The sequence below is a fragment of the Rhizobium sp. BK418 genome (assembly GCF_004341105.1).
Lineage (GTDB): Bacteria > Pseudomonadota > Alphaproteobacteria > Rhizobiales > Rhizobiaceae > Rhizobium.
Genome location: NZ_SLZK01000015.1, coordinates 1 through 52,070, shown reverse-complemented (window position 1 = coordinate 52,070; position 52,070 = coordinate 1). Strand labels below are relative to the sequence as shown.

Below are 52,070 nucleotides of genomic sequence, written 5' to 3'. Positions count from 1 at the left end.
ATCGATTTCAAGATCGGCCTTGGTCTTGCCTGGAACCGGGAGGATCCGACCGCAGGCCGTGATGACATCATCGATATTGCGCGGTCACTCGCGCGGCCGGGCAGGTGAGGGAGCAGGCTAGGCGGCGCGGCCGGTCGTGCGATGAGTGCGAAAGTGACGAGCCTGGCCGACAAGCGGAACGCAATGGCGGGGGTAGCTCATGCTGACGCTCCTGCGGCTGCCCTTCCTCGCGGCCTCGTATGACGCGCTTCCCACTCTCAAGCCTAAAAGCACTTCATTTGTTGCGCATGTTTTCGTGTAGTTTCACGTTGTTTCCAAACGCTTCGTGCAAATCTCGGCCGCGTTTGCTTCCACGCGCAATTCCGAATGCAACTGCTTGGGAAATTCTCACGGGTAGAGCTTGATGATCTTCGGCCCGTCCAGCACCGGCTGGCCGTAATCAGTGCTCGGCTTCTTGTTCTTCCCATGAACGAGGCTCATCCGGCTCTTGGAGATGCCGCCCATACCCATCGCCTTGACGGGACCGTCGACAGAATGCGTTAAGATCCTTGGATAAGAGCCGTCAGAACCTTCTCCGCCATGCGACGCGGCTCCAGAAAGCTCGGGAGATACCTCCCTTTGCGCAGCTTCGGGATTCGAAGCACGACCGTTCCAGCCCGAGTTTCCCAGTCCCGGTCACGGTAGCCGTTGCGTCGGACGCGCCGCATCGTGTTCTTCTCGCCGTAGCCGGCACCCGTCGCGCTGCCGATCTCGAGCTCCATCAGCCGCTCGGACGCAAAGGCGAGAACGAAACTGAAAGTCTTGACGCCACCGCGGTTTCATAATTGAAAGACGGTGACATGGTGCCCCGAGCGGCGAAACGAGTCAGGAAAATTCAATGTCGGGATTGCTTCAACCGTCGTCGAATATATGGCGGGCCGAGCGAGCCGATGAGTTTGCGATCATAATCGACGCAGACGACTATTTCTCCGCTGCCAGGGCTGCGATGCGATCGGCACGAAAGTCGATATTCCTCGTCGGTTGGGATTTCGATGCATCGATCACCCTTGGACGTCCAGGCGAACAGTATGAAGAGCCGAGCCGCGTCGGGGATTATCTACTATGGCTAGCGGAGGAAAACCCGAACCTCGAGATCCGGCTTCTCCTCTGGAATCCGGGCTTCCTGTCAAGCTGGACGAAACTGTCAAACCTTCCCTATCTCCTGCGGTGGAAACTCCATCCCCGGATTACCGTCCTTCTTGACGGCAACCATCCGGTCGGCAGTTCCCATCATCAAAAGATCCTGGTCATCGACGATGCGATCGCTTTCTGTGGCGGTATCGACGTCACGGCAGGGCGCTGGGATACGCGCAAGCACCTGGACAACGATCCGCTTCGCAGGCGGCCGAACGGGGCGCTCTACGGGCCCTGGCATGACGCTTCGAGTTTCTGCGCGGGGCCGGCTGCCAAAGCACTTGGCGACCTTTGCCGCTCGAGATGGAAATCGGCAGGCGGCGAGCAACTGGCGCCAACTGATTTTCCACATGTATCGCCCTCCATCAAGGGCGCCATTTCATTCGGGCGGGTCACGCTCGGAATTTCGCGCACCGTTCCTCTCTATGCAAACCAGGCAGGTGTCGCGGAAATTGAGCGGCTCTACGTCGACATGATCATGTCGGCCAAGCGTGTGATTTATGCCGAAAGCCAGTATTTCGCGTCACGGATTATCGCTCAGGCTCTCGCCAGGCGGCTTTCGGAAATCGACGGCCCGGAAGTCATTCTCATCAACCCGGTCAAAGCCGACAACTGGCTCGGCGAAATTGCGATGGACACAGCGCGGGCACGGCTGAGGGAAGCCCTGCGTTCGCACGATCCCCACGGCCGGTTTCGAATGTATCACCCGGTGACCGCTGGCGGCGTGCCGATTTACGTTCATTCGAAATTGATGATCGTCGACGATAAAGCCATACGGGTGGGCTCCTCGAACTTCAACAATCGATCGATGCGTTTCGATAACGAGTGCGATGTTGTCTTCGAAGCCGGACGAGACGATCAGCTCTCTCGTAAGCTCGTTCAACTCCGCGATAATCTTCTGGCCGAACACCTTGGCGTCGATACCGATAAAGTCACACGGACGATTGGCCGCACGAAATCGATCATTGCAGCGATCGAGGAACTGAGGGAAAAACGGACGGTTGATCAACCTGGAAACAGACCAACCCTTATCCCTTATCAAACACCGGCAATATCAGGCTTGGAGCAATGGCTTGCGGACAACGAGATTCTCGACCCGGAAGGCCCAGAGGCGGTGATGGAACCGATAGAACGGCGGGGGCTATTTCGAGGCCACCTGAAACTTCCATCGAAAAAGAAGCCCAGGTCGGCGATAAGAGGACCAAATTGAGGCGCACATGTAGGGCATGCTCAAGTCAAGTTCGTGCGCTATCTCAAACACCCTTGGAACCAGCGACGTCGCCGCGCCGCACTACAGGGCGATCTTGGCGCGAAAAAATCAGACGACACTGGCGGCCGAGTATTCGAGGAGCCTTGCAAACTGCATCTGATGCATACTGTGCCGTAGGTGATCGGGATATCACCTGCGCGACGGGTCACGAAAGACGGTGGCCGGTCGCATCAGTCCTTTGCGTGAAACCGATACTGACTGACTTTGCGTGAGGCCGGATCCGAAATTGGAGTTAGAACAAAGGGAAGCAGGTTTACGATCTATGTCTTGTTCATCGAAGGCATATCTCAGACCAGCAGCCTCGTTGGTGACCCGCCGACGTCTGATTGATCTACTGTCTCGGCTCCATCGACACCACCGTTAGGGCATTCCGCCACACTCATCCGGTATCGGCGTCTGCGTCGACGGTCAGTCGCAGGTGCGCTGGGACAACAGCAACCCGGGCTCCAACACGGTGAGCCGTAGCCTCGCAGACGGCAATGAGCGGACCGGCTAAATCCTGTCGCTGGAAGCTGGCAATTGCCTGATGATCGATCAGAAATGGTCGGTAACTCCGCAGGCGCTGTGTTCTGGTCGTCGGTGGATTTCGATCGATTCACCGACTCCGTCGATGCTCGGGTTAGCTCGGGCAGCGGCGACAGCCTTGTCGACCGGCTCGCCCTAGACTCTCGATCATCGAATTGCCAAGGCGTTAAAGGTCGGTTCCGTTTGATGGATGAGCGACGGTGGCGATTGGGGCGGCGGTCACCGGGGGAGCCACCGCGGCCAGGTTTCTGAACTCAGCACATTTCTCGAGGTATGCCCCGAATGCGGAGTGATAGGCCTCGGCCTTTTGTCTGGCACATGCGCGCACGGCGGCGCGCCGCGCCGCCTCATGTCTACTTGTCATCATGCCCCTAGAATGCGTCGCATTAACTTTGGTTCCAAAGGAGGACCGGATTGTATCTTGACCAGAGCGGGAGGCGAAGCGTCCGTCCTGGCCCAAGCGAATGCCTGAAAGTGATCAGCCTGAGCCGCACGCGTTGCCACGACCTCGGATCGGCATCAAGGCGAATAGAGTCAATCAGGGCCGTGCCGCTTTTCATTTGCCGCCGGTCTCGGCGTCGCGCGGACCCGAGGGATCCAACTCTCGCGTAACAACCCATCCCTATCGGCCGTCGACAGTGCGACGGGGGCAACTGGGGGAAGGAGGCCCGCCGTCGGTCGCGACGAGCGCGACGAATGGCGAACCCGGCGGATCAGCGGAACACTCGGGTCCGGGGCAGTCGGTCCCGCGCCGTCTGACGCCGACGCTCCTGCGGCTGCCCTTGATCGGGCCTCGTGTGACGCGAATTCCCGCTTTCCCGGACGGTCCCGTCCGGCCGCTATGCTGAAAGCTCCGATATGCTTCTTTGTTTGCTGGTCGATCCTGCCGGATCGAGCACCCGCCAGCCGCGCGGAACCCATTTCCGGTCGGAGGCGAAAGCGAGCGTTGGTGGGCGAATAAGAGTGAGAGGAGGGACGGGGAAGCTGTGACGGATTGGAAGGGTTGGAGAGAGGTTCCGCCCGGTCCGTCATGGAGAAACCGACATGACTGAGAAGACTGAGAAGATCACGCTCGCAACCGCCTGTGACATTCCCTTCAACAAGCTTGTGCTCAGCCAGGCAAACGTCCGCACGATCAAGGCGGGTGTGTCGATCGAGGAACTCGCTCAAGACATTGCGCGCCGCGGTCTGTTGACCAGCCTCAGCGTCCGTCCCGAACTCGACGACGACGGTAAGGAAACCGGCATGTACCGTATCCCGGCCGGTGGCCGTCGCTACCGGGCGCTGGCGCTGCTCGTGTCGCAGAAGCGTCTGTCGAAGACAGCGGGCATTCCTTGCGTCATCAGCCGCGGCAAGACACCGGACGCCGAGGATTCGCTTGCCGAGAACGTCCATCGCGAAAGCCTGCATCCGCTCGACCAGTTCCGGGCCTTCGAGACACTTCGCGGGCAGGGGATGGACGAGGAGGAAATTGCCGCCCGGTTTTTCGTGCCGGTGGCGACCGTCCGGCAGCGCCTGCGGCTGGCGTCCGTCTCGCCGAAGCTTCTCGACCTCTACGGCGAAGACAGCATGACGCTCGAGCAGCTGATGGCGTTTTCGATCAGCAAGGATCATGCCCGTCAGGAGCAGGTCTGGGAGGCGATCGCCCGCTCCTACAGCCGTGAGCCCTATTACATCAGGCGCCTTTTGACCGAGACCGCCGTCCGGGCGACCGACCGGCGCTCCGTCTATGTCGGCATCGATGTCTATGAAGCGGCCGGCGGTGTGGTCATGCGCGATCTCTTCGACGAGGACCGAGGCGGCTGGCTGCAGGATCCGGCTCTTCTGGATCAGCTCGTACTGGAAAAGCTGAAGACCGATGCCGCGGCCATCCAGGAGGAGGAGGGGTGGAAATGGGTCGAGGCCACCTTCGATTTTCCCTACGGCCACACGACAGGTCTTCGCCGCGTCTTTGGCCAGCAGGCGGAGTGGAGCGAAGAGGACCTCGCCCGTCACGATGCTCTCCAGGCGGAATACGACCGGCTCGATGCGGAATACGCATCCGCAAGCGACTATTCCGAGGAGACTGAGCAGAGGCTCGAAGAACTCGGCACGGAACTCGACCGGCTGAACGATCGGCCTTACGTCTACGATCCGGAGGATCTCGCCCGCTCCGGCGTCTTCGTGTCGCTCGAGGCAAATGGCACGCTCAGGATCGAGCGCGGCTACGTCAGGCCCGAAGACGAGCCGCAGGTGGAGATGACCTGCGCTGTCGAGCAGGAGGGCGATACCGTCTCGGAGATCGTTGCCTCATGCGATGAGCCGCGGGTTGGTGACGACGACGAAGAGACGCTCAAGCCGCTTGCCGATCGTCTCGTTCTCGACCTCACCGCAGCCCGCACCGTCGCACTGCGCAACGCGCTCGCCAAGGATCCGGTGATCGCCTTCGTCGCCGTGCTGCATGCCTTCGTGCTCAAGACCTTCTACCTCTACGGCGCGGACACGTGCCTGGAGCTCACCCTGCAAAGTGCCCGCTTCAGCGAGACACCGGGACTGGCCGACACGATCGCTGCGAAGGAGATCGCCGAGCGGCAGGAAGCCTGGGGGCAGGACCTCCCGAAGGATCCGACCAGCCTCTTCGCCTTCCTGGTCGCGCTCGACGACGTCAGCCGGCACGCGCTCTTTGCCCATTGTGCTTCTCTGTCGGTCAATGCGGTCATCGAACCCTGGAACAGGCGCCCCCGGGCCATCGCCCATGCCGACGAACTCGCCCGAGCGATCGGATTCGACATGGTCGAAGCGGGCTGGGCGCCGACGGTCGAGGGCTATCTCGGCCGTGTCACCAAGGCTCACATCCTGCAGGCGGTCACCGAGGCGAAAGGCAATCAGACGGCAGAAGCCATCGCCCATCTGAAGAAGGCCGACATGGCCCGCGAGGCCGAGCGGCTGATGGCGGGCACCGGCTGGTTGCCTGAACCGCTTCGCCTTGCAGCCGTCGAGGCTGACGACCCCACTGCGGTCACGCACGAGACCGGCACGGACGAGACAGGCAAGGATATCGCGGAATCCGGGGCGGTCTCAAAACCATCTTTCCCGGACGGCGAGCTCACCGAGCCTTTGGCGCCGGAGGATAAGGCCGACGTTTCGGACGAGATCGACGAGAAAGCCCCGATCCATCCGATCGCAGCCGAATAAGCGTCCTTTGCGTGAGGACGGCCCGGTTCCGCAAGGCGCCGGGCCACATGCGTTTCAATCTTTAACCTTCACCTCGAGCCCGGTCGCAAGCGCCGGGCCTTTTCGTTTCAGGAGACTTGCCATGACCAATTCCAGCTTCAACAGCCATTTGTCTTCCGCCGGCTTCAAGGTCGACATCTCGCGAGGGCAGCGCATCGGCCGCGTCTCGTCGGAGTGGTTTTCCCGGCCAGACGACGAACGCTTCCTGTCGCTCTCCGAACTCTACGACACGGTCCGCACCCGGGCGGATCGCGCGCATGCCCGCACCGTCGAGACGAGCGCCATCCGCGTCGAGGCATCGCGCGACAATGCCGAGCGTCTCGAGCTCATCGTGCCGGGCGAGCGAGGAAGCCGGTTCCTACGTGAGGAGCAGCCGATTGCCCCGACCCATTGGAGCTATGGCCAGCTCTGCAGCCTGGTCGGGGCGCCGGCAAACTACATGCGCCAGCTGCCGGCGCCGCTCGCCGCCATCAATCTGCAGCATGGGCTCCTCAGCCACCGGGCCGAACTGGTCAAGACACTGGAGATGGACGACGGGCGCCTCGAACTGCGCGCCGTCACCGGTCCCGACTATGGCCGCATCTGGGATCATGAACTGGTCGCAGCTGTCATGAAGATCGCCGGCAACGGCACCGGCGACACGATGTGGAAGGTTCCTGGTCAACTCGACTGGGCGAGCATGACCCACAATCCCTTTGTCGACATCACCAGGGATACAACGAGGCTCTATGCCAGCGACCGCGACGTCTTTCTGTTCCTCGTCGACGACACCCATCCGATCGAGGCCGGGCGACTTGCGAACGGCGAGCCCGATCTCTATTTCCGGGGCTTCTATGCCTGGAACTCCGAGGTCGGCTCCAAGACGCTCGGCATTGCCTCGTTCTATCTCCGTGCCGTCTGCGCCAACCGCAATCTCTGGGGCACGGAGCAGTTCGAGGAAATCACCATCCGCCACTCGAAATTCGCCAGCGAGCGCTTCGCCCATGAGGCAGCGCCCGCGCTGACGAGCTTTGCCAATTCGTCGCCCGCGCCCTTCGTTGCCGGCATCAAGGCGGCGCGCGAGACGATCGTTGCACGGCATGACGAGGATCGCGAGGCGTTCCTGCGGCGGCGCGGCTTCTCGAAGGCCGAAACCGGCAAGGTCATCGAAACGGTGCTGTCGGAAGAGGGCCGTCCGCCGGAAACGATCTTCGATTTCGTCCAGGGCATCACCGCACTGGCGCGCATCCGGACCAACCAGGACGTCCGCCTCGATCTTGAGGGCAAGGCCAGGAAACTGCTCGAGAGCGTGGGGCACTGATGCTGTCGGCGGCTGATCTTGCCGACCGTCTCGCGCGCCACGCCGAAGCGGTCTGCCGTCATTATCTCTCGGCCGGACGGCGATCCGGAAACTACTGGATCGTCGGCGATACGGCCAACAACAAGGGTCGGTCGCTCTACGTGCGCCTGACCGGTGCGCGGGCCGGCCGCTGGAGCGATGCGGCGACCGGGCAATATGGCGATCTCCTCGATCTCATCCGCGAAACCTGCGCTCTGTTGACCTTTGCCGATGTCGCGCAGGAGGCGCGCAGGTTTCTCGCCCTGCCGCGCCTGGAGCCGCTTGCGGCAGGGGGATCCAAGGTCAATCCACCTGGCAGTCGATTGGCAACGGAGCGGGCAGGGCTGCTCTTTGCAAGCGCCAGGCCGATTGCCGGCACATTGGCCGAGCGCTATTTCCAAAGCCGCGGCATCCTCGGCGCCGCCGGGCATCAGGCATTGCGGTTCCATCCATCCTGTTATTATCGCGATCTGACAACCGGCAACACCATGCGCCTGCCGGCGATGATCGCGGCGGTCATGGACGCTGAGGGCAGGCTCACCGGCGTCCACCGCACCTTTCTCCGTCCGGAAGGTGATGGCAAGGCGAAGGTCGAGGAACCCCGCCGGGCGCTCGGCCGCCTTCTCGGCAATGCCATTCGCTTCAACATGCAGCCGCATGCGCAGATCCCGATCCTGGCAGCAGGCGAGGGCATCGAGACCGTGCTGTCCCTGTCATGCGTCCTTCGCGGCATGCCGATGGTCGCCGCACTCTCTGCCCACCATCTCGCCGCCTTCCGTTTGCCCGCGACGTGCCAGCGCCTTTATATCGCTGCCGACGGCGATGCGGCGGGGCGACATGGGCTCGAAGGGTTGAGCCGGACGGCCAAGGCCCTCGGCGTGCTGCCGCTGGTGCTCTCTCCGGAGCTCGGCGATTTCAACGAGGATCTGCGTCGCCTCGGCGCTTCGCGCATGGCGGACAACCTGCGTCAGCAACTTCTCGCGGATGATGCGGCCACCTTCTTGTCCGATATCGTCACCCGCCGGTGAGGAGCAAGGCGCCGAGGCGCTGCGGTGATGCCGGCGGTGTCAGCGGGTCATGATGATCTCCGTAAAGACCGCGCCTGCGGGCCTGCCGGGAGGCGACCCGTACCATGCCGGTCCCGGCCTTCAGCGGGTCGGTCAGGTTTCTTCCCCGCGCGGTTCCCGCGCTCCTCGCGGATCAAGAAACCTGCCCTCAGCCGCCCGGCGCTTCGCTTGGCCGCGGCACGTCGCGCCGCGGTTCCGGCCGGGACCGGCATGGGAAGGGATCGCCGTCAGGCCGCGAGAGGCGGCTTCAACCACGGAGATCACCATGACCCGCTTGTCCTCCCTTCACGACACCGCAGGACACCACCGCCCATCCTCGCCCATGGATCGCGTCATCTATGAGATGCAGCTTCATGGCTATCGGCCCTTCGAGGACGAACCCGATCCTCGCCCCTTGCCCGAAGAGCATATCGCCCGAGCCTCGCTTACCACGATCTTCGATGCCCTCTCCGACATGCTCGGGGACACCAGGCTGGAGCCCGATCTCGAAGACCTCCTCTGGTCCACCGTCAACCTCTTTCACCGGAGCGCAGAGCGCATCCAGCGCGAGCTCGATCGCAACGAGGAGGCGCAGCGCAACGGCCAGCGCGAGCAGGATGGCTCGGAGGTCAAAAGCGTCGAGCTCGAGCGGCTCGTTGCCGAGGGGATCACGCTTCTCGAACGCCGCAACAGTTTCGAGTTCATGCGCGATTACGCAGCCGATCTCTTCGAGACTGAAACGGGTTCAGCCTGGCGGCCACGCTCCGGATCGAAGGTCAGTCACGCCAACATGACTGCGGCAATGATCGACTCGAAAGACTTCCTGGCTGCACGCCGCCATGCCGAGACCGAAGTCATGATCCCGAAAGGCACCAAGATCGCCTTTGCCGGCGGCATGGACTACAACGATCATGATCGCATCTGGAAAAAGCTCGATCAGGCTCGCGCCAAATATGCCGACATGGTGCTGTTGCACGGTGGCGCGCCGAAAGGGGCAGAACGCATCGCCGCCTGCTGGGCGCAAGCGCGCAAGGTGACGCAGATCGCCTTCAAGCCGAACTGGAACAAACATGCGAAGGCGGCGCCCTTCCGCCGGAACGACGACATGCTCTCCGTCATGCCGGCAGGATTGATCGTCTTTCCGGGCAATGGCATCACCGACAATCTCACGGACAAGGCGCGGCGGCTTGGCATTCCGGTCTGGCAGGCTTCAGGAGACGGCGCGTAAGCGCCGTTGCCCCCCTGGCTCCAATCATTGCGGTTGGAAACTTAGAACGTGGTCTTCTGGACCAACCACCAAACCGGCAGACTTCCCAGCGCAACAGCAGCCACCCATATGGTCGCAAACTTGATCAGGTACTGCCTGCGGGCCTTCGCCTCGTTCCACTCGTACATCATCGCGGCCTTCCCTCTCCCAACAGCAAAAATTGAACCACCGGGAATGACACGTGTCGAGTGCGGAATTGCAACACCGAACGAGCGAAGGATTCAGATGAGGGCTAGTGACGAGCGGGTCCGATCGACCAGTGCAAATGTGGTCCTGTGCACAGCCAAATTCGAAATTGCCACAGTCTTCGTGGCGGTCGACGCCGGAATCCGAGCCATTACGAGCCTTCGACGGGTCCATGGTCAGATGGCGCGAATTCAAGCTGGAGCATCCCTAGAGGCGCGCGAGCCGTTCGCTTACATGTCGCCCTCGTCCTGGTAATCAGGTAGGCCGGACATTCTCGGCCCTGGATTTTCCAGTCTTGCGATCCTGACCGAGGTCATAGCTGACGGCCTGGCCATCGCGCAGCGAGCCGCCGCCTTGGACTGCGGAGATATGAACGAAGACATCAGGGCCGCCATTATCCGGAGCGATGAAGCCGAAACCCTTGTCCTGATTGAAAAACTTCACTGTGCCATTCGCCACGAAACTCTCCACGATTTGGATTTTCAGGAGCGACTCATAGACCGACCGTTGATGGCAGGCAAGCAAAGCCCGTGACTGTGTCGTCTACGCCAGGCAGCTGGCAGGCGAGGGCGCAGAGCGTCGTCACCTGCATTTCCGTCTGACGGGCGCAATCTCGAAGGTTCGACAGCCGCCCTGTGTTTCCTGACGATCCATTTCAGACGATAAGCTAGCCGACCGATTGCGTCTTCTGCCGATTCCGCAATCTCCGACTCGACTCGTTCGACCGGTGACCCATGTGACTCTGTCGAGATATCGAGAGGGACCGCGTCATGGACGATCTTCAGAGCTCAACACCGATCCGCCCGCTTCACGTCGAGATCGACGGCATGGCGAAGTATCGGCAGGCGTCCAGCGTCGAGGACCTTGCCGGTTTCCTTCTAAGTGAGCGATGGCCGCATCTGGAAAATGATACTGAAACATTTCACCGCGCATTGGCGACCGCGATGGAGGCCATGCAGCTTTATCTCGATCCTGAAATCGCTCGTAAAGCCTTCGTCGAGGCAGCTCATGCATCGAAGATGCACATCCTGCCCGATGACATGGATGAGACGAAGGCGGGCAACCGGTCAATGACCGAAGCGGGGCAGTTGGAGGTCGTCACACAGGAGGAAATGCACCCGGTAAGGTGACAGTTACCGATGCTACCATGCTTCCGACCTGAAATACTATTTCTTTAGAATTCGCTGATATAATCCGCGGATGATCCCCGTCCCTATTCGATGCTGATTGCCACCGACAAAGTGGCAACTTCTGCCTCGGTTGTTGCAGCAGGACTATGTGGTTGAATCTGGTTGATCCGTAAGCACCACGGGCGGCGCTGCTTAATGGCGCTACCGTGTAGCTTATATATGATCGCGATCATCGTATAAGATTGCCGGATGACGGTGCCGGCTCCATCCGGCTCTATTGCCCGCAGCTGAGTCCCCGGCTTGAAATCCGTTTCGCGATTGGCATATTATGCCATCGCAGAGGCAGTCTGAGATCGCGACAGCCAATTGGGGAATTCAAGATGTCGACACGCAATGTCGTCCTCACCGAACATCACGAAGCGGTTATCGACCGGCTGGTGAAATCCGGACGCTACCAGAACGCAAGTGAAGTCATGCGCGAAGGCTTGCGCTTGATTGAACAGCGTGAGGCCTACGACGCAGCAAAATTGGAGGCTTTGCGGGAGGCGGCGCGCATCGGCTTTACCGATCTCGATGAGGGGCGGTTTGCCGACGTGCCCGCCGACCGGGTTCGAAGCTTCATCAGCGGGCTTGGGTGCGAAGCTGAAAAACAGACACGCAAGGCCGGCATTTAGAAGCAATGGCCGATTTTCGTCTTCTGCGGCAGCACAAGCCGATATCATTGAGCTTCTCGCCCACACTCATGAACGCCTCGGTGAACTGGCGCGGTTACGCTATGAACATTTGCTCGTCCCCGCATTAGGCGATCTGGCGGTTGATCCTGATCGGATCACCGCGTCCAGGGGTATCGCGCCTAACAGAAGCCGTTTAGCTTCAGGATTTTATGGGCGTCGATCGTCGCCCGAAGAGCTTCCTCGGCCGAGCGGTCCCCGTCGTTTGCGTCGGGGTGGTGCATCTTGAGCCTCTGCTTATAACGGCTTCTGATTTCATCCGGCGTAGCGTTCGGCGAAAGGCCGAGCGTTTCAAATGCTTTTGCTTCCAGTACTTTGAGTTTGCGAGATTGAAGGGCCGCCTTAGCTGCTTGGTTTTGTGCAGTGCTTTTTCGCGCATTAATGGTCTTCGCAGTTCCGGAGCGAACTGAGGAGGGGAGGGGAGTTTCAAAAGTGTGATTGATTCTGACGCCCCAACTGGGGCGGCTGCCACTGGCCGCTTCCCTCTGATAGCGGGCCGTCACAGGGTTCGACAGTTTGGTCACGTAATTGTAGCCTTCGCTATATTTTTTGGCGTGATTACGACAAAAAAGCAGGTATAGCCCCTCAGCGTCCGCTCCCACTGGGGCGCGAAAGTTGCCTTGTTTGTCGCATCCATCCCATTGGCATCCCGGGCCGATTGAGTCGCGATGTTCAGCCGGCTTTTTTCGGGTCGGTTTGAGGCCGACGAAAATCTTTGAATCATACGTCATCGCGCCTTATATGACCTTGCCCCTGGCCACGACAAGATCGCTCTGACAGACACGGATCCCATAAGGCACCGCAGCCCTGCACGATCGTATGACTGAGATTTTCCGCTTTGCTATATATTCGGCAGGCCGCGACGCTGAAAGCGCCCAGATAGTTTGTTTCCCCATTAGTCGAACCATTAGACTTATAAATAGCGCTCGCCGTTGTTTGCCAATGCCACGGCGCATTCCATCAAAGTCCACGGTTGGCCGTCAGGTTGTCGAGCTGATCGTAATGAAGTCTTCGAGGCATATCCTGCCCCGTAGCCTTGAGGTCGTGGCTCGAGTGCTTGGTCAGATTGTCCTTACGCTGGTAAGCTTTGCCACCTAAGACAAGAGGGCAAAGCCAGCGGATTTCATGTTGGCGGCTTCCGAGCGCGAGCCGAGGGAGGTGCTGCGCGACCGTACTATCTTCACAATAAGCCCGGAAATCCGTGCTGAATACCTTGCCCGACTCGATGCACCGACGCAGCCCCATGAGCGTTTAGCACGCATCAGGTCAACTAAAGCTGATTATCGGGACATATTTGCAGCTGCCGATTTTCCTGACTCTAGATTCCAATCCCATCAAACGCCAGGCTGGACCTCTCCCCACAATTCAACAGCATCGCGGGCTCGCTCAGTATCCGAGACTTCAAGGCGGCGCGCATTCGATCCGGCATGCAGAAGGCCGCCCAAATGATGAGCGGCCGGTGATTGACGTTCAACGACGTTCGAGATACTGGGCGCCGCCACGCTCACCCTGACGAGGTGGCAAAGGGGAGGCCCGGTCAGCACGAGGGACCGGGCCTCTGCCTTCAGCCAAAAATAATGGTGGCACCGGGAACTTTCGTAACGCCGCGACGTATGACACTTGGGTCGCACGACGAAGGTTAGTTCAGATCACCAGCCTTCACAGCAGTCGGGCGGCCCGTCCTAACTGCCCGAACTCGCCCGCTTCGGCGGGCTCCTTTTTCCCCTCGCATGTGAGGGTTAGACCTCCCGCCGGCACCGTGTTTTTCTGCTGGGACCAGGGGACAATCCATGAATCGGTTCCACACTGCAGCTCGACAGCGCGCATCGCTGCTACTTTTCATCCGCGCGAACGGCGCCGTTCACACGGTGAGGGACAGTTACGATTTCAGGGATTTGATCACCGACGAGGCGCAAGCGGTGATTGACAGACAAGGGGGCGGTCGGGGCTACGGACCGCTACGTTTGGCTACTGCAATGAGAGACTAATGTTCGGGAAAGTCGAATGCGTTATCAGTGCAGATCGATTATTCCCGATGGCGGTTACGTCCATTAGCGAACGCGTCTCTTTACGAGGCGGATCATGGCCAACTCCGAGTTTATTCAGATGATCAAGGCTGAAGCCGAGCGCAGCTGTAAGGCAGACACCTCATTAAAAACTTTAGTATTTACGAAAATAAAAAAATATTTTGCGCAAAACAATGGTACGGTACCATTGTAGAATAAATTTTTTACACGAGGCAAGATCATGCAGCAGTTTTTTCCCGGGCTGACAGGACGGCAAATCACAATCTTCTTGATCGAAACATCGGTGCTTACAGCTGCGCTAATCGGCATCCTTGTGGTGACGATCCCTATGATTTGACCGAGCCTTCGATGAAAATTAAATTCCCTCTTCATGACCAAGCCAGTGGATCATATGCCAGATCAAGAATTAGACCGGCTCCTCGTTGACCGGATCTGGGCTTTGGGCGCCAGGGCAGTGCAAGACGATCAGATTTCTGCGCTCGCCGATGCCACCCTCAGCACCCCTACCTTGGAAGAATACCAGAATAGCCGCGGTCAGCGGATGGCGGATTTGATCAAGGTCATCAAACTCGGGATCTCGCAACTCCGCTAACGCCAGTGCTGATCGTGGTGGCTTTAGCGATCAGCCGAGTTCGTTCGCCAATATTGCGGAACATGGTGCCCAATCCGTCTTGAGCGTCTTGACCGCCAGTTCACACCCTTAAAACAAAAGAGGAGGTCTTTCAGATGAACGACCGAAGCCAGATGGCTTTCTCGCCAATCAAGCAGATGAAAAATCATCGTTCCCAAAAGAAAAATCTAAAGTTCGCGGAAAACAGGGTCGACAAAGTAACTCGCCAGCTCGTCAGTCAGACGGCGATTGTCGAGGCGTATCGGGTCAACTGTTTCCTAGCGGAACCGGATAACGCGCTCCTCGCGAGGATTTATGACAGGAGACGTCGCGCTATGGATTACCTGTTGCGCGTTAAGGCTTGTCGCTAGGGAGCTCATCGGATCTACCTCCATGGCGCTGGAGCTGGGGATTTCCCTCGCTATTGGTTTGAATGTGTGCGCGGGGTGCCTTTTCGGGAGACATCATGTCGAAATCAATTCGAACACTGCTGTTTGCGCTGGTCGCCGCCCAGCCGATCAGCGCGCGTGCCGAACCGCTCGAAACCTTTCAACTCAAAGACCGCATCGATGTGGCCGGTCAGGCATTGGGGACCAGTCGCTTCTACAAGGTCACCACAAGCGCATCGAGGACAGTGCTGTTTTCGGAATAATCGACCCCTCCTGTCACTAACGCTCCAGAAGGGAGCAGTCAGAGACATCCAGCCCCATCCGGGAACGGTACCGATCGAATTTTCGGATGAAGCTTCGGTCGGTGACGTTTATATTTTCTCTTTTTCTCAGACTCGTTCCGCCTGGCAAGCGAGCAGACCGTGCGCGTATTCGTTCTCGCTCCAATGATGACGAGACAGATGCCGGAAATCATTTGACGATTGCGTCACGCCAACCCTGGCGGGAGCAATACCGTTCTGCAGCACGGATTGCAGTCTTTTTATCCGGGAAAGGCCCATCCAGATAGTGCGGCTTGCCCCGAAAGACCACCGCTACTCCTCGTGAGACCTGATCCCACACTATCACCATGTCTGCTTCATATGCCATTGCGACATCATTTGCGGGAGGGCGCCCGGTGTGCGGTGGTCTGCGCCGGTATTGAAAATATAGGGCCCGATGACCGGAAATCATGGCCTGCAAAAAATAAGCACGGGGAACGCGGGCAGGCGCTGACATGGCGCTGCCTCTCCGACCAAGGAGAGGCTCCTTGGTAGGCGGCATTTGATAATGGGCAGAGTTATACATATGGCTTTTTGTGGGGCGGGCCCGCACACTTTTCGAGAGAGACGAGATTGATCCTCCTTGAATTCACTTGCTATGATCCACGATTGAGCGCAGGTTGAAGTTCTCGGTAGTCATTTAGTGGGCGCTGCCGATTGAGGCCTATGCGCTTCGCCCTCACCGAAAGGAGGACTGACATGTCTTCCACTATTGATACGACTAATCTGAAAGCCAAAGACCTCAAAATGCTCGACGGCGTTCTCGCGGCCTGCGGCTATACAGGCACTATCTCGGGGAACCCGAAGGGTGAACTCAATGTTGCCGCCAAGCTTATAATCAGGCTCTTCCGTCAAGGCCTGCGGCAGCCGGCTCAACTTGCTGACGCTCTCTACCGGAACTTCAATAGGCCGGGTATGCAGCCGAACGTTATAAGTTTCCCTGGCCGGCATCGAGAAGCGGTGCAAGGCATAACACCGAAGAGTCGCGTTCACTGATCACGCCCTCTAGAGCGGCGGTGGTCTGGTAGCTTTGCCCCGGCTAAAGCTACCGAAGGCGATCGGCTTGTGCTCAACCACATGATGATGGGCGATGGTCTCAGCTCAGAAGCTGAGATCTGTCGACCAATTTGGTTGCCGTGTCCTTAAGAACGTCAACGGTGCTCAGGGGTGCCTTTCCGACAATGGCAGCATTCGCCAAAAGTGCCGCAATCTTCGCCGCGGCCGTGGCGTCGCCAGGGACAGGATAAACCCGCGCTGGATCACGCAGTTGATCTATCAGCTCTTTTATGTCGGTGACCATGTACGCGGGAACTCGGGAGTCCCGCGGATGTTCCCAAGCATATGTTGTCATATTGCCAATTTCGTCTTTTTGGACTGCGGCAGGTGCGGCATGAGCCAGTGGTCGATGTACCCGGGTTGCGAATGGATGCCTTCTTGGCTGATTCCCCCGATGGAATTTGCGTCCGCCTACCACGCCGTTATGTGTAAGGGGTGTTCTCAGACCACTGATTCGGTTTCTGGCTTATGGACGTAGGCCCAAGGCAACAGGTCGTCGAGCTGGCTGTTCATCTTCATGATGATCGTCGTCATCATCGAGCTTCATCGATGCTGGAAATCAGCGGTATGGCAGTATAGGCAGGTGCTGCCTGCGCCAGCGGTGGCAGGCCAGCCCATCCTGCCCATCTTTCTCGCCAGCCCCACGAAGCAGAAAACATGGGGTGAGCGGTTGTCGCGGCGATAATTGAGCGACAGCACTGTTCCCGGATGCTGCCAATATAGTCGCTATATCCGACGCCCGGCCTGTGGGTATGTGAGACCGAGTGCGGGACGAGACAGATTACGACTCAGACGGAAACAAGACTGATGGCCGTCAGATAGTCCTGTACCATGATCTGCGATGTCGGATGAAGCCGTCCATCCTGCAGACGTCCAGCACGAAAAAGGCAAAACTCGGCTCAGGCCGCCTGGAGAACAGGATGAAGGTCTCGGCCTCGAGATCCGGCAACCGCAAGTCGCGCTCGCGGAATGTGTCGGGCACTGCCAGTATCAGGGGTTCCTTGACCAGGATTTCGAACTTCAGTTCGTCGTCCTCGACACGCGGTTTGGCGATCGCTATGTCGATTCGCGCCGGATCAGGGCGCTTTCAGCTCGGCATTGTTCATCGAAGCGGGCTCGATATTGGGATGGCGGCGCGAAACCCCTGATGATGTTCGGCAGCAGCCCATAGGTCGCCTTGCGACGAACGCGATCCGAAGTCTTCCGGCGACGCCTTGCCCGATGCGCATCACTTCGCGTTCGGTCTGGTCGACGCGCTCGAGATTTCTCGGGCGCGCTCGAGCAGCAATTGGCAACCCACCGCTCCAACATCATTGGTGCCGGCTCCGCGTTCACCAGGAGCGATTGGAAGTAATCGCGGTGTTACCCTTGAGAGCGGAGCCGACCCGTGAAATATGAGCGAGATTCGGCTACTTGGACAAGTCGCCAATCAGGCTTGACCCCACCGCCCACTCATCAATCAGCACCGCGCCATTCTCGCGAGCTTCTTTGCGCGACGAAAGCCAATTGGCCTGCTGCCGGTTTTTCGGACACCGAGTTAGGCTAATCCCACCTTGTTTTCAAATTCCATGGGGCTGAGATAGCCCAGTGTCGAATGCCGACGCTTCGGATTGTAGAAGCGCTCGATGTAATCGAACACGTCCGCCTTTGCATCGTTTCTGGTTCTGTAGACCTTGCGAGCTGTCCTTTCGATACGGCTTCCTCACGGTTTAGTTTTCACAGACAAGACGAGGGTTTCATGGACCGTCAAGCCGCCAAAGAAGTACGCCGCGCCCCACTGTCAACGCCAAGTGGTCTTCCGGCTGATGCTATAAAAGATATCTCGGGGGCACTGACTTGCTTCTGGCCGATGTCTTTGCGCTTTATATCAAGACAAAGAACTTCCATTGGCACATGTCAGGACCGCACTTTCGTAACTATCATCATCTGCTTGATGAGCAGAGCGAAGAGTTGTTTGCTATGACTGACGCAGTAGCTGAACGGGCTCGCAAAGCGGGCGGAACGACCCTGCGCTCGGTAGGGCAAATTGCTCGACTGCAACGTCTTGTAGACAATGATGTGGAGTATGTTACGCCCGATGACATGCTCTCCGAGATGCGTGAAGATAACGCGCAACTTGTCTAATTTCTAAGGCAGTTACATGAGCTAACATCCGCGTATTCCGATTGCGCGACGACAAGCATGGTCGAAAATTGGATTGATGAGGCCGAGCGGCGGGTTTGGCTCCTCTTTGAGGCAACGCGTAAGCGGTGAGGCCAATTCTGGCGGCCGGATGATGAGGACAGACAATGACAGGCACGTCCGTTAGCGTGGGTGATATTCGATCAGCCGCTCCAGCACGGCTGATAGAGATGGCGGGAATCAATTCGATCGTGTTGCATTGGTATGACCTCACCTGCCCGTTCTGCTACCTTGGGCAGGCCCGAACGAATCTCTTGCAGGATCGGGGCATGACGGTCGTGGAGCTACCTTTCCAGGCGCATCCTGATATTCCCAAGGAGGGCGTCCACATCGGAGAGCGGATCGGCCTCATGTACGAGAGAATAGAAAGCGACGCCAAAACTCTTGGCATGCCGCTGCACTGGCCACCACGCCTACCGAATTCTCGCGTCGCGCTTTCCGCGGCCGAATGGGTCCGTCGCAACAAGATCTCCTCTTTCGCGTCCGTGCAGGAGCGCCTGTTTCGCGCTCATTTCGCTGATGGGCTGGATATCGGTGATCCAGGCATCGTGTTACAATGCATCAGTGAAGTGGTCGACGATGTGGACCGATTGCGTCAGAGCCTCCTCAGCGGGGAGGCAGGTGCCTGGCTCACTGAAAGCGAGCGCATGGGTCACCAAATCGGTGTGACTGCAACACCAACCTGGATAATCGCGGGCCGGGCAATACGGGGATTTGTCGCTCAAGATGATTTTGAAGCGCTGGTTCGCATCGCCAAAGGAGGGCAGGACCCTTCATCCCTTCAAGGAGAAGTGAATAATGCTTGACGAGATGACCGATCAGATGACCCGCGCTCCAGGCTTTGTTGCAGCGCTGGATCAAAGCGGAGGATCCACTCCGGAGGCGCTGCGCTTGTACGGCATTCCAGACAGCGCATACAGTAGCGAAACGGAAATGTTCAATCTCATCCACGAGATGAGACTGCGGATAATCACCTCCCCCGCCTTTTTCGGCAACAAGATCATAGCTGCCATACTGTTCGAAAAAACGATGGACAGTGACGTGGAAGGGGAATCGATCCCTTCTTACCTCTGGCGAGGCCGTCATGTTGTGCCCCTTCTCAAGGTCGATAGCGGGCGCGAGCACGAGCACGATGGTGTTCAAATGATGAAGCCCATGCCAGAACTTGACTCATTGCTTAAGCGTGCAGCCAGAAAAGGCATCTTCGGCACAAAAATGCGTTCGGTCGTGAGATTGCCATCTCGGAGCGGAATTGCTGCCGTCGTTGCACAGCAGTTCGACGTTGCCAAACACATTGCGAGTTATGGCCTAACGCCTATCATCGAGCCAGAGGTTCTAATTTCCAGCCCCGATAAAGAAGGCGCTGAAGCAATTTTGCGCGACGAGATCATTAAAGGCCTCGAATCTTTACCTGCTAACCTGAAGGTGATGCTTAAACTTACGATTCCGACGGTTCCTGACTTATACAAACCGTTCGTAGAAAGCCCGAATGTAATGCGCGTACTTGCCTTGTCCGGTGGCTATAGCCGCGGCGAAGCCTGTGCAGAACTTCGAAAGAATAAAGGCGTGATCGCAAGCTTTTCCCGGGCGCTTGTCGAAGACCTTCGTGTTCACATGACGGATGCACAGATGAATGATCATTTGGCTCGCAGCGCTGATGAAATCTTCCAAGCGAGCGTCAAAAAGCAGTGACCGCAAAGATGTGCGCCGCGGGGTCTCTAGCCGTCAACTGCACAAGCAGCATCATGTTCCTCGCATCATCGCGTCGACAAGCTTCATATCATCCTTATGCCTGGAAGCCTTATTTATCAGTCAACTGGTTTCCGGGATAAAGGTGTCGCAGTGCTCGCGGATCTTGCGCGCCGGCGCGGCGTGTCTTGTCTGCATCGCATGATCATGGCCTCGATCGGCTCGGCCAACTGGTTGGGCATAACGCACCGACCTTCGAGACCGGTCCGTCAGGGCCCTCCAGGCCGTCGTCCTTAATAGCGATTGAAAATCCAGTAGCCGGTCTTGCGCGAGATCCCGAACGACCGGCACCCCCCGAAGTCTCTCTCCACGGCATCAACACCTCCCGCAAAAGGCAAAAAGTGTCACCCATGTCTCCGGTAGAAATCGTCACCTTTCTCTCAGGACCGGCATTTCGGTGCCGCCGGAGCTTGTCTTGAAGCAACACAAGGTCAACATGGCTCGCACCTAGCCTTCCTAGAGCTCGACATGGTTGTTACTGTCCGGATTACGAAGGTCGCCGTCGTTCCGATAGACCGTTAATTCGAGCGTTCGAGGGGGCGTCCAAAATGGATAATCTACTCGTTCACATTTCTGATTTCCTCCTTACGATCGTCGCAGGCGTTAGTTATCGGGAGGAAAAAATCCATGTCAGACGGGAAACTAGCAATTCTAACCGGTGCGTCGGGCGAAGTCGGTCGTGCTACTGCGCGCCGATTTGCTGAAAGTGGTTGGTCTCTTCTGTTGTGCGATCGGGCTCCGCAGGTTGTTGACGTCGCGGAGGAGCTGTCTTCCGGCTCTGGACGGACCAGCATCGGAATGCAGATAGATCTCGAGCGTGACGTGGAGATCGATCGGGTGATCGAGCGGGCGGCGCAGACAGGCATTCCTCTGCGCTTCCTCGGATTGATTGCGGCAGTCAACCATCCGGCCGTCAGCATCGCAAACATCGACATGTCCCTCTGGGACAAGGTGCAAAACATCAATCTTCGGGCGAACGTGAAGTTCATCAGCGCAGCCGTTCCTTTGATGCGAGCGGCGGGCAATGCATCGATCGTCAACGTTGGCAGCTACTGGGGCCGCGAAGGGCATGCCTTCTTCAGCCCCTACTGCGCCTCCAAGGCGGCGCTGATTTCGCTGACGCAAAGCGTTGCCATCGAACTCGCCCCTGAAATCCGGGTGAATTGCGTTGCGCCTGGCAATATTGATACGCCCATGCATTACAATGCTCTAGCCGTCGAGGCGGAGAAGCGTGGCATTTCGGCAGAGGCGATGCGCGAGATCGAGTGGGCCAAGATACCGCTCGGCCGTCCGGCGGCAACGACGGAGATCGCCGCGGCGATCCATTTCCTGTCGACAGATGATGCTAGCTATTTCATCGGGGCCACCCTCGACGTAAACGGCGGATGCCGGCTGACCTGATCGGGAGCAGTTGCTGCGCGTTCGCTCGGTGGCGGCGCGCTTAGTCCACGGCGGAGGTATCGCCTTGCGCCTCAGCCTGGCTCGTTCGCGGCGATGCGGCGGGCGCCGGGCCCGTACTGCCTCTCAAGACGGGATGCGGCGTGAGCAGAATGCGCTTGCTGGGCTGCGATAGGTTCTTGATCAGGCTCATCAATAGATCAGCGCTCTCGAAGCCGAGGTCGCGGCCCGCGGTATGAAGGCTCGTGAGTGGAGGCGAAAGCAGGTTCATGAAGGGGAGATCGTTGACGCCGGTCAGGGATATCTCGCCCGGGCAAGCCACTCCGGCCGATTTCAATGCAACAAGACAGCCTACTGCCAGAAGGTCGTTGAATGCCATTACCGCGGTGCTGGACAGACCGGTGGCCAGCATCTGTTTCATGATACGTTCGCCCTCCGGCACGTCATAGGCGCGCGCCTCGACAACGTCGAACCGGCAACCGGCTGCTTTTGCAAGCCGGCCGGCAGCCTGAAAGCCTTCAAGCCGGTTTTGGGCCGTCGACGCAGCAAGCGGCGGGGTGACATAGGTGATGTCCTTGTGGCCGAGATCAAGAATATGCTCGACCATCGCCTTGACGCCGGCGGCGTCATCCATGCAGACAGAGGAGATGCGCGTGTCGCGGGGATCGCGAAGAACCGCCACGGTCGGAATACCGAGCTTGAGGCACATCTCAACGGCGGAGTCATTGAGTTCGAAGCTGGCGACAACCAGGCCGGCGACGAACTGGCTGCTCATCCTGTCGATGATGGAACGCAGCTTTGCCCCGCTATAATCGGAGTTGGCAACGAAGGTAATATAGCCTTCCGTGGCGACGCGCTCTTCGACTGCGGCAATGATCGGCGAGAACAGAGGGTCGCTGAGATTCGGAACTATCAGGCCGATCGTTCCCGTACGCTGGGTCCGCAGGCTGGAGGCGAGCGTGTTGCGCTTGTAGCCAAGTTCCTCGGCAACCTTCTCGATCTTGCGGACGACCTTGCTGGATATGCGGTGTGTCGCGCCAGGACTGAGCGCACGCGAGGCGGTCGAAACATGCACGCCAGCACCCTTGGCCACGTCAACGATTGTTGCGCGGGCTCGCTTGCCGTCTGGGCGTTTCGGGGTGTCGTTCATCGCTTCCAATTCGGAACAGTGTGTTTTACCTGGGCGGAAAATATTCGACCAAACCTTTGCGCACAAGATGCCTTGTCGTTCCTTCAGGTCGTGCTCCACTGCGAAAGCCGCAATTTATAGGCGCATTAATGCCTGGAAACTTCCTGTGCCGGCATCAGAAATAGCCTGAAACATGAACAAAATTGGCCTTCGAACCGAGGTATACACGCAGAGAAATCCCGAAAAAGGCCAAACGATTTCTCTTTTATCATTCGAGCAAACACCTGTAATTATTTATGTAAATGGAGACATCTCGGAACTCTTCAAGTTCCGTAGAGAATTTTGAGCAAACGTTTGTTCTTGACTTTGCTTGCGTTAACCTCTAACCGTGTCCCCCGATGGAGCGGCGCCTGATGGCGTCGAAGAGTGGAGAGGAGGCGTCATGTCCTGGGTGTCGCAGAGCGATTTGAATATTGCCTTTGTCGGTGCAGGCGCTCAGGGTGCTGCGATCGGTGCGGATTTCGTCAAGGCCGGACGGCACGTTACGTTCATCGAGCAGTGGCCGGACCACGTCGACGCCATGAACGCCGATGGCCTAAAGGTGAACTTTCCATCGCGCAGTATTCATGCAAACGTTTGCGCCAAACATCTCTGCCAAGTTGCAGAGATCCGTGAGCGCTTCGATCTGATTTTCGTCGTCGTCAAGGCATACGACACGTCCTGGACATGTCAGTTGATCGAGCCGGTCCTGGCGCCCGATGGGCTTGTCGTCGGCGTACAGAACGGCATGACGCAACATGCAATCGCGTCCGTCGTCGGCGCCGAGCGCACCGTCGGCGCCGTGTTCGACATGGCGTCCAACATGTTCGAGCCCGGCATTTCCAACCGTCAGAACGATCACGATACATCCTGGTTTGCCGTTGGCGCACTCCACCCTGCCAATCGTGAACGCGTCGAGACGATTGCTGAACTGCTGCGTGCCAGCGGCAGGGTGGAGATGTCGGATGAAATCCGGTCTGCCAAGTGGATGAAGCTGATCGTCAATGCGGCGCAACTCGTTCCTTCCGCAATCCTGGGTCTTCCCTTTGCCGAGGCCGTCAAGGTCGATGGGATGGCTGAAGTCATGCGGGCAGCCGGCTACGAGGCGATGCGCGCCGCGCAGGCGGATGGCGCAAGCATCGTGCCGATCCTGGGAATGCCTCCGACGACGACAAACGATCCAGAGCGATATGTCGACGAAATTTTCGACGAGGTTTGCAAGACCTTCATGATGCCTGACACGCTGACCACCGTCCTTCAGGACTGGCGCAAGGGGCGCCGCGGCGAGGTGCTGGATATCAACGGGCATGTTGTGAAGACGCTGGAGGCGGCTGGCCAGAGCGCACCGGTGAACCGACGGGTCGTCGAGCTCGCGCGGTCGATCGAACGCGGGATGCTTGCTGCACAGCCGTCGAACAGCGCGCTGTTTGCTGCTTGACGCGAGGCGAGGGCGGCCCGTCACGGGCAACGGATTTTGTAAGAAAGCGCAAGCTGCGCCACTGAAAAGGAGAAGTCTATGAGTTGGGATGATGCGCGCGGACCCAGGATCGCGTTTGTTGGCACCGGAGCGCAAGGTGCGTCCATCGGCGCAGATTTTGCGCTTGCCGGTCTGGATGTCACCTTTATCGAGCAGTGGCCTGATCACGTCAATGCGATCCGCGAGAACGGCATCACCGTCAATCTGCCGACGCGCACGATCAACGTGAAGGTGCCGGCCCTGCATGTCTGCCAGGTCGCCGAGATCAAGGAGCCGTTTGACGTCGTCTTCCTCGTCGTCAAAGCCTATGACACGAAATGGGCGTGCCAGCTGATCGAACCCTGCCTTGCCCAGGATGGCCTTGTCATTGGCCTCCAAAACGGCATGACGCACGAGGATATTGCTGCCGTGGTCGGGCGCGAGCGCACGATCGGTGCGGTCATCGAGATCGCCTCCAACATGTTCACGCCCGGCATCACGAACCGGCAGAACGACCACGACGAATCCTGGTTTGCTCTCGGCGCACTCGACCCGAAGACGCAGGAGCGCGTCGAAGACGTCGCCAATCTTCTCAGAAATTCCGGCACCGTCGAGGTGATGGAGGATATTCGTTCCGCCAAGTGGATGAAGCTCGTGGTGAATGCCGCCGAACTCGTCCCGTCGGCAATCATCAACCTGCCGCTGAACGACGCGGCGCGCGCGCCCGGCATGCTCGAAGTTATGCGTGCCGCCGGCTATGAGGCAATGCAGGCGGCACTCGCCGACGGCGCAAAGATCATTCCAATCATCGGCATGCCGTCGGTCACGAGCAATCATCCGGAGCGATATGTAGACCAAATCTTCGAGGAGGTCCTCAAGACCTTCTCCCGAGAAGATACTCTGACCACCTCACTGCAGGACTGGCGCAAGGGACGACGCGCCGAAGTGCAGGAGGTCAACGGCATCGTCGTCGATATCCTTCGCGCTCATGGCAAGGATGCTCCCGTGAACCAGCGGGTGATCGAACTTGCCTACGATATCGAGGCGGGCCGCCTTGAGGCGCGGCCGGAAAACTCTGCTTTGCTAATCGAGACATACAAGGCCGTTACGGATCTCCGTTAACGCTGTCGCAGCGGACGATGCATCGATTTAACTTGAGGAGGAAAATGGCATGAAATCGCGTTTGAAATTTGGGGCCATCGCACGGTGGCTTGTCACTTCCGTCGCAGTCTGCGCAAGCATTTCGCTTCCGGCCGTGCAAGCAAATGCCGATGAGGCTAAAGGCGGAAAGCTGATCGTCGGCATCGACGAGACCGCTTCGGAATACTGGTCCGAGTACTTGCAAGGCGTAAAGGATATCGGTGCCTCGCTCGGCAAGGAGCCCGTCGTGCTGACCAGCAATTACCAGGGCGACCAGCTTTTGGCTCAGCTTGGCGCGACCTATTCGGCCGGCTGCAATCAGTGCGCGCTTGCCACCGATCCGTCGTCCAACGCGTTCGTCAAGGCAGTGGTGAACCGCTCGGCCAAGTCCAAGGTGCATGTGGTGACGATCTGGAACCGGCCCGAGGACATTCACCCCTGGGACACGGATTCAAAATACTGGGTTGCTCACACATCCTTCGACGGCGTGATGTCTGGCTACTATCAGGTCATGGCGCTCTGCAAGGCGCTGAACGGCAAGGGCAAGATCGCCGCCATCCAGGGTGTTCCGTCGACACCGCCCGCTTTCCAGCGCATCGCCGGCCTGAAGAAGGGCCTCAAGGAATGCCCCGGCCTCGAGCTGGTCGATACGCAGGTCGGTGACTGGCAGGAAACGAAGGCCCAGAATATCACGCGTACCTGGATCGCCCGCTATGGTGACCAGCTGCAGGGTATCTTCGCATCCAATGACGCGATGGGCCGAGGCGCTGTCGCGGCGCTGAAGGAAAAGGGCCTCAACGGAAAGGTCCTGGTCACCGGTTCCGACGGTTCAAACATCGGCCTGGAGATGGTCAAGAGCGGTGACATGCTTGCGACGGTCTGGAATGATCCGGTTTTGCAGGGCGCGGTGTCCATGTCGCTCGCCTATGCGGCCGCTATCGGCGACATCGATCCCGAGAAACTGACGCATGCCCAACGCGACTTCTACATCAAGCAGGATGTCGTCACCAAGGACAACGTCGACAAATACCTCGAGCTCAAGAAGAGCGCACCGAAATATACCTACGAAGAAATCAAGAAGGACTTCTGGAAGGATTCTGCAGGTCAGATTCCGGAAGGTGCAAACGAGAACAAGTAATCGGAAGGAGGGGTCGATGGAGGCCGCTACCAGTATGAACTCCAAAACGGTCGGTCACTCGCCCACGCTGATTGGCGATATCAGGAGCAACCTGCCATGGACGCAGTTTGCAGGTCCCATCGCAGCGCTGATCCTGTTGTCCGTGGGCTTCCAGCTGGTCAGCGGGAGCTTCTTCACCATCGACAACCTCAAATCCGTGATCGAGGCAGCGGCGGTCCCAGCCATTCTCGCCGCTGCCATCAGTTTCGTCGTCATCATGGGATCCATCGATTTGTCACTGGAAGGAAACATTGCGACGACGAGCATGATCGTTGCTCTGCTCGTCGCCAACAGCGTCAACGGCAACGACTATGGCGTTGCGGGATTGCTGGTGGCGCTTGCCGTCGGCCTCGGCTTCGGGTTGTTCAACGCGGTGCTTAACGCGGTCTTGAAAATGCCCTCGCTGATCGTGACGCTCGGCACCTGGTTCGTCGGGCTAGGCATCGCTGCCATGCTCTTCCCAGAGCGCGTTCCGCAGATCAATGATCCCCTCATCCTCAATCTCGCACGCGTCCGGGTCTTCGACCTGAGCCTCGTCGTCTATGTCGCTCTCGTGGTCATCCTCGCCAGCCAGCTCGTCCTGAATTACACGCGGCTGGGCCGGATGATCTACGCCGTCGGCGGCGAGGAGGGTTTGCTCGTCGCGTCGGGGCTGCGGGTTCGTTGGGTCAAGATCGCAGCATTTTCGATTTGTGGTCTGCTGGCGGGAATGGGCGGCGTGCTGTTGTCGGCCCAGCTCAGCACCGGCAATGCCAATATCGCGAGCGGTCTGCTGTTTCCGGCGATCAGTGCCGCGGTTCTCGGCGGCACCGTATTGACGGGCGGGCGGGGTGGCGCGGTCCAGTCCGCCCTGGGCGCCCTCATTCTCGAAGTGTTGAACAACGGGCTGATCCAGGTCGGTGCCGGTCCCTATACCCGTCACATCATCAGCGGCGCGGTGATCGTTGTCGCGGTCGCTGCCGGCGGCTGGCATCGACGCAGCCAACTCAGGGTGGTGAAATGACCTGCTCGCTTGTTCTCAAAGGTGTGCGCAAGACCTACGGCAGCGTCGTCGCGCTCGAAGGGATAGATCTCGAAATTCCCGCAGGCCAAGTCCTCGGACTGATCGGCCAAAATGGCTCCGGCAAATCGACCTTGCTGAAGCTTCTGGCGGGACTGGCGGCGCCTGACGAAGGGCAGATCATCCTCGACGGGAAGTCGATCACGCTCGATTCTGCCGCGACGGCGGCCAGCTATGGTATCGGCATGGTTCATCAGGAGCAGTCGCTGATCCCGAACCTGACGGTGGCGGAGAATATCTTCCTTGACAAGCCGCATCCCTCCAAGAAAGGCGGGGTCTATCGCTGGGCCGCCCTGAATGCGGCGGCGGCGGAGCAGCTTCGCAAGATCTCGGTGGAGCTGCCGACGCGGGCGCTGGTCGAGGACCTTCGCTTCGCCGAACGCCAGCAGGTCGAGCTCGCAAAGGTTCTGGCGATCGAGGAACTCGTCGATCGCCCGCCGATCATTCTGTTCGATGAACCGACCTCGGTCTTGACGCCCGAGGAGATCAAGCTGCTTTTCAAGCAGATCAACCGACTGCGCGGCAGCGCGACAATCGTTTTCGTCTCGCACCGGCTCGAAGAAGTCCTTGAGATCAGCGACCGGATCGTCGTCATGACGGATGGTCGCAAGGTGGCCGAACGAGACAGCAATGCTGTCGATCGCGCCGAACTCTATGAGCTGATGGTCGGCCGCCAGCGGGCTCCGAATGTGGAAGCGGACCGGACGTCTGTCAGGGCGGAGGGCAAGCCGCTTCTCGTGGTCGAGCGGCTCGGCGGTGGACAGCATTTCCGGAACGTGAATTTCGAGGTTCGCCGAGGCGAAATTCTCGGGATAGCCGGGGTGCTTGGCTCGGGCGCCGAGGAGGTCTGCCGGGCGGTCTTCGGTGCCGAGCGCATTGATACCGGTAGGATCGCGATCGAAGGCAAGGCGGTGATCCCTGGAAGTCCGCGGAACGCGGTGCGCGAGGGTATCGGATATCTGCCGGCCGATCGTCGGGCCGAGGGCATGCTTCCCAGCCGGTCGCTTTTCGAAAATGCCGTCCTCACATTCGGCCCCGACTACGGCTGGCGCTCGCTGATCCTGCGGCGAAGCAGCGAGCGGCCGGCCGCGCTGGATTGGATGAGGCGCCTGAAGGTCAAGATGCAGACGCCTCACGCGCCGATATCGAGCCTCAGCGGAGGCAACCAGCAGAAGACGGTTCTGGCAAAATGGCTGCTAGCGAAGCATTTGAAGGTCCTGTTTCTCGACCATCCGAGCCGGGGGCTCGATCCGGGTGCACGCGACGATCTCTTCGCGGTGATCAGGGAGCAGGCGGAGAAGGGGCTCTCGATCGTCTTTGTCGGCGACACGATCTCGGAGCTTCTGGAGCTTTCCGACCGCATCCTGGTGATGCGGGATGGTGAGATCACCGCCCATTTCGACCTCGCCTCCGGTGCGATACCGAAGGAAGAGGAAGTCGTCGCGGCCATGGTCTGACGCAGCAGGCCGCCGTGCAGTTTGAAACTTTGCATAAGGGAACAACGCTCATGGACATTACGCTGGACAGCCGGCTGATCTCGGCTCTGGGGCAACCGTCGGGCATACTCAGATCGCTCGGTCCACTCGGCGTTCTGGTCGCACTCGTCGCGGTCAGTGCGGTCATCGCACCCGGGGTTATCGAAGTGGATTCGCTCTTGAGCTTTCTTTCCGATGCGGCGCCTATCATCGCGCTGGTGATCGGCGGAACGCTGCCGATCCTGACGGGCAGTATCGACCTGTCGGTTGCCGGCGTCGCTTCCCTGACCGGCGTCCTTGTGGTCGTCCTCAACCCGATCTTCGGTCCCTGGACGTCCGCCGTCGTGGTCCTGATCGCTATGGCCTTCGGCGCCATTCAGGGTTTCGTGCATTCCTGGCTTCAGCTGCCGTCCTTTATCGTCACGCTCGGAACCTTGAGCATGCTTTCCGGTCTGGCATTGCTTCTTTCGAATGCGACCGCGGAGCCGATTCCCGACAACGATAGCTTCGTGACCTTCCTGTCGAACAGCACGGCCGCAATTCCGAATACGATCATCGCACTCACCGTCGTCGTCGCCGTGCTTGGTTTCCTAATGCGGTACCTGCGTCTCGGGCGCGATATCTACGCGCTCGGCACCGGTGAGAGGGCGGCCATCATGTCGGCGGTGAATGTCGTTGCCATACGCACGATCATCTTCGCCGTATCGGCCGGATGCGCGGCGCTGGCGGGTCTGTTCCTGATCTCCATCACTGCCTTCAGCTCGCCGACACTCGCCGGTAACCTGCTGCTGCTGTCGATCGTCGGCGTGGTGCTGGGCGGAACGGCGATATCCGGCGGCGTCGGTGGCCTGTTTCCCGCTGTTGTGGGCGGTTTGATCACGTCATGGCTGCGCATTGTCACCGTCATCATCGGAGTGCAGCCGACGGCGCAGAATATTGTTTTCGGCCTGACGGCATTGATCGCTGTCGCGCTGACCACCGACCGGAGCAAACTTGGCATTATCAAATAGTGGCTTTAGCTCGTCGTCGAGAGTTCAGGTGGCGGTTCGCCCGGACCGCCGCTTTGCTTCGCGCTAGATTACGCTTCGTCTGGCACAGCTTCTTTGCGTCGATTTGAGGCTGGTTTCGATCTGGGCAGAGGCATGCTCAAGAGCGAGCCTTGGCGGCTTGTTGCCAAGCAGTGCGTCATGGATCTCTTCGCCCAGAACTTTCTCGATTGTCGTATATTGGGGGATCTTGGGGCGCTGCCAGGTATGGAGAAGGTTCTTCTTTGCCAACTGGTCGACGAAGCGCACGATCGGCGAACTCGCGGCCGCTTCCGGATCGGCGCTTACCGAAAATCGCGGAGCGACCGGGAAGCCGTTCTTGACATGGGCCTTCATCGCTTCCCTCGATGCCATCCAAGCGATCGCGTCGGCAGCGAGCTCGACGCGGTCCTCGGGAAGATTGGTGGGTATGCAGAAGAGGAAGCCGCCGATCGGCGAGGCGCGTGTGCCGCCGGGGCCGGATGGTTGCGGCAGATACTCGACCCGGCGCTTGACGACCGACTGGACGTCGTACTCGAAGCGCGCGGCGCGCATGGTCCAGAAGTAGCCAAGGCTCGCCCGGCCTTTCAGAAATACTTCTAGCGTCCGATCCCAGGCCATTTCGAGGATTTTCGGCGGCGAGATTTCCATAAGCCTGCGCATATATTCGAGCGCCGCAAAGCCGGCGTCGGACAAGATGGTGCAGCTCAACTCCTCGAGGTTTGCTCCATCGAGAGTGAAGCCCGATCGGGTCTTGCGCAGTGATATCGCGGGATGGCCGCACGCACCCATGAAGAAGAGGAAGCTCGAGGCGATCGGCATGCCACGCGCCCCGTCCCAGACAGCTCCGAACATGCCCTCGTCAGGGTCGTGGAATTTCCGCCCGGCGCTGATAACGTCGTCGAAGGTCTTGGGGAAGGAGAGGCCTGTGTCGGCAAACAAGTCCTTGCGCGCCGCAAGAAGTTCGACCGTGCAATAGCCCGGCACGCCGTAGTCCTTGCCTTCCCAAGTCGCGGCTGACCAAATCGACGGGTGGAAGTCGAGCGGGTTGATGCCGGTCTTCTGGACATACTGGTCGATGGGCCGTATCACGCCGCTTTCGGCGAACTCGCCAAGCCAGGGCATGTTGATCGCGATGACGTCGTAGTCGGAGAGCGGTTTGGCACCATTCTCGCGCGCCCGGCGATAGAGCTCGGGAAGCGGCAGCAGATCGAAATTCTTGCGCGATGCGAGATTGTTGCGAAAGTCGGCCCACATGTTGCGCATCGCCGAAAAGTAGTTGTCGTCATTCAAGAGGAAGCGCAGCTCGATCTGCGATTCTGCGCGTTTCTGGACGAGACGCATAGGCGGGATTATCTGCGAACCAAGCGGCGTCCCGCCGAAATAATACTCGTCCTCTTCCTCGCCGGCACGCAGCCCGAGCGTCTGGGCGAGAAGGGATTTTGTCTTTCTCGCGTAGACCTCGAACGAGCGGAGAAGTTGGTCGCTCGGCTGCAACGCGAAGCTCTTGCCGGTCGTACCCTTCGCGACCTTGTTGATGGACCCGCCGTCGATGAGCCTGTTAATCAGCCGCATCGACGTTGCATAAGGAAGACCGGATTCCTGGCCCAATGTCGAGATCGAGACAGGCTGGCTGAGAATATGGGATTTGATCAGGAAGGTGACGATGAGCCATATCGCATCATCGTCGGCCGCTTCCACAACCTCTCGAAAGGGCCGACGCGTCTTCTCGATGAAATCGATGACGCGCAACATCTCATATTCGTTCACGTCGGCCTCCCAACCGTCGCGCTGGAGACGATCAGACTAGCTGGCAAATCCTCGTTTCGCCACCCCGGTCAGATGACCTTGAGCGTATGGGATCCGGCCGCCTGCTCACGTCCCAATCCCGCAAGGCGCTCATATTGTTCGAAAAGGACAAAGAAGTCCTTCTCCGCGAGCCCTTCTGCAAACGCAGCCTCATATTGCTGGCGGATCATCGATGCGAGATACATCGGGACATGGTCGGACTTCGCAGCGCCGAGGATGAGATCGAAGTCCTTCATCATCTGCGACACGGAGAATGCAGGATCGAAGTTGCGATTGACCAGCAGGTCGCGCTTGTAGGCAATCAGCGGCGACGCTACCGCACTTTCGCAGATGACGTTCAGCATGGTCTCGACAGACAGATTGCCCTTCAATCCAAGCGTCAGGGCTTCTCCGAGGAGCGCGGCAGTTGCGCCCACAAGCGCATTCAGCACGAGTTTCAGATAGCGGGCCTCTTCCCCCTTGCCAAGATAAAACTGCTTTGCCGAGAAACTTGCCAGGACCGGTTCGATCTTCCGATAGTCGGCTTCCGGGCCAGAGACCATCACCGACAGCATGCCCAAGGATGCGGTCGCGGTGCTCCCTGAGACCGGCGCGCGCAAATAGGCGACCTGCTTGCGCTCGAGAGCGTCGGCGACCTCGGCCGAAAGCTCCGGAGAAACGGTGCTCATCTCCACCAGTATCTGGCCGGGCTCTAGCAGGTCGACGAGCGCCGACGGCCCCAGCGTCAACTGGCGCAGGATGGCGTCGTTGGGAATCGTGAGCATCACCACGTCGGACGCTTCGACAAGATCTTCGAGGCTGTGGGCGACGTTTGCGCCCTGGGCAACGACAGATGCGCGGTTTTCCGGCAATGGCTCGTAGACGGACAGCGGGTATCCGTTTTCAAGCACGCGTCTGCTCATTGGGGCTCCCATCTTCCCGATGCCAGCCCATCCCACCCTCAACGTGTCGCTCATGCAAAACCTTCCTTCCCCGGGAGCGATCGCTACCCGGACGCTTCGACGCGGCCGTTTATCGAAGGAGCCTGATAAGGGCATAGCGGCTGTCGATCAGCGCCGCATGCACTCTCCTCCCACGAGAATACTAGCGCCTGCCCGAGATGGTTTGCTGCATTGAAAATATCCGTTTCGGATAATTAAGGATTTGTCGAAGCGGCCGTTGATCCGTAGCTTTCATCCTGGATCGAACGGTTGTTCCTTTGGGAGGAATTCTAGCCGTCAGTAAAGTCATAGTGACGCGGGAGCCGCTGCTGCCGCGAACGGCGATTTGGTGTCAACGATCCCTTGTCAGCATGCGGAGGAGCGTTTGAGATGAGATCGACAATATTCGCGGCCTGGATGTCCCACAATGAAGGCCGGCTTATCTCGCACCCCATCCGCATCATCCCGTCGCGCAGGCCGCGCTGACCGCTCGCCGGGCAGCGTCGAGAAGACAATTTGGAGGATTTCATCATGAGTGGACAGGTTGCCGGCAAAGTGGTGATCATCACAGGTGCCGGACGTGGAATCGGCGCCGCTATCGCCTGGGACCTCGCGGAAAAGGGGGCGCGCGTCGTCATTGCCGACCTGGACGAAGCGACGGCGAAGAAGACGGCCTCGCAGATTTCGTCGAACGGCGGCAGCGCGATTTCCGTGCGAGTCGATGTGTCAAGCCGCAAGGACGTGCAAGCTCTGATCGGTCAAACCGTATCGCACTTCGGCCGCCTCGACGTCATGTTCAACAACGCCGGCATCAGTCAGACCTGCCCCTTTCTGGAGGTCACCGAGGAGGATTTCGATCGCATCATGACGATCAACGGCCGCGGTGTGCTGATCGGCACTCAGGAAGCCGCCAAGCAGATGATTGCTCAGGGCGGGGGCGGCAAGATCATCAATACGGCGTCCATCGCGGGTAAGCAGGGATACCCTCTTTTTGCTCATTATTGCGCATCGAAATTCGCCGTCGTCGCGATTACCCAGGCGGCTGCACGCGCGCTCGCCGAACACCGGATCAGCGTCAACTGCTTCGGACCCGGCGTCGTCAAGACCGAACTCTGGGAACAGCTCGACCGCGAGTTCATCCTGCATGGTCTGACGGAAGAGCCGCAGCAGGCAATCAACGATTTCTCGCAGTCGATCCTGCTCGGGCGGGTCTCCGTCCCGAAGGACATCGTCGGCGTTACCACGTTCCTGGCCTCCGATGCTTCGGACTACGTCACCGGTCAGACCGTCATGGTCGATGGTGGCATGGTCCTGATCTAGCGGCAGAGCCCACGCAACTCGAAAATCACGGAAGGCATAGTAATGAAGGCTGTCAGATATTACTCGAAGAAAGATATCCGTGTCGAAGACGTGCCTGCACCGAGTGGTCCGCTGGGCGACGACATGGTGCTGATCGAGCCGCTGGTTTGCGGCATTTGCGGCACGGATATCCATGAGTATATTGCCGGGCCGATCGTAACGCCCGCAACGCCGAACTCCTATTCGGGTGCCACGCTGCCGCAAATTTTAGGCCACGAATTCTCCGCCAGGGTGCTGGAGGTCGGCAAGAACATCACGCATGTCGCCCCCGGCTCGCGCGTTTCCGTCCAGCCGCTGATCTCGCCGCGCGATGATTATTATGGCCGCCGCGGTCTCTTCCATCTCAGCGAGAACATGGCGGTGGTCGGCCTCTCTTGGGATTGGGGCGGCATGGGCGAGCGGGCTGTCGTTAACGGCTACAATGCCATCCCTGTCCCCGACACGGTGTCCGACGTCCAGGCGGCCATGATCGAGCCGGCGGCGGTCGCCGTCTACGGCGTCGATCGCGGCGGCGTCACCAGCGGCAGCTGCGTCCTCGTCTCGGGCGTCGGTCCGATCGGCGCCCTCGTCCTACTCGCGGCCAAGGCGGCCGGAGCCACGAAAATCTTCGTTTCCGAGCTCAATCCGAACCGACGCGCGCTTGCGAAGGAACTGGTGCCTGACGCCATCGTTTTCGATCCGCGTGAGACGGATACCGAGAAGCTGTTCCGCGACCAGACGGAAGAGGGCGTCGGCGTCGATGTCGCCCTCGAATGCGTTGGTGCGGAAGCATCGCTCAACCTCTGCGCCAAGGCGGTCCGTCGCCGCGGCACGGTTGTGCAGGTCGGCCTTCATGTGAAGCCGGCCGCGATCGATGCGATGCTCTGGGCACTGAAGGATATCACCGTGGAGGCAACGTGGTGCTACCCGGTCACCATCTGGCCACGCATCGCCTCGATGATTGGGGCAGGCATCTTCCCCGTCGAAAAGGTGGTGACTGCCGAGATCGCGCCGGAAGATGTCGTCGAAAAGGGCTTCGAAGCGCTGCTCGATCCCAAGGGCACGCATATGAAAATCCTCGTCAACATGAAGGGCAGATCATGAAGAACCCGATGGATCTCAGCGGCAAGAAGATCCTGGTCACCGGTGCTGCCGGCGGCATTGGCAGCGCGACCTGCCGTTATCTCGCGTCGCTCGGAGCGACAGTCATTACCGCCGACCGTGATGCGTCGGTGGAAAAGACGCGTGACGACATCAGGGCAGCAAACGGGCTCGCCGAAGCCGTCACCTTCGACGTCACCAGTAAAGGTTCGGTCGAGGCCGCAGCGGCGAAGGTCGGCGAGCGGTTCGGTACGCTCGATGGCATCTTCGCCAATGCCGGCATGTCCTACGAGCGCGCCGCGCTCGACCATAGCGAGGCGGACTGGCGAACGGTGATGGCCGTCAATCTCGACGGTGTGTTTTGGACGGTTCAGGCCTTTAGCCGGTCGATGGTTGCCGCAGGGCAGGGATCGGTCGTCATGACCGCCTCGATTGCCGGGGTGAAGGCGGTCCGGCCGGAGCTTCATGTCGGCTACGACGTCTCGAAGGCGGGGGTCGCGCACATGTGCCGCGTCCTCGCCGCCGAGTGGGCGACATCGGGGGTGCGCGTCAATTCAGTCGGGCCCGGCTATACCGACACCGTCATGCTTGCCGAAGTCGGCCGCGCCCAGCCCGCCGTCATGCAGAAATGGCTCGATGACACCCCCGTCAAACGCCTGATCAAACCTGAAGAAATCGCATCGAGCGTTGCCTTCCTGCTTTCGGACGCCGCGAGCGGCATCACCGGTCAGGTGCTGATGGTCGATGGTGGCTATTCCATCGCGTGAATTTGAAAGGATACCCCATGTTTTATGCTGTTCATTGTGTCGATCACGAAGGTGCCGTCGACAAGCGCCTCGCCAATTACGATGCCCACAAGGCCTATCTCTCGTCCGGCGTGACCAAGACCGTGATATCTGGCCCGCTATTAGCAGACGACAACGAGACGATGATCGGCTCGCTGTTCGTCTTCGAAGCCGAAACCAAGGATGAGATCGTCGCCTTCAACAAGGCCGATCCGTTCACCAAAGCGGGTGTCTGGAAGACGGTCAACATCCATCCCTTCAGCAAGCGGGTCGATAACCGATGACGATGATCGAGGAGAAGCCGGTCGCGACCGCATTGGTCGGCCTCGGTTGGTGGGGCCGCAAAATGGCGACCCTCGTCAATGCAGGCGGCGCACGGATGCATTTCGTGCGCGGCGTCGATCCCAATCCGGAGGCCGCCGCCTTTGCCGGCGAGATGGGGCTGCAATATTCGCGCGATATAGACGAAGCCTTGAGCGATCCAACAATCGAAGCAGTGGTGCTCGCGACACCGCATTCGCTGCATCAGGAGCAGATCGCGCGCGTCGTCGCTGCCGGTAAGCACGTCTTCTGCGAAAAGCCTCTCGATCTGACCCGCGCCGGTGCCGAAGCCTCGGTTGCCCTTTGCCGCGAAGCCGGACTTGTATTGGGCATGGGACACGAGCGCCGTTTCGAGCCGCCGATCGCTGCAATCCTTGATGCAGCCCACTCGGGAAAGCTCGGCCGGCTGCTGCAGATCGAAGCCAATTTCAGCCACGACAAGTTTCTCGGCCTTGATCCGTCCAACTGGCGGCTGAAGGCCGATCAGGCACCGGCCGGCGGTATGACGGCGACCGGTATCCACCTGACCGACCTTGCGGTCAAGCTGATGGGACGCGCTGCCGATGTCCGCGTCGTCTGCGAAAACCTCGCCTCGAACATTCCGCAGGGCGATACGATGAGCGCTCATATTCGCTTTTTCGGCGGCGGGACGGCCTATGTGTCGGCAACCCTTGCCACGCCTTTCGTCTCCCGCTTCGCAATTTTCGGCACGGATGGCTGGATCGAAGTGCGCGACAAGGCGCACGTGGAAGCACCCGACGGCTGGATCGTGACCGAAGGCTGGAAGGGCAAGCCGATTGCCGTGCGCGAAGTGCCGCCGGCCGAGCCAGTCCGCGACAATCTGAGAGCCTTTGCGCGCGCCGTTCGCGGTGAGGCGGAATATCCGATCACCGGCGAGGACATGATCAATAACATCGCACTGCTAGAAGCCATCGTCCGTTCCTCAAAGAGCGGCGCGCTGGTCGAAGTCTGAGGAGGAAGACGTGAAAGCCTTGGTTTTCGAAGCGCCGGAAAAGCCCGTCATCGTCGATGTCGGCATGCCGGACATGTCGCCGGACGAGGTCCTGGTTCGCACCAGTGCAGTCGGCATTTGTCATTCCGACTACGAACTGCTTGCGGGCCGCTACATCATCCCGATTTCGTATCCCGTCACACCCGGACACGAATGGAGCGGGGAGATCGTCGAGGTCGGCCGCAATGTCACCGGCTTCAAGAAGGGCGATCGCGTTGTCGGCGAATGCGTGGTGCGCACGCCGGAGCGGCTGCATCATTTCGGCTTTTCGATGAGCGGCGCGGATCGCGAATTCTTTGCCGTTAATCCGGAATGGCTGCACAAGCTGCCTGATGCCGTGGACGACAAGAAAGCGGCATTGATCGAGCCGTTCACCTGCGGTTTCTACGCGGTACTGCGGTCGGGTGGAACGAATGCCAGCGAGACCGTCGTGGTCTCCGGTGGCGGCACGATCGGCCTGGTATCGGCGGCAGCTGCGATCGGCATGGGTGCGCGTGTGATCGTTGTCGATCCGCTGGCATCGCGCCGCGAGGTAGCGAAGCGCCTTGGTGCGGACGTTGCGATCGATCCGTCCGATGGCGGTGCGGCCGACAAGATCGGGGAGTTGACTGGCGGCCATGGTGCCGACCTCGTCATAGAGGCGTCCGGCCATGACGCTTCTCTTGCCGCCGCATTCGGTTACGCGCGCGAGGAAGGCAGGATTTCGATGGTGGGCATCAATATCGGCCGCAAGGTACCCGTCGTCATCGGCCAGATTCAGATGAAGAACCTGACGGTTCGAGGCTGCATCGGGTCGCCCGGCGTCTGGCCGGCGGCAATTCGTTTCCTGGAGCGGACGGGCATCGACCTGTCGCCGATCCAGACGCACGATTATGCGCTGACCGATGCCGTCAATGCCTTCTCGTTCGGTCAGGATCCGACGAAGAGCATCAAGATCACCCTGCTGAACGGATAATCCATGAGCAAGCATGCATTGATCGTCGGGGCGACCGGCATTACCGGAAGCAACCTCGCCGAAAACCTTCTGGCGGACGGTGGCTGGACTGTCTCGGGTCTGTCCCGGTCGCAGAGCCCGGTTGCCGGTGTGACGACACTGAGCTGCGATCTGGTCGATGCGGGTTCGGTTGCAGCCGCGTTGGCGGACGCAAGGCCGAGCCATGTTTTCATCTCCGCATGGTCGCGGCAGGAGACAGAGACGAAGAACTGCGAGGTCAACGGCGCGATCGTGCGAAACGTACTGAACGCGCTGCAGGGCAAGGGCGTCCGGCACGTCGCTCTGACGACCGGGACGAAGCACTATCTCGGCCCGTTCGAATCCTACGCGAAAACACAGCCCGAGACTCCTTTCCGTGAGGAGCAGGAGCGTCTTCCGGGGGAGAACTTCTACTATGTGCAGGAGGACGAGGTATTTGCGGCGGCTGCGCGAGATGGCTTCACCTGGTCCATTCATCGTCCTCACACCCTGATCGGCTACGCCGTCGGAAATGCCATGAACATGGCCGCAACGCTTGCCGTCTATGCGTCGATCTGCCGGGAGACCGGCCAGCCCTTCGTCTTCCCAGGTTCGCCGGAGCAATGGCAGGCGGCCACCGATGTTACCGATGCAAGGCTGCTTGCCAAACATCTCAAGTGGGCATCGACGACGAAGGCCGCCGCCAACCTTGCCTTCAACGTCGTCAACGGCGAAGTCTTTCGGTGGAAGTGGCTGTGGCCGCGCATCGCCGGCTATTTCGGTCTCGAGGCCGCTCCCTATTCGGGCGTGCCGACGCCGCTCGAGGCGCAGATGGCAGGTGCGGAGACGGTCTGGAATGGCATGGTCAAGAAGTTCGATCTGCGGCCAACAGCGCTCAATCGCGTCGCATCCTTCTGGCATTCCGACGCCGATCTTGGCCGACAGATTGAGACCTTCAACGACATGGGCCGCAGCCGCAAGCTCGGCTTCCTGGACTACCAGGATACGACAGCATCGTTCACAGACGCGTTCGACCGGCTCCGCGCCGATCGCATCATACCTTGAGGCATCAGGAGTGCTGCACATGTCCGATCAAACGAGAGGCGCCACGCCGTCGAGCGGATTTTTCACCGAGGAGAATTCGGTTGCGACCGTCAATGCACGTATGGGCAAGGATGTCGATCCGCGGCTTGCGGAAGTCATGGCCTGTCTCGTCAAGCATCTCCATAATTTCGCGCGCGAGGTCAGCCTTACCCAGGAGGAATGGGATCTCGGCATCGATTTCCTAACGCAGACCGGGCAGATCTGCACGCAGGAGCGTCAGGAATTTATCCTGCTGTCCGATACACTTGGCCTGTCGATGCTCGTCGATGCAATTAACAATCGCCGCCCCGCCGGGGCCACCGAAAATACCGTCTTCGGCCCCTTCCATGTCGAGGGCTGCCCCATCCGGCAGATGGGCGATCAGATTTGTCTGGATGGCAAGGGTGAAAGCTGCCTCTTCATTGGCCGTGTGCTCGACCTCGACGGCAATCCGGTTGAAGGCGCAAGGATCGACGTCTGGTCCGACAATGCGGAAGGCTATTACGACGTTCAGCAGCCCGATCTGCAGCCTAAATGGAACAATCGCGGCGTATTCATCACCGGTGCCGATGGCCGCTACAGCTTTGTCGGGATCAAGCCCGTTTCCTATCCGATTCCGGACGACGGCCCGGTCGGAAAGATGCTCGCAAGCCTCGGCCGCCATCCGTATCGTCCGGCACACATGCACTACATGGTTCGTGCCGAAGGCTTCCAAAAGCTGGTGACGCACACGTTCGTCGGCGGCGACAGCTATCTGAATTCGGATACGGTCTTCGGCGTCAAGAAGACCCTTGTCGCACCCTTCGTTCGGGTCGAGGGCGGCAGTACTCTGTGGCGCTCGGACTATGACTTCGTTCTCGCACGTCCCGATCAGACGAGATAGGAGCGCAAAATTGGAAGATTTCGTCTACAACGGAAATCCCGCCCGCGTTGTCTTCGGGAGCGGTACGGTCTCCCGGCTGCCGGAAGAGGCTGACCGGCTGAATGTGAAGCGGCTCGTCCTGCTTTCCACGCCGGAACAGGTTCAGCAGGCAACCGACATCGCTTCCCACCTCGGACCGCGTGTCGTGGCGACCTATTCGAAGGCGCAGATGCATACGCCTGTGGAAGTGACTGCCGATGCCATGCAGTTCATCAGCGATCATTCGGCTGACGCCGTTCTTTCGATTGGCGGCGGGTCCACGACCGGTCTCGGAAAGGCGATCGCCTTCCGCACGGATCTGCCTCAAATCGTCGTGCCGACGACATATGCTGGGTCTGAAGCCACACCCATTCTCGGCGAGACAGAGGGGGGGCGCAAGGTCACGACGTCGGATCCCCGTATTCTTCCCGAGGTTATCGTCTATGATGTAGATCTGACGTTGACGTTGCCTGTGGCACTGTCCGTGACCAGTGGCGTGAATGCCGTCGCGCATGCCGTCGAAGCGCTCTATGCCCGCGAAGCGAACCCGATCATTTCACTGATGGCAGAACAGGGCATATCGGCAATCGTCCGTGCCTTGCCGTCGATCCATGCCAATCCCGCAGACAAGAATGCACGCGCAGGAGCGCTCTACGGGGCCTGGTTGTGCGGCGTCTGCCTGGGCTCCGTCGGCATGGCGCTGCATCACAAGCTCTGCCACACGCTCGGCGGCATGTTCAACCTGCCGCACGCGCAGATGCACACGGCCGTCCTTCCGCATGCCGTCGCCTATAACGCCAAGGCTGTGCCGGCGGCGATGGCGCGCCTGCGCCGTGCGATGGGTGTCGATGATGGCGCGACCGGTCTTTTCGATCTTGCGAGGAGACTCGGCGCGACGATGTCGTTGAAGGACCTCGGCATGCCCGACGGCAGTATCGAAAGTGCCCTGGAGCAGGCGCTGTCCAATGCCTATTGGAACCCGCGCGAGCTTGACAGGCCTGAGTTGCGCCAACTGCTGGAGCGCGCATTCCGGGGCGATGCGCCCAATCCGGCGTGATTTATGCCGTTCGCTGCCGGCCGCAGGGGACGGCGCCAGACATCCAAAATGGATAAATCCTCTATTTTCTTTGCTCCTAGTCCGCGTACCATCATTCCTGCGATCGTTGAAACGTCGCCGTGCGCTCGGGAGGAGCAGACGCAAGTTTGGTGGGAGCTGAACAATATGCTTGCAGTTCGTGTCGCTTTATCCAATCCCGACAAGTCGGATGCGCGCGAACGTCATCTGGATGATCACAAACGTCATCTTCGTTCCGGATCCATCAAGATCATCCAGTCCGGACCGATCCTTGATGCGGCCGGTATGAGCAGTGGTGGTGTCGTCGTGGCCGAAGTCGGCTCGCTCGACGATATGATCCGCTTCAGCTCGGAAGATCCGTTCGTGTGCCATGAAATCTATTCAACAGTCAGCATTTTCGAATGGCGGCCAACGATCGGCAGCCATTCTTGAAGCATTTGAGAATGCTTCAAGCCGGCAAGAAGTGAGGAGGAGGGAAAATGAGAGCGGCAGGTTTGATAAATTGGGATAAGGTTCGCGACTGGCTCGCGCAGGCAGGATGCGCCGTCAGCGGGCATTATGCTGACTACGAGCCGTTGCGAATCGATCGTGCCGCAGCCCATCCTCTCCATCAGACGCCGAAGGTGGTGGACAACCATCCCTCGATTGTCTGGACACTGGACGGACGCGAAATCTAACGCAAGCCGACATCTTTCTAAGCATTCGCTCTACGGCGCGTCGCGTCCGTGGACAGGGTGCTGCTGACTGTGACCATGATCGGAAAGACGTGTTTCGATGACTGATTTGACCTCCATCGCTTCGAACGGACCCGCGCGCAAGGCGCTGTTGCATCTGCCGCTCGCGCGCAGCTTTCTGACGGTCCTCTTTTCAACCCTGCTGCTGCTGCTGACTTGCGTTCTGTTCGCACCCTCTAGTCTATCTTCCGGCGCTCTGTCGGGAAGCCTGCCCTTTGCAGCGATCATCGCGGTCGTCGGCCTCGGACAGTTGCTTGTCGTGCAGCAGGGTGGTTTTGACCTTTCCCTCCCAGGGGCCGTGTCGCTTGCTGTGGTAATGGCGACCCACTATCCGCAGCAAGACGACGCGCTGCTTTACCAGGCCGTGCTGATCTCTCTGTTCATTGCGCTCGTCGTCGGCCTGCTGAATGGCATTCTCGTCAGCCTTTTCCGGCTGAATGCCATCATCGCCACGATCGGAACCAACGCCCTGCTTTACGGTGTCGTGTTTGCCGTGTCCGGTGGCGTTCCGTCCATTACGACGAACCTGCTGGCGACGATCGCCGGAGGCCAGACCCTTGGGGTCCCGAATTCCGTCGCCTTCGCGCTCGCTGCCACGGGGGTCGTCTCGTTCACGCTCAAGAAGACGGTCGCCGGCCGCAGGTTCGAGGCGATCGGTGCCAATCCGCTGGCATGCCAGGCGGCCGGCCTTCGGGTGCGCACTCACCAGATGATGGCCTACGTATGGGCCCAAGTGCTCTACTGTCTGGCCGGCACGCTGATCGCCGGCATCACGCGAGAGCCGACGGCCTTTCAAGGCGACAGCCTGCTGTTGCCATCCGTCGCCGTTGTCGTCCTCGGCGGCACGTCGCTGCTCGGCGGCAGGGGCTTTCCGATCTCGACCGTCATAGCGGCGTTTTTCCTGAACCAACTGAGCCAATTCGCACTCACAGTCGGTGTGCCGTTTTCGGCTCAAACCATCATCCAGGCGCTCTCGCTGGGTTTTGGCATCGGCATTTACTCGTTCCATTGGACGTTGAACGCAAGACCATCGACTGGGGCAAAAAAAGTGGAGGAGAAACAATGAAATACCATTCTACAGCCAAGCAACTGGCACTGGCCGCTGCTTTCGGCGTGACGGCTTTCGCCAGCGCGGATGTCGCCTGGGCGGAAACACCATCCTGGTGCGGGCCCAAGAAGGCGACGCTGGCACTGCTTGACGGCTACGGCGGCAACAGCTGGCGTCAGGTGACAACCGCTTCCGGCAAACAGACCGTCGAGCTGTGCCCGAGCATTACCAAATACGAATACGCCGACGGGCAGGGGGACACGCAGAAATCGATCTCGGATATCAAGAGCATGGCGGCGAAAGGCGTCGATGCGCTGGTCGTTTTCGGCGATGCCGGACCAGCGGTCCTGCCGGCGCTGACCAGCGTCTACAAATCGGGCAAGGTTGTGGTTCCCTATCGTGTCGCCGTCGGCGGCAAGGACGGGCAGAACTATTCCAAGTTCGTCGGAGCCTCGTTCGAGAACGATGGCGAGACCTGGGGCAAGTGGATCAAGTCGATCCTGCCGAAGGGTGGAAACCTGCTGTTCCTCAGCGGACCTGCTGGCAACAGCCAGGGACTCGATGAGCTGAAGGGCCTCAAGAAGGTGCTGGGTGACGAGTATGTCTTCGTCAATCAGGCTCCCTTCGCCGTCACCAACTGGGATCCGGCCCTGACGCAGAAGGTGCTGACCGCCGAAATCGCCAAGAACCCGAAGATCGACGTGATTATCTCCGACTTCGGTCCGTCGATGGTCGGCGCGCTGCCGCTGTTCACGAAGCAGGGGAAATCAATCCCGGCGCTCGCGACCTCCGACGGCAATTCGCTTGGCTGCTTCTACGAGGCCAACAAGGCCAGCAACCCTGATTTCAAGCTGTTCACCGTCGCGACCGGCAACGACAACGTTCGCCTCGCCGTTCAGTGGGCCGTCGCATTGGCAACCGACGGCAAGCCGCCGGCGGATGCAACATTCAAGGCGCCGGCGTTCGAAGATTCTGTCGCCGGCGGTGCCAGCGCTGTGAAGTGCCGCCAGGACCTGCCCGGCGCCATTTATCTTTCGTCCGAGCTGCCGCCTGAAGACCAGGCCAAGGCCGTTACGAAGTAGTCGCAATCTTTCTTCGATCTGCCCGGGCCTTGCACCCGGGCAGATGCAACCTCAGTCGGATTAAGGCCATGGCCGCTGCAGACATCCATTCAAATGCACCCTTCTTGTCGGCCGAAGACGACGTCACGATCCGCCTCGATGGTATCTCGAAGTATTTCGCCGGCGTTCCGGCGCTGCGCGACGTCAGTGTCGAATTCCGGCCTGGCGAAGTGCATGCCATTCTTGGCGAAAACGGTGCCGGCAAATCAACGCTGATGAACATCATTTCGGGTACGCTGCAGCCGAGCGAGGGTGAGATCATCTTCGACGGTGTTGCCGTCAAGCAGATGACCCCAGAGGTCGCTGCGTCGCTCGGGATCGGCATCTGTTTCCAGCATCCTGCCATTCTCGACGATCTTTCGATCGAGGAGAATCTGCTCGTGGCCCTCACCGCCTCGGACGCGTCAGGGCGGCGATCGGCCGATGCCCTGCAGCAGATGCTTCAAACGGTCGGTCTTAATCTTCCGTTGCGTATGCGTGCAGGAGAAATGACGGTTGCGGAGAAACATCTGCTGGAGATCGGCAAGGCATTTGCCATCAAGCCCCGGTTGCTGATCCTGGACGAGCCGACGGCCTCACTCGACCAAGAGGCCAGCGAACTGCTGTTCAACCTTGTGCGCCAGGCAGCGGCAGAGGGAACGGCCGTCGTCTACATCACCCACCGCCTTGCCGAACTAAGGCAGATTGCACAGCGGGTGACCGTGCTGCGTGACGGAAAAATTCGCGGCAGTGCGCTTGTGAAGGAGATCGGCGACTCCGAACTTGTCGGCATGATCGTCGGGCGCACGCTTGCGGCGGCCTTTCCCCCAAAGGCGCAGGGCAAGAGCGGGGAGATTGCTCTTTCGGTCACCGGTCTCAGCTGTGAAGGCGTCGATGGTGTCTCGTTCCAGCTGCCACGCGGGCAGATCATCGGTGTTGCAGGCGTTGCCGGCAACGGCCAGGCAGCCCTGATGCGCGCTCTGGCAGGACTGGATAGCTCGCGCGGATCGATCAACTTGCGCGGACGCAACCTCGGCCACGCGCAGCTTCTCGAGGAGGCTGCCTTCATGCCATCGGACAGACTTCGAGAAGGCGTAGCGAAAGGGCTTACCGTCCGGGAGAACGCAACCTTTTCGACGCTGGAGAAATTCGCGACCGGCGGGATCATGAGCCGGAGGCGCGAGCACGACAAGGTCAGCGCGATCTTCGCCGAACTCGCCGTCAAGGCGCCCAGCATGGAAGCCCCGATTCTGGCGCTGTCGGGCGGCAACCAGCAGAAGATCGTGATGTCGCGGGCAATGCTTGCGCATCCGGGCCTCGTTGTCGCCGACGAGCCGACACAAGGGGTCGATGTCGGTGCTCGGTTTGAGATCTACCGCATCCTGCGGGATCTGTGCGAGGCGGGCACACCCGTCGTCGTCAATTCCTCCGATGCCGTGGAGCTCGAAGGGCTCTGCGACAAGGTCATCGTCATGTCGCGCGGCCACGTCGTCGCAACCCTCGAAGGCGAGGATGTCACCGAGGAGAAGATCGTCGCCGCGGCCGTCAATGCCGAGACGCATGATGTGGAGCCCGGCGCAGCCAAGGCTTCCGGCCCTACCAAAGGGTTCAAGCATTTCCTGCAATCGGACAATGCGCCCGTCATTCCGCTGGTGGTGGTTGCGATCGTCCTCGGGCTCTATGTCAACGGGCAGAACGAAAACTTCCTGTCGGTCTACAACATCTACAACATTTTGCTGCTGGCAACGGCGCTCGGGTTCGTCGCCCTTGGACAGACGATCGCCCTGCTGATGGGCGGTATCGATCTTTCGGTTGGGCCGCTGGCAGGCTTCCTGGTGGTTGTCGCATCGTTCTTTTTGACCGACGACATGTCGTCTTCCATGATGGTTCTCGGGTTCTTCCTGATGCTGGCCGGGGCGGTGGCGGTGGGCAGTATCAACGGGCTGCTGATACGCTTTGCGAATTTCACGCCGATCGCGGCGACGCTCGCCATGTATATCGCCATACAGGGCTTCAGTTTTCTGCTGCGTGAAAATCCGGACGGATACATCAGCTATGCGATTACAGACTGGATCAATTGGCAATGGGGTCCGTTCCCAGTCGCATTCCTTCTGCTTTTGGTGATGACGCTTGCGGGCGAGTATCTTCTGCGCAGATCAAGATCGGGGTGGCGCCTGCGCGCCGTCGGATCGAACGAGGATTCGGCCCGCCGCATGGGCATTCGCGTCGATCTGACATTTATTTCCGGGTACGTGGCATGCTCTGTATTGACCTGCTTCGGTGCGGTCATGCTGATGGCCCAGATCGGCGTGGGTGATCCCCGTCAGGGCATCAATTACACCCTTTCCAGCATCACCGCGGTGGTCCTCGGCGGAACCAGCCTGGCGGGCGGGCGCGGGACGTTCATCGGAACCGTTCTCGGCGCCATTCTGCTGACCGAAGTTCTGAGTGCCGTGACCTTCCTGAGCCTGTCACAAACCTACCAGTATTTCTTTCAGGGTATCCTGATCGTTATTGCAGCACTCATTTACGCGGCGGTTCGGGGCCGCCGTGCTGCCCGCCATTGAAAGATGAAAATGCCTATCCCGGCTCCCGCTCCCATTACATTCGGGATCATCCGTTGATTGCGGTAGGTGTGGGGCCGATTTTCTGAGGAAGGAAGAAAGAACATGACGAATACTGTCCACGGCATGCACCATATCGGTCTGACCGTCCCTGATATCGAAGAGGGGATTGCCTTCTTCAAGGCCGTTTTCGGTGCAGTCGAGGTTTTCCGGACAGGGCCCTTCAATGTCGACCCGGACTTCATGACGAAGAAGATCGGCGCTGCCCCGCAGTCGAGGATACGCGATCTCGTCTTTCTCCGCTGCGGCGAGGGGACGAGCGTCGAACTGTTCGAATATAGCGGCGAGGAAATGTCTCCGCCGAAGCGTCCGTCGGAAGTCGGCGGCACGCATATCTGCTTCGAAGTCGAGGATGTCCATGCGTCGGTGGAGCGGCTTAAGGCTCAGGGCATCGATCTCCTCGATGGTCCAAACCTGATCACGGAGGGGCCGCTTGCCGGTTTTGACTGGATCTACCTGCGTGCCCCATGGGGACTTCTGCTCGAGGTCGCGAGCTTCGACAAGCTGGGCTACGAGGACGGGTCGCAGACGAAACTGTGGCGGGCAAAAACTGCTTGAGCGCGGGGCGCCGGCCCGACACGCTACCGGCCGACCCGGAAGGCGCCTCTGGCCTGTCTTCCATCTCATCCGATGGTCGTTTCGCAAACCCGATTCTATCGGCCGATCGGGCATGAAATGGCAAGGCGGTGATAGCTCGACTGCGGCAGAAAGACGGTGTCGACGCCGTCTTTCTGTCGCATTCCAGCCGTTCAGCGCCGCGTATTAATCTCGTAAATCCAATCGCTTACGTTTGTCCGATGTGGATAATTCTGTTGTTTTCGAGTGGCTGACATCCACTACACTGATCGTCGTCAACAGCCCTGGAGGGGGCTATCGAGGAGGATCTGAATTTGCGTGACATCGGAAATATTGAAATCAACCGCCGCAAGCTGCTGCAGCTCGCGGGTGCGGCCACTGCCGTGTCCCTTGCCAGTCCACTGGTGCTTCGCAAGACCGCTCGCGCGTCCGATCAGCAGATCACGGTTCTCAATACGTTCCCAACGCTCGCCAACGAATACTGGCAGGGATGGGATGCCGGAGCCAAGCGCGCCGCCGAGCAGCTCGGCATCAAATACATGTCGCAGACGTTCGACGATTCCGTCGACAAGCAGATCGCCCAAATCGAGCAGGCGCCGTCTCTTGGCGTGAATGCCGTCGTCACCTTCGCCCAAAATGCCGAGGTCATAAAGGCGCTTTGTGCTACGGCATCTCAGGTCGGCGTGAAAATCGCCAATGCGCACTCTACGGCAGCCTGGCTTGCGCCGACGGATCCGACCTTCAAAAACGCCTACATGCTCTACAGCCAGCCGGATAATATCCGTGGCATTGCGGCGATGGCGCAGGCGCTGTTCGACAAGGTCGGCAACAAGGGCAAGGTGCTCTACGCTGCTGGTATGCCCGGCAACTTTTCGGCCGATACGCGTGCGGCGGGCGTCAAGCTCGCCCTGAAGAACAACCCCGATATCGAGCTCGTTGCCGAACAGCCTGCCGGCGAAAATCGCGTCGCGGCGCGTCCGGTTGTCGAAAACCTTTTAACCGCCCATCCGGATGTCGCGGCAATTATTTCCTACAATGACGATACGGCGATCGCGGTCCTGGACGTTCTGCGAGAGCGCGGATTGAGCGGTCAGATCCTGACCGCGGGCAACGATGCTACACGGGAGATGCTGACGCGGATGAAGGATGATCCGAGCGCCCTCGGCACAGTTTCGATCAACGCACCATTCATGACGGGGTATTCTGTCGTCACCCTCTTCGATGCGCTCAATGGCGTGACATATGATCCACTGGAGCGGATGCGTTACTTTGATTCCCTCTTCCTCGATTCCCCGGATGCGGCCGCGAAATATTTGTCGCTGATGGACAGTAGCGGCGGTTTTGCTTTCGATTTCAAATCGATGTCGCGTCATCTGAATGGTGATAACTGGAAGATCCAGTGGGGCATGGAGGTGATCGATCCTTCGCAGTTCTGGAGCGGCATCGAATCGATGCAATCTTTGAAACCAGCGAACTGGGCGCTGCCGGAAGATGTCGCCGCCTCGTTAAAGGCGGGTAATGTCGAGAAGCTGAACAAGATGTTCAAGGACCACGCCGCAGCAGGTCCGCTCTCGGAAGTCGCTCAGAACACAAAAGCCGGCAAGACCGTTCTCGGCTTCTAACAACCGACCACAATACGATAGGGCATTCCGGCTGACAGGGCCGGAATGTCGTACGTATCATCGCCGTCAAGCGCAGGCAAAGCAGCCATGACTGTACATCTCGAGCTTCGGTCGATCACCAAGCGCTATCCTGGGGTCAATGCCCTGCAGGGCGTCAGCTTCATGGTAGAGCATGGCCGCACCGTAGGCCTCGTCGGCGAGAACGGTGCCGGCAAGAGCACACTGCTCGACATCATCAGCGGCGTTCAAAGCCCCGATGAAGGTGATCTCCTGCTGCATGACACCCCGCGGACGTTCCATGGTCCGGCGGGCGCTACCAGAGCCGGTATATTCCGTGTGCACCAGGAACAGGCGCTGATCCTCGTCTATCCGATCTATCAGAACCTTTTTCTGGGCCTGGAGAAACATTTCACCCGCAATGGCGTCATCCGCTTTTCCCGGATGCGGGCCCATGCGGGCTGGATATTCGATGAGCTTGGCATTTCACTCGACCCGCGGCTCATCACCGGCATGCTGAATTTCGGCACGCGGCAGCTGGTGGAAATCGCCCGCGTTGTCGCCCAGTCCGAGATTCTCAAGATCGAGCGCCCGCTCATCCTTCTCGACGAGCCCACAGCCGCCTTGTCGGGCCCAGAGCTTCAGCTCTTCTACCGTATCGTTTCACTTCTCAAGACACGGTTCAACGCCTCGATCATCTTCATATCTCATAGGCTCGATGAGGTGCTGCACCTCTGTGACCAGATCGTTGTGCTCAAGGATGGCCAGGTCATCGATGCCGATGTCAGCGAGCCCACTGAAAAGCGACTGCACAGCCTGATGGTCGGGCGCGAGCGCCTCACCGATTTCTATGCCACCAACAGCCAACGGACGGCCTTCGGGCCGCCGGTGCTTGAAGTGCAGGGGCTGAATGGGGACGCATTTTCGGACGTCGCGCTTTCCGTGCGCGAGGGGGAGATTGTCGGTATCGGCGGTCTTGTGCAGTCCGGCAAGACAGAGCTGGGCCGGGCGATCCTCGGGGTCGAACCGGGGCGAGGGGGCATCAAGATACTGGGCAAGGATGTTTCTGCACTTCCGACGCCGGACCGCATCGAGATGGGCATCGGCTACGTGCCGCTCCATAGGCATCGTGACGGCGTGATGCTGGGCCGTTCAATCCGGGACAATATCGTCTTGCCGTCACTGCGGCGATTTACCAGGTCCGGCTTCTTCTCTGTCTCCAAAGCCAGGGCCTTCGCGGCTGAGCACATGTCGTCACTCAAGGTCAAGGCTCCAGACAGCGATGCCCTTGTCGGTTCGCTCAGCGGCGGAAACCAACAGAAAGTGGTGCTCGCAAAATGGCTTGCGCGAAGTCCGGCGCTGATGGTCATCGACAACCCCACCCGCGGCGTCGATGCGGGCGCGAAGGAAGAGATCTACCGGCTTCTGCGCGACATTACGCATGCCGGCTGTGCGGTCCTTCTGATCTCGGATGATCTCGTCGAGTTGATCGAGCTCTCCAACACCATCTACTTCATGGCAAATGGCAAACTCTCGGAAGCTGTCGCTGCCGATCCTCATAACAAGCCGAGAGAACAAGACGTCGTTTCTATGATGTTCTGATGGGGATGCAACAAGGAAATACGATGTCTAAATTCGGTGCCGTTGGCAAATTGACGCCATTCCTGGCCGCATTTGCGCTCATCATCATCTTCTCGTTCATGCACGATGCGTTTCTGACATGGCCGAATATTTGGAACATCGTGCGGCAGTCATCGGTGCTTTTGGTTGCCGCCATGGGCATTACGTTCGTCATCCTGATCGGGTCGATTGACCTGTCCGTAGGTTCAATCATGACGTTATCGGCGATATGTGCCGTCACACTTGTCCCGACGATGGGAGAGGCAGGCATCATCGTGGGGCTCCTCGTCGGTGGCCTTTGCGGCGCAATCAACGGTACCCTGAATGCGGTCCTCAAACTTCCGAGCTTTCTCGTGACCCTCGGAACCCTGTTCATATTCCAAAGCCTCGGGCTCATCATATCAGGCGGCCGCCCGTTGCCGTGGAATACACCGGTCTCCAGCATGCTGGCCGGCGGTGTAGCTTTCGGCTCGTTTCCAAAAATTGGCCTTTGGGCAATGGGCGTGCTGATTATCTGCGCCCTAGTCGCCCGGTTTACGCGCTTTGGTCAATACATGTATGCCATCGGCGACAACGAGCGGACGACCAAGATGTCCGGGATCGATACGACGAGGATGAAGATCCTCGTCTTCATGGTGGCGGGGCTTATCTCGGGGCTTGCCGGCATCCTTCTTGGCATTCGGACCTTCTCGGCTTCCCCCGGCATGGGCGATCCGTTCCTCCTCGATACGATCGCTGCTGTCGTCCTTGGGGGAACCCTTCTGACAGGCGGCGTCGGCGGCCCGTTGCGCACCGTGCTCGGCGTCCTGACGATCGTGATCCTCGCAAACGGCATGACCCTGCTGCAAGTCGATCCCTTTTATCAGGTCGGTATTCGAGGTGCCGTGGTAATCTTGGCTGTACTTGTGACGACGCGACGCAGCAGACTGGATGCGGTTGTGAAGTAGATGCTCCAGATCGAAGAGTGCGGACAGGCCGTGTTATCAGACTGCTAGGCCTCTCTGACGGGGTGTTCGAGAGGCCTTGTTGATCAGCCGCTTAACATGATCGGCCTGCACAGTTGATTTAGCTATTGTCCCCGAAATTTTTTCTCTCGCACACACGGACCCCGTTCCAGCATTCGCGTATGCCTCAATCCCTTTCGTGGGATCAGCGATTTGTTGATCGAGGGTCGTGGGTTCTGGTCCTTTTAAGAGCGATCAAGCCTCTAATCGGACTCGGCTGATTTCATAATGCCGTAAGGATCGGCGCCGATCGCTCTACTAACCTTCACGAACTCTGCTGGATCAAGCCGCCGTTCGCCAAGCTCAAATTTCGAAACGAAAGTTTGCCGCTGGCCGATCCGCTGGCCTAGCTCGGCTT

General features: G+C 59.4%; 44 protein-coding genes and 5 pseudogenes. 42 read left to right on the top strand and 7 right to left on the bottom strand.

The genetic code is table 11. The features are described from left to right. Positions 1-108 (top strand): annotated as a pseudogene (locus tag EV281_RS31505) (LysR family transcriptional regulator); the annotation flags it as partial. Positions 109-474: 366 nt separating this feature from the next. Here the strand turns inward: EV281_RS31505 and EV281_RS30725 are convergent. Continuing rightward, positions 475-788: pseudogene (locus EV281_RS30725) on the bottom strand (transposase); the annotation flags it as partial. Positions 789-877: 89 nt separating this feature from the next. On the opposite strand from EV281_RS30725, the gene EV281_RS30720 reads away from it, so the two are divergent. From EV281_RS30720 to EV281_RS30700, 5 genes are all read left to right on the top strand, one after another. Next, complete coding sequence (locus EV281_RS30720) at positions 878-2,383, top strand: phospholipase D-like domain-containing protein (protein WP_132658615.1); 1,506 nt, start codon at positions 878-880, stop codon at positions 2,381-2,383. Between the two features lie 1,629 nt (positions 2,384-4,012). Continuing rightward, a complete protein-coding gene (locus EV281_RS30715) occupies positions 4,013-6,142 on the top strand; it encodes a ParB/RepB/Spo0J family partition protein (RefSeq protein ID WP_132658614.1) in 2,130 nt (709 codons plus the stop codon). A gap of 121 nt (positions 6,143-6,263) precedes the next feature. Then, positions 6,264-7,481, top strand: coding sequence for a DUF932 domain-containing protein (locus EV281_RS30710; RefSeq protein WP_132658613.1), 1,218 nt, complete (start codon positions 6,264-6,266; stop codon positions 7,479-7,481). Then, complete coding sequence (locus EV281_RS30705) at positions 7,481-8,527, top strand: toprim domain-containing protein (RefSeq protein ID WP_132658612.1); 1,047 nt, start codon at positions 7,481-7,483, stop codon at positions 8,525-8,527. The genes EV281_RS30710 and EV281_RS30705 overlap by 1 nt, the downstream gene beginning before the upstream one ends. Before the next feature lie 304 nt (positions 8,528-8,831). Further along, entirely contained in the window at positions 8,832-9,773 is a 942-nt protein-coding gene (locus EV281_RS30700; RefSeq protein ID WP_132658611.1) for a DUF2493 domain-containing protein, read from the top strand. 480 nt (positions 9,774-10,253) lie between these two features. Here EV281_RS30700 and EV281_RS30695 read toward each other — a convergent pair whose 3' ends face one another. After that, entirely contained in the window at positions 10,254-10,457 is a 204-nt protein-coding gene (locus EV281_RS30695) for a cold-shock protein (RefSeq protein ID WP_132658610.1), read from the bottom strand. A gap of 311 nt (positions 10,458-10,768) precedes the next feature. Here EV281_RS30695 and EV281_RS30690 point away from each other — a divergent pair, with 311 nt between their 5' ends. Together EV281_RS30690 and EV281_RS30685 are read left to right on the top strand one after the other, a co-directional pair. After that, positions 10,769-11,128 carry a DUF982 domain-containing protein gene (locus EV281_RS30690; RefSeq protein WP_132658609.1) on the top strand — a complete coding sequence of 120 codons (360 nt, stop codon included), beginning with the start codon at positions 10,769-10,771 and terminating at the stop codon, positions 11,126-11,128. 380 nt (positions 11,129-11,508) lie between these two features. Beyond that, on the top strand, positions 11,509-11,802 hold the full coding sequence (locus EV281_RS30685; protein WP_132658608.1) for a type II toxin-antitoxin system ParD family antitoxin: 294 nt from the start codon (positions 11,509-11,511) through the stop codon (positions 11,800-11,802). 179 nt (positions 11,803-11,981) lie between these two features. On the opposite strand, the gene EV281_RS30675 is transcribed toward EV281_RS30685, so the two are convergent. Further along, the gene (locus EV281_RS30675) at positions 11,982-12,590 is read right to left on the bottom strand and encodes a J domain-containing protein (RefSeq protein ID WP_132658607.1); all 609 of its coding nucleotides are present in this window, start codon (positions 12,588-12,590) and stop codon (positions 11,982-11,984) included. Between the two features lie 388 nt (positions 12,591-12,978). Here EV281_RS30675 and EV281_RS31970 point away from each other — a divergent pair. From EV281_RS31970 to EV281_RS31965, 6 genes and pseudogenes are all read left to right on the top strand, one after another. Beyond that, a pseudogene (locus EV281_RS31970) lies at positions 12,979-13,149 on the top strand (DUF1778 domain-containing protein); the annotation flags it as partial. A 1,107-nt stretch (positions 13,150-14,256) separates the two neighbouring features. Continuing rightward, positions 14,257-14,478, top strand: coding sequence for a hypothetical protein (locus tag EV281_RS30665; protein ID WP_132658605.1), 222 nt, complete (start codon positions 14,257-14,259; stop codon positions 14,476-14,478). 134 nt (positions 14,479-14,612) lie between these two features. Continuing rightward, positions 14,613-14,867 (top strand): hypothetical protein, encoded by a 255-nt coding sequence (locus EV281_RS30660; protein ID WP_132658604.1) that lies wholly within the window; start codon positions 14,613-14,615, stop codon positions 14,865-14,867. A gap of 95 nt (positions 14,868-14,962) precedes the next feature. Then, positions 14,963-15,148, top strand: a complete 186-nt coding sequence (locus EV281_RS30655; protein WP_132658603.1) for a hypothetical protein — start codon at positions 14,963-14,965, stop codon at positions 15,146-15,148. 756 nt (positions 15,149-15,904) lie between these two features. After that, on the top strand, positions 15,905-16,201 hold the full coding sequence (locus EV281_RS30650) for a hypothetical protein (RefSeq protein WP_132658602.1): 297 nt from the start codon (positions 15,905-15,907) through the stop codon (positions 16,199-16,201). 901 nt (positions 16,202-17,102) lie between these two features. Then, entirely contained in the window at positions 17,103-17,432 is a 330-nt protein-coding gene (locus EV281_RS31965) for a hypothetical protein (RefSeq protein ID WP_245508417.1), read from the top strand. Positions 17,433-17,798: 366 nt separating this feature from the next. On the opposite strand, the pseudogene EV281_RS30640 reads toward EV281_RS31965, so the two are convergent. Next, a pseudogene (locus EV281_RS30640) lies at positions 17,799-17,951 on the bottom strand (IS3 family transposase); the annotation flags it as partial. A 48-nt stretch (positions 17,952-17,999) separates the two neighbouring features. Between EV281_RS30640 and EV281_RS30635 the strand changes: the two are divergent. The 4 genes and pseudogenes from EV281_RS30635 (at position 18,000) to EV281_RS30615 (ending at position 21,592) form a co-directional block, all read left to right on the top strand. Then, a pseudogene (locus tag EV281_RS30635) lies at positions 18,000-18,514 on the top strand (DNA starvation/stationary phase protection protein). Positions 18,515-18,549: 35 nt separating this feature from the next. Next, the gene (locus tag EV281_RS30630) at positions 18,550-19,248 is read left to right on the top strand and encodes a DsbA family protein (protein WP_132658601.1); all 699 of its coding nucleotides are present in this window, start codon (positions 18,550-18,552) and stop codon (positions 19,246-19,248) included. Then, a complete protein-coding gene (locus tag EV281_RS30625) occupies positions 19,241-20,134 on the top strand; it encodes a fructose bisphosphate aldolase (RefSeq protein WP_132658600.1) in 894 nt (297 codons plus the stop codon). Before EV281_RS30630 ends, EV281_RS30625 begins: the two co-directional genes overlap by 8 nt. A gap of 684 nt (positions 20,135-20,818) precedes the next feature. Beyond that, the gene (locus EV281_RS30615; protein WP_132658599.1) at positions 20,819-21,592 is read left to right on the top strand and encodes an SDR family oxidoreductase; all 774 of its coding nucleotides are present in this window, start codon (positions 20,819-20,821) and stop codon (positions 21,590-21,592) included. Positions 21,593-21,632: 40 nt separating this feature from the next. Here EV281_RS30615 and EV281_RS30610 read toward each other — a convergent pair whose 3' ends face one another. After that, positions 21,633-22,739, bottom strand: a complete 1,107-nt coding sequence (locus tag EV281_RS30610; RefSeq protein ID WP_132658598.1) for a LacI family DNA-binding transcriptional regulator — start codon at positions 22,737-22,739, stop codon at positions 21,633-21,635. Positions 22,740-23,160: 421 nt separating this feature from the next. On the opposite strand from EV281_RS30610, the gene EV281_RS30605 reads away from it, so the two are divergent. From EV281_RS30605 to EV281_RS30580, 6 genes are all read left to right on the top strand, one after another. Then, positions 23,161-24,195, top strand: coding sequence for a 2-dehydropantoate 2-reductase N-terminal domain-containing protein (locus EV281_RS30605; RefSeq protein ID WP_132658597.1), 1,035 nt, complete (start codon positions 23,161-23,163; stop codon positions 24,193-24,195). A gap of 78 nt (positions 24,196-24,273) precedes the next feature. After that, on the top strand, positions 24,274-25,335 hold the full coding sequence (locus tag EV281_RS30600) for a 2-dehydropantoate 2-reductase (protein WP_132658596.1): 1,062 nt from the start codon (positions 24,274-24,276) through the stop codon (positions 25,333-25,335). A 49-nt stretch (positions 25,336-25,384) separates the two neighbouring features. Then, positions 25,385-26,491 (top strand): sugar ABC transporter substrate-binding protein, encoded by a 1,107-nt coding sequence (locus tag EV281_RS30595; protein WP_132658595.1) that lies wholly within the window; start codon positions 25,385-25,387, stop codon positions 26,489-26,491. A 34-nt stretch (positions 26,492-26,525) separates the two neighbouring features. Continuing rightward, complete coding sequence (locus tag EV281_RS30590; protein WP_165912018.1) at positions 26,526-27,533, top strand: ABC transporter permease; 1,008 nt, start codon at positions 26,526-26,528, stop codon at positions 27,531-27,533. Next, positions 27,530-29,047 (top strand): sugar ABC transporter ATP-binding protein, encoded by a 1,518-nt coding sequence (locus tag EV281_RS30585; protein WP_132658593.1) that lies wholly within the window; start codon positions 27,530-27,532, stop codon positions 29,045-29,047. Before EV281_RS30590 ends, EV281_RS30585 begins: the two co-directional genes overlap by 4 nt. Positions 29,048-29,097: 50 nt before the next feature. Beyond that, positions 29,098-30,075: an ABC transporter permease gene (locus EV281_RS30580; protein WP_132658592.1), complete on the top strand. Its 978-nt coding sequence runs from the start codon at positions 29,098-29,100 to the stop codon at positions 30,073-30,075. 63 nt (positions 30,076-30,138) lie between these two features. Here the strand turns inward: EV281_RS30580 and EV281_RS30575 are convergent, their stop codons facing one another. Both EV281_RS30575 and EV281_RS30570 read right to left on the bottom strand, forming a co-directional pair. Then, on the bottom strand, positions 30,139-31,860 hold the full coding sequence (locus tag EV281_RS30575; RefSeq protein WP_132658591.1) for an extracellular solute-binding protein: 1,722 nt from the start codon (positions 31,858-31,860) through the stop codon (positions 30,139-30,141). A 68-nt stretch (positions 31,861-31,928) separates the two neighbouring features. Next, positions 31,929-32,855 carry an NAD(P)-dependent oxidoreductase gene (locus tag EV281_RS30570; RefSeq protein WP_281027940.1) on the bottom strand — a complete coding sequence of 309 codons (927 nt, stop codon included), beginning with the start codon at positions 32,853-32,855 and terminating at the stop codon, positions 31,929-31,931. A gap of 495 nt (positions 32,856-33,350) precedes the next feature. On the opposite strand from EV281_RS30570, the gene EV281_RS30565 reads away from it, so the two are divergent. The 18 genes from EV281_RS30565 to EV281_RS30480 all read left to right on the top strand — a co-directional run bounded on the left by EV281_RS30565 (position 33,351) and on the right by EV281_RS30480 (position 51,655). Then, positions 33,351-34,139, top strand: coding sequence for a glucose 1-dehydrogenase (locus EV281_RS30565; protein WP_132658589.1), 789 nt, complete (start codon positions 33,351-33,353; stop codon positions 34,137-34,139). Positions 34,140-34,181: 42 nt separating this feature from the next. Further along, positions 34,182-35,261 carry a zinc-binding dehydrogenase gene (locus EV281_RS30560; protein ID WP_132658588.1) on the top strand — a complete coding sequence of 360 codons (1,080 nt, stop codon included), beginning with the start codon at positions 34,182-34,184 and terminating at the stop codon, positions 35,259-35,261. After that, on the top strand, positions 35,258-36,025 hold the full coding sequence (locus tag EV281_RS30555; RefSeq protein ID WP_132658587.1) for an SDR family NAD(P)-dependent oxidoreductase: 768 nt from the start codon (positions 35,258-35,260) through the stop codon (positions 36,023-36,025). Before EV281_RS30560 ends, EV281_RS30555 begins: the two co-directional genes overlap by 4 nt. A gap of 17 nt (positions 36,026-36,042) precedes the next feature. Next, complete coding sequence (locus EV281_RS30550; RefSeq protein WP_132658586.1) at positions 36,043-36,327, top strand: YciI family protein; 285 nt, start codon at positions 36,043-36,045, stop codon at positions 36,325-36,327. Then, complete coding sequence (locus EV281_RS30545; protein ID WP_132658585.1) at positions 36,324-37,337, top strand: Gfo/Idh/MocA family oxidoreductase; 1,014 nt, start codon at positions 36,324-36,326, stop codon at positions 37,335-37,337. The genes EV281_RS30550 and EV281_RS30545 overlap by 4 nt, the downstream gene beginning before the upstream one ends. Before the next feature lie 10 nt (positions 37,338-37,347). Beyond that, positions 37,348-38,331: a zinc-binding dehydrogenase gene (locus EV281_RS30540; protein ID WP_132658584.1), complete on the top strand. Its 984-nt coding sequence runs from the start codon at positions 37,348-37,350 to the stop codon at positions 38,329-38,331. Positions 38,332-38,334: 3 nt separating this feature from the next. Beyond that, entirely contained in the window at positions 38,335-39,393 is a 1,059-nt protein-coding gene (locus EV281_RS30535) for an SDR family oxidoreductase (protein ID WP_132658583.1), read from the top strand. A gap of 19 nt (positions 39,394-39,412) precedes the next feature. Continuing rightward, the gene (locus EV281_RS30530; protein ID WP_132658582.1) at positions 39,413-40,294 is read left to right on the top strand and encodes an intradiol ring-cleavage dioxygenase; all 882 of its coding nucleotides are present in this window, start codon (positions 39,413-39,415) and stop codon (positions 40,292-40,294) included. A 10-nt stretch (positions 40,295-40,304) separates the two neighbouring features. Then, on the top strand, positions 40,305-41,369 hold the full coding sequence (locus tag EV281_RS30525; protein ID WP_245508416.1) for a maleylacetate reductase: 1,065 nt from the start codon (positions 40,305-40,307) through the stop codon (positions 41,367-41,369). Between the two features lie 48 nt (positions 41,370-41,417). Then, complete coding sequence (locus EV281_RS30520) at positions 41,418-41,819, top strand: YciI family protein (RefSeq protein WP_165912016.1); 402 nt, start codon at positions 41,418-41,420, stop codon at positions 41,817-41,819. Between the two features lie 47 nt (positions 41,820-41,866). Beyond that, a complete protein-coding gene (locus tag EV281_RS30515; protein ID WP_132658579.1) occupies positions 41,867-42,064 on the top strand; it encodes a hypothetical protein in 198 nt (65 codons plus the stop codon). A 97-nt stretch (positions 42,065-42,161) separates the two neighbouring features. Beyond that, complete coding sequence (locus EV281_RS30510; RefSeq protein WP_207896918.1) at positions 42,162-43,187, top strand: ABC transporter permease; 1,026 nt, start codon at positions 42,162-42,164, stop codon at positions 43,185-43,187. Beyond that, the gene (locus EV281_RS30505; RefSeq protein WP_132658578.1) at positions 43,184-44,251 is read left to right on the top strand and encodes a substrate-binding domain-containing protein; all 1,068 of its coding nucleotides are present in this window, start codon (positions 43,184-43,186) and stop codon (positions 44,249-44,251) included. The genes EV281_RS30510 and EV281_RS30505 overlap by 4 nt, the downstream gene beginning before the upstream one ends. 68 nt (positions 44,252-44,319) lie before the next feature. After that, positions 44,320-46,836, top strand: coding sequence for an ATP-binding cassette domain-containing protein (locus tag EV281_RS30500; protein WP_132658577.1), 2,517 nt, complete (start codon positions 44,320-44,322; stop codon positions 46,834-46,836). Between the two features lie 102 nt (positions 46,837-46,938). Beyond that, a complete protein-coding gene (locus tag EV281_RS30495; protein WP_132658576.1) occupies positions 46,939-47,451 on the top strand; it encodes a VOC family protein in 513 nt (170 codons plus the stop codon). 332 nt (positions 47,452-47,783) lie between these two features. Continuing rightward, positions 47,784-49,091 carry a sugar ABC transporter substrate-binding protein gene (locus tag EV281_RS30490; protein ID WP_165912015.1) on the top strand — a complete coding sequence of 436 codons (1,308 nt, stop codon included), beginning with the start codon at positions 47,784-47,786 and terminating at the stop codon, positions 49,089-49,091. Positions 49,092-49,178: 87 nt separating this feature from the next. After that, complete coding sequence (locus tag EV281_RS30485) at positions 49,179-50,690, top strand: sugar ABC transporter ATP-binding protein (RefSeq protein WP_165912014.1); 1,512 nt, start codon at positions 49,179-49,181, stop codon at positions 50,688-50,690. Between the two features lie 23 nt (positions 50,691-50,713). Then, complete coding sequence (locus EV281_RS30480) at positions 50,714-51,655, top strand: ABC transporter permease (RefSeq protein WP_165912013.1); 942 nt, start codon at positions 50,714-50,716, stop codon at positions 51,653-51,655. Positions 51,656-52,070: the final 415 nt, after the last annotated feature.

Coding starts and splice junctions, on each gene's coding strand:
- EV281_RS30515 (WP_132658579.1), top strand. CDS start 41,867: ATGAGAGCGGCAGGTTTGATAAATTGGGATAAGGTTCGCGACTGGCTC.
- EV281_RS30665 (WP_132658605.1), top strand. CDS start 14,257: ATGACCAAGCCAGTGGATCATATGCCAGATCAAGAATTAGACCGGCTC.
- EV281_RS30505 (WP_132658578.1), top strand. CDS start 43,184: ATGAAATACCATTCTACAGCCAAGCAACTGGCACTGGCCGCTGCTTTC.
- EV281_RS30690 (WP_132658609.1), top strand. CDS start 10,769: ATGGACGATCTTCAGAGCTCAACACCGATCCGCCCGCTTCACGTCGAG.
- EV281_RS30675 (WP_132658607.1), bottom strand. CDS start 12,590: ATGACGTATGATTCAAAGATTTTCGTCGGCCTCAAACCGACCCGAAAA.
- EV281_RS30480 (WP_165912013.1), top strand. CDS start 50,714: ATGTCTAAATTCGGTGCCGTTGGCAAATTGACGCCATTCCTGGCCGCA.
- EV281_RS30715 (WP_132658614.1), top strand. CDS start 4,013: ATGACTGAGAAGACTGAGAAGATCACGCTCGCAACCGCCTGTGACATT.
- EV281_RS30685 (WP_132658608.1), top strand. CDS start 11,509: ATGTCGACACGCAATGTCGTCCTCACCGAACATCACGAAGCGGTTATC.
- EV281_RS30595 (WP_132658595.1), top strand. CDS start 25,385: ATGAAATCGCGTTTGAAATTTGGGGCCATCGCACGGTGGCTTGTCACT.
- EV281_RS30530 (WP_132658582.1), top strand. CDS start 39,413: ATGTCCGATCAAACGAGAGGCGCCACGCCGTCGAGCGGATTTTTCACC.
- EV281_RS30535 (WP_132658583.1), top strand. CDS start 38,335: ATGAGCAAGCATGCATTGATCGTCGGGGCGACCGGCATTACCGGAAGC.
- EV281_RS30485 (WP_165912014.1), top strand. CDS start 49,179: ATGACTGTACATCTCGAGCTTCGGTCGATCACCAAGCGCTATCCTGGG.
- EV281_RS30625 (WP_132658600.1), top strand. CDS start 19,241: ATGCTTGACGAGATGACCGATCAGATGACCCGCGCTCCAGGCTTTGTT.
- EV281_RS30590 (WP_165912018.1), top strand. CDS start 26,526: ATGAACTCCAAAACGGTCGGTCACTCGCCCACGCTGATTGGCGATATC.
- EV281_RS30710 (WP_132658613.1), top strand. CDS start 6,264: ATGACCAATTCCAGCTTCAACAGCCATTTGTCTTCCGCCGGCTTCAAG.
- EV281_RS30500 (WP_132658577.1), top strand. CDS start 44,320: ATGGCCGCTGCAGACATCCATTCAAATGCACCCTTCTTGTCGGCCGAA.
- EV281_RS30555 (WP_132658587.1), top strand. CDS start 35,258: ATGAAGAACCCGATGGATCTCAGCGGCAAGAAGATCCTGGTCACCGGT.
- EV281_RS30720 (WP_132658615.1), top strand. CDS start 878: ATGTCGGGATTGCTTCAACCGTCGTCGAATATATGGCGGGCCGAGCGA.
- EV281_RS30700 (WP_132658611.1), top strand. CDS start 8,832: ATGACCCGCTTGTCCTCCCTTCACGACACCGCAGGACACCACCGCCCA.
- EV281_RS30630 (WP_132658601.1), top strand. CDS start 18,550: ATGACAGGCACGTCCGTTAGCGTGGGTGATATTCGATCAGCCGCTCCA.
- EV281_RS30565 (WP_132658589.1), top strand. CDS start 33,351: ATGAGTGGACAGGTTGCCGGCAAAGTGGTGATCATCACAGGTGCCGGA.
- EV281_RS30520 (WP_165912016.1), top strand. CDS start 41,418: ATGGATAAATCCTCTATTTTCTTTGCTCCTAGTCCGCGTACCATCATT.
- EV281_RS30705 (WP_132658612.1), top strand. CDS start 7,481: ATGCTGTCGGCGGCTGATCTTGCCGACCGTCTCGCGCGCCACGCCGAA.
- EV281_RS30650 (WP_132658602.1), top strand. CDS start 15,905: ATGTCTTCCACTATTGATACGACTAATCTGAAAGCCAAAGACCTCAAA.
- EV281_RS30570 (WP_281027940.1), bottom strand. CDS start 32,855: ATGAGCGACACGTTGAGGGTGGGATGGGCTGGCATCGGGAAGATGGGA.
- EV281_RS30585 (WP_132658593.1), top strand. CDS start 27,530: ATGACCTGCTCGCTTGTTCTCAAAGGTGTGCGCAAGACCTACGGCAGC.
- EV281_RS30660 (WP_132658604.1), top strand. CDS start 14,613: ATGAACGACCGAAGCCAGATGGCTTTCTCGCCAATCAAGCAGATGAAA.
- EV281_RS30545 (WP_132658585.1), top strand. CDS start 36,324: ATGACGATGATCGAGGAGAAGCCGGTCGCGACCGCATTGGTCGGCCTC.
- EV281_RS30610 (WP_132658598.1), bottom strand. CDS start 22,739: ATGAACGACACCCCGAAACGCCCAGACGGCAAGCGAGCCCGCGCAACA.
- EV281_RS30560 (WP_132658588.1), top strand. CDS start 34,182: ATGAAGGCTGTCAGATATTACTCGAAGAAAGATATCCGTGTCGAAGAC.
- EV281_RS30655 (WP_132658603.1), top strand. CDS start 14,963: ATGTCGAAATCAATTCGAACACTGCTGTTTGCGCTGGTCGCCGCCCAG.
- EV281_RS30615 (WP_132658599.1), top strand. CDS start 20,819: ATGTCAGACGGGAAACTAGCAATTCTAACCGGTGCGTCGGGCGAAGTC.
- EV281_RS30550 (WP_132658586.1), top strand. CDS start 36,043: ATGTTTTATGCTGTTCATTGTGTCGATCACGAAGGTGCCGTCGACAAG.
- EV281_RS30495 (WP_132658576.1), top strand. CDS start 46,939: ATGACGAATACTGTCCACGGCATGCACCATATCGGTCTGACCGTCCCT.
- EV281_RS30600 (WP_132658596.1), top strand. CDS start 24,274: ATGAGTTGGGATGATGCGCGCGGACCCAGGATCGCGTTTGTTGGCACC.
- EV281_RS31965 (WP_245508417.1), top strand. CDS start 17,103: ATGTCGGATGAAGCCGTCCATCCTGCAGACGTCCAGCACGAAAAAGGC.
- EV281_RS30580 (WP_132658592.1), top strand. CDS start 29,098: ATGGACATTACGCTGGACAGCCGGCTGATCTCGGCTCTGGGGCAACCG.
- EV281_RS30605 (WP_132658597.1), top strand. CDS start 23,161: ATGTCCTGGGTGTCGCAGAGCGATTTGAATATTGCCTTTGTCGGTGCA.
- EV281_RS30510 (WP_207896918.1), top strand. CDS start 42,162: ATGACTGATTTGACCTCCATCGCTTCGAACGGACCCGCGCGCAAGGCG.